50 protein-coding genes, 1 other RNA gene and 2 pseudogenes (1 of these 53 running past the window's edge) are annotated in these 57,671 nt (G+C 40.5%); 21 read left to right on the top strand and 32 right to left on the bottom strand.

Annotated elements, in window-relative coordinates:
- Positions 1-219: the 3' portion of a DJ-1/PfpI family protein gene (locus FTU79_RS12525; protein ID WP_180050406.1), read on the top strand. 360 nt of this gene lie to the left of the window's left edge; the window shows 219 of its 579 coding nt (coding positions 361-579); its start codon lies beyond the left edge, outside the window; the stop codon is at positions 217-219.
- A gap of 109 nt (positions 220-328) precedes the next feature.
- Here the strand turns inward: FTU79_RS12525 and FTU79_RS12520 are convergent, their stop codons facing one another.
- The 4 genes from FTU79_RS12520 to sbmA all read right to left on the bottom strand — a co-directional run bounded on the left by FTU79_RS12520 (position 329) and on the right by sbmA (position 4,497).
- The gene (locus tag FTU79_RS12520) at positions 329-775 is read right to left on the bottom strand and encodes a hypothetical protein (RefSeq protein WP_227591924.1); all 447 of its coding nucleotides are present in this window, start codon (positions 773-775) and stop codon (positions 329-331) included.
- Positions 776-922: 147 nt separating this feature from the next.
- A complete protein-coding gene (locus tag FTU79_RS12515) occupies positions 923-1,768 on the bottom strand; it encodes a hypothetical protein (protein ID WP_180050400.1) in 846 nt (281 codons plus the stop codon).
- Between the two features lie 95 nt (positions 1,769-1,863).
- Positions 1,864-2,835 (bottom strand): hypothetical protein, encoded by a 972-nt coding sequence (locus FTU79_RS12510; RefSeq protein ID WP_180050397.1) that lies wholly within the window; start codon positions 2,833-2,835, stop codon positions 1,864-1,866.
- A gap of 465 nt (positions 2,836-3,300) precedes the next feature.
- Positions 3,301-4,497, bottom strand: coding sequence for a peptide antibiotic transporter SbmA (sbmA, locus tag FTU79_RS12505; protein ID WP_180050392.1), 1,197 nt, complete (start codon positions 4,495-4,497; stop codon positions 3,301-3,303).
- A gap of 457 nt (positions 4,498-4,954) precedes the next feature.
- Here sbmA and FTU79_RS12500 point away from each other — a divergent pair, with 457 nt between their 5' ends.
- Positions 4,955-5,149 carry a hypothetical protein gene (locus FTU79_RS12500; RefSeq protein WP_180004283.1) on the top strand — a complete coding sequence of 65 codons (195 nt, stop codon included), beginning with the start codon at positions 4,955-4,957 and terminating at the stop codon, positions 5,147-5,149.
- A 151-nt stretch (positions 5,150-5,300) separates the two neighbouring features.
- On the opposite strand, the gene FTU79_RS12495 is transcribed toward FTU79_RS12500, so the two are convergent.
- From FTU79_RS12495 to ssrA, 5 genes and pseudogenes are all read right to left on the bottom strand, one after another.
- Positions 5,301-8,264, bottom strand: a complete 2,964-nt coding sequence (locus tag FTU79_RS12495; RefSeq protein WP_180050390.1) for a type I restriction endonuclease subunit R — start codon at positions 8,262-8,264, stop codon at positions 5,301-5,303.
- A 574-nt stretch (positions 8,265-8,838) separates the two neighbouring features.
- Positions 8,839-9,582: pseudogene (locus FTU79_RS16750) on the bottom strand (restriction endonuclease subunit S); the annotation flags it as partial.
- Positions 9,583-10,062 (bottom strand): annotated as a pseudogene (locus tag FTU79_RS16745) (restriction endonuclease subunit S); the annotation flags it as partial.
- Positions 10,062-11,630, bottom strand: a complete 1,569-nt coding sequence (locus FTU79_RS12485) for a type I restriction-modification system subunit M (RefSeq protein ID WP_180050384.1) — start codon at positions 11,628-11,630, stop codon at positions 10,062-10,064. The gene FTU79_RS12485 and the pseudogene FTU79_RS16745, both read right to left, overlap by 1 nt.
- A gap of 71 nt (positions 11,631-11,701) precedes the next feature.
- Positions 11,702-12,061: a transfer-messenger RNA gene (gene ssrA / locus FTU79_RS12480) on the bottom strand.
- Between the two features lie 128 nt (positions 12,062-12,189).
- Between ssrA and glpK the strand changes: the two genes are divergently transcribed.
- Positions 12,190-13,674, top strand: a complete 1,485-nt coding sequence (gene glpK / locus FTU79_RS12475; protein WP_180010036.1) for a glycerol kinase GlpK — start codon at positions 12,190-12,192, stop codon at positions 13,672-13,674.
- A gap of 70 nt (positions 13,675-13,744) precedes the next feature.
- On the opposite strand, the gene FTU79_RS12470 is transcribed toward glpK, so the two are convergent.
- From FTU79_RS12470 to FTU79_RS12460, 3 genes are all read right to left on the bottom strand, one after another.
- Positions 13,745-15,271 (bottom strand): DHA2 family efflux MFS transporter permease subunit, encoded by a 1,527-nt coding sequence (locus FTU79_RS12470; protein WP_180050381.1) that lies wholly within the window; start codon positions 15,269-15,271, stop codon positions 13,745-13,747.
- Between the two features lie 6 nt (positions 15,272-15,277).
- Positions 15,278-16,429, bottom strand: coding sequence for an efflux RND transporter periplasmic adaptor subunit (locus tag FTU79_RS12465; RefSeq protein WP_180026567.1), 1,152 nt, complete (start codon positions 16,427-16,429; stop codon positions 15,278-15,280).
- A gap of 262 nt (positions 16,430-16,691) precedes the next feature.
- Positions 16,692-17,189 carry a thioesterase family protein gene (locus FTU79_RS12460; RefSeq protein WP_180026566.1) on the bottom strand — a complete coding sequence of 166 codons (498 nt, stop codon included), beginning with the start codon at positions 17,187-17,189 and terminating at the stop codon, positions 16,692-16,694.
- A gap of 107 nt (positions 17,190-17,296) precedes the next feature.
- Here FTU79_RS12460 and hemB point away from each other — a divergent pair, with 107 nt between their 5' ends.
- Together hemB and thiO are read left to right on the top strand one after the other, a co-directional pair.
- On the top strand, positions 17,297-18,310 hold the full coding sequence (gene hemB, locus FTU79_RS12455; protein WP_111885258.1) for a porphobilinogen synthase: 1,014 nt from the start codon (positions 17,297-17,299) through the stop codon (positions 18,308-18,310).
- Between the two features lie 137 nt (positions 18,311-18,447).
- Positions 18,448-19,572: a glycine oxidase ThiO gene (gene thiO, locus FTU79_RS12450; protein ID WP_180050378.1), complete on the top strand. Its 1,125-nt coding sequence runs from the start codon at positions 18,448-18,450 to the stop codon at positions 19,570-19,572.
- Between the two features lie 21 nt (positions 19,573-19,593).
- Here the strand turns inward: thiO and FTU79_RS12445 are convergent, their stop codons facing one another.
- From FTU79_RS12445 to FTU79_RS12435, 3 genes are all read right to left on the bottom strand, one after another.
- Positions 19,594-20,529: a TIGR01777 family oxidoreductase gene (locus FTU79_RS12445; RefSeq protein ID WP_168379055.1), complete on the bottom strand. Its 936-nt coding sequence runs from the start codon at positions 20,527-20,529 to the stop codon at positions 19,594-19,596.
- Positions 20,530-20,595: 66 nt separating this feature from the next.
- Positions 20,596-21,045 (bottom strand): ABZJ_00895 family protein, encoded by a 450-nt coding sequence (locus FTU79_RS12440; RefSeq protein ID WP_168379056.1) that lies wholly within the window; start codon positions 21,043-21,045, stop codon positions 20,596-20,598.
- A gap of 394 nt (positions 21,046-21,439) precedes the next feature.
- The gene (locus FTU79_RS12435) at positions 21,440-22,384 is read right to left on the bottom strand and encodes a GGDEF domain-containing protein (RefSeq protein WP_180050375.1); all 945 of its coding nucleotides are present in this window, start codon (positions 22,382-22,384) and stop codon (positions 21,440-21,442) included.
- 185 nt (positions 22,385-22,569) lie between these two features.
- Between FTU79_RS12435 and FTU79_RS12430 the strand changes: the two genes are divergently transcribed.
- From FTU79_RS12430 to FTU79_RS12420, 3 genes are all read left to right on the top strand, one after another.
- Complete coding sequence (locus tag FTU79_RS12430) at positions 22,570-22,947, top strand: VOC family protein (RefSeq protein ID WP_180050372.1); 378 nt, start codon at positions 22,570-22,572, stop codon at positions 22,945-22,947.
- A 133-nt stretch (positions 22,948-23,080) separates the two neighbouring features.
- Positions 23,081-24,334, top strand: a complete 1,254-nt coding sequence (locus FTU79_RS12425) for an exonuclease SbcCD subunit D C-terminal domain-containing protein (RefSeq protein WP_373685663.1) — start codon at positions 23,081-23,083, stop codon at positions 24,332-24,334.
- Positions 24,335-24,343: 9 nt separating this feature from the next.
- Positions 24,344-27,937 carry an AAA family ATPase gene (locus FTU79_RS12420; protein ID WP_180050365.1) on the top strand — a complete coding sequence of 1,198 codons (3,594 nt, stop codon included), beginning with the start codon at positions 24,344-24,346 and terminating at the stop codon, positions 27,935-27,937.
- A gap of 48 nt (positions 27,938-27,985) precedes the next feature.
- Here FTU79_RS12420 and FTU79_RS12415 read toward each other — a convergent pair whose 3' ends face one another.
- A complete protein-coding gene (locus tag FTU79_RS12415) occupies positions 27,986-28,786 on the bottom strand; it encodes a thioesterase family protein (RefSeq protein WP_078193098.1) in 801 nt (266 codons plus the stop codon).
- Positions 28,787-28,979: 193 nt separating this feature from the next.
- Complete coding sequence (locus FTU79_RS12410; RefSeq protein ID WP_180026560.1) at positions 28,980-29,666, bottom strand: YggS family pyridoxal phosphate-dependent enzyme; 687 nt, start codon at positions 29,664-29,666, stop codon at positions 28,980-28,982.
- 125 nt (positions 29,667-29,791) lie between these two features.
- Here FTU79_RS12410 and FTU79_RS12405 point away from each other — a divergent pair, with 125 nt between their 5' ends.
- Positions 29,792-30,829 (top strand): type IV pilus twitching motility protein PilT, encoded by a 1,038-nt coding sequence (locus FTU79_RS12405; RefSeq protein ID WP_078190026.1) that lies wholly within the window; start codon positions 29,792-29,794, stop codon positions 30,827-30,829.
- Between the two features lie 27 nt (positions 30,830-30,856).
- Positions 30,857-31,978, top strand: a complete 1,122-nt coding sequence (locus tag FTU79_RS12400) for a PilT/PilU family type 4a pilus ATPase (protein ID WP_168379063.1) — start codon at positions 30,857-30,859, stop codon at positions 31,976-31,978.
- A 78-nt stretch (positions 31,979-32,056) separates the two neighbouring features.
- On the opposite strand, the gene fur is transcribed toward FTU79_RS12400, so the two are convergent.
- Complete coding sequence (gene fur / locus FTU79_RS12395) at positions 32,057-32,494, bottom strand: ferric iron uptake transcriptional regulator (protein WP_078193101.1); 438 nt, start codon at positions 32,492-32,494, stop codon at positions 32,057-32,059.
- A 112-nt stretch (positions 32,495-32,606) separates the two neighbouring features.
- On the opposite strand from fur, the gene FTU79_RS12390 reads away from it, so the two are divergent.
- Positions 32,607-33,005: an outer membrane protein assembly factor BamE gene (locus FTU79_RS12390; protein ID WP_078193102.1), complete on the top strand. Its 399-nt coding sequence runs from the start codon at positions 32,607-32,609 to the stop codon at positions 33,003-33,005.
- A 43-nt stretch (positions 33,006-33,048) separates the two neighbouring features.
- On the opposite strand, the gene FTU79_RS12385 is transcribed toward FTU79_RS12390, so the two are convergent.
- The 9 genes from FTU79_RS12385 to FTU79_RS12345 form a co-directional block, all read right to left on the bottom strand.
- Positions 33,049-33,375: an RnfH family protein gene (locus FTU79_RS12385; protein ID WP_180004252.1), complete on the bottom strand. Its 327-nt coding sequence runs from the start codon at positions 33,373-33,375 to the stop codon at positions 33,049-33,051.
- Complete coding sequence (locus FTU79_RS12380; protein WP_180004250.1) at positions 33,375-34,457, bottom strand: hypothetical protein; 1,083 nt, start codon at positions 34,455-34,457, stop codon at positions 33,375-33,377. The genes FTU79_RS12385 and FTU79_RS12380 overlap by 1 nt, the downstream gene beginning before the upstream one ends.
- Before the next feature lie 142 nt (positions 34,458-34,599).
- Entirely contained in the window at positions 34,600-35,055 is a 456-nt protein-coding gene (locus FTU79_RS12375; protein ID WP_078190032.1) for a bacteriohemerythrin, read from the bottom strand.
- A 263-nt stretch (positions 35,056-35,318) separates the two neighbouring features.
- Positions 35,319-36,167, bottom strand: coding sequence for a class II glutamine amidotransferase (locus tag FTU79_RS12370; RefSeq protein WP_111885279.1), 849 nt, complete (start codon positions 36,165-36,167; stop codon positions 35,319-35,321).
- Between the two features lie 209 nt (positions 36,168-36,376).
- The gene (gene argB / locus FTU79_RS12365) at positions 36,377-37,285 is read right to left on the bottom strand and encodes an acetylglutamate kinase (RefSeq protein ID WP_078190033.1); all 909 of its coding nucleotides are present in this window, start codon (positions 37,283-37,285) and stop codon (positions 36,377-36,379) included.
- Between the two features lie 10 nt (positions 37,286-37,295).
- Positions 37,296-38,720, bottom strand: a complete 1,425-nt coding sequence (locus FTU79_RS12360; RefSeq protein ID WP_180050362.1) for a phosphomannomutase/phosphoglucomutase — start codon at positions 38,718-38,720, stop codon at positions 37,296-37,298.
- Positions 38,721-39,297: 577 nt separating this feature from the next.
- On the bottom strand, positions 39,298-39,750 hold the full coding sequence (gene dut / locus FTU79_RS12355; RefSeq protein ID WP_111885270.1) for a dUTP diphosphatase: 453 nt from the start codon (positions 39,748-39,750) through the stop codon (positions 39,298-39,300).
- Positions 39,751-39,814: 64 nt separating this feature from the next.
- Entirely contained in the window at positions 39,815-41,854 is a 2,040-nt protein-coding gene (locus FTU79_RS12350; protein ID WP_067766191.1) for a UvrD-helicase domain-containing protein, read from the bottom strand.
- Positions 41,855-41,991: 137 nt separating this feature from the next.
- Positions 41,992-42,624 (bottom strand): OmpA family protein, encoded by a 633-nt coding sequence (locus FTU79_RS12345; RefSeq protein WP_180050359.1) that lies wholly within the window; start codon positions 42,622-42,624, stop codon positions 41,992-41,994.
- Positions 42,625-42,871: 247 nt separating this feature from the next.
- Here FTU79_RS12345 and FTU79_RS12340 point away from each other — a divergent pair, with 247 nt between their 5' ends.
- From FTU79_RS12340 to FTU79_RS12315, 6 genes are all read left to right on the top strand, one after another.
- Positions 42,872-43,795, top strand: coding sequence for an acyltransferase (locus tag FTU79_RS12340; RefSeq protein WP_180050356.1), 924 nt, complete (start codon positions 42,872-42,874; stop codon positions 43,793-43,795).
- A 15-nt stretch (positions 43,796-43,810) separates the two neighbouring features.
- On the top strand, positions 43,811-44,875 hold the full coding sequence (locus FTU79_RS12335; RefSeq protein WP_373683471.1) for a preprotein translocase subunit SecA: 1,065 nt from the start codon (positions 43,811-43,813) through the stop codon (positions 44,873-44,875).
- Positions 44,876-45,000: 125 nt separating this feature from the next.
- Positions 45,001-45,720: a septum site-determining protein MinC gene (gene minC, locus FTU79_RS12330; RefSeq protein WP_078193110.1), complete on the top strand. Its 720-nt coding sequence runs from the start codon at positions 45,001-45,003 to the stop codon at positions 45,718-45,720.
- 65 nt (positions 45,721-45,785) lie between these two features.
- Entirely contained in the window at positions 45,786-46,598 is an 813-nt protein-coding gene (gene minD / locus FTU79_RS12325) for a septum site-determining protein MinD (protein ID WP_067670152.1), read from the top strand.
- Positions 46,599-46,600: 2 nt separating this feature from the next.
- On the top strand, positions 46,601-46,873 hold the full coding sequence (gene minE / locus FTU79_RS12320; protein ID WP_078190039.1) for a cell division topological specificity factor MinE: 273 nt from the start codon (positions 46,601-46,603) through the stop codon (positions 46,871-46,873).
- A gap of 288 nt (positions 46,874-47,161) precedes the next feature.
- The gene (locus FTU79_RS12315; RefSeq protein WP_067766167.1) at positions 47,162-47,449 is read left to right on the top strand and encodes a PA4642 family protein; all 288 of its coding nucleotides are present in this window, start codon (positions 47,162-47,164) and stop codon (positions 47,447-47,449) included.
- An 82-nt stretch (positions 47,450-47,531) separates the two neighbouring features.
- Here FTU79_RS12315 and FTU79_RS12310 read toward each other — a convergent pair whose 3' ends face one another.
- On the bottom strand, positions 47,532-48,434 hold the full coding sequence (locus FTU79_RS12310) for an AEC family transporter (RefSeq protein ID WP_180050353.1): 903 nt from the start codon (positions 48,432-48,434) through the stop codon (positions 47,532-47,534).
- Positions 48,435-48,538: 104 nt separating this feature from the next.
- Here FTU79_RS12310 and FTU79_RS12305 point away from each other — a divergent pair, with 104 nt between their 5' ends.
- A complete protein-coding gene (locus tag FTU79_RS12305; RefSeq protein WP_168379094.1) occupies positions 48,539-49,435 on the top strand; it encodes a LysR family transcriptional regulator in 897 nt (298 codons plus the stop codon).
- 41 nt (positions 49,436-49,476) lie between these two features.
- Here FTU79_RS12305 and FTU79_RS12300 read toward each other — a convergent pair whose 3' ends face one another.
- Positions 49,477-52,590, bottom strand: a complete 3,114-nt coding sequence (locus FTU79_RS12300) for a DNA translocase FtsK (RefSeq protein ID WP_180050350.1) — start codon at positions 52,588-52,590, stop codon at positions 49,477-49,479.
- A gap of 253 nt (positions 52,591-52,843) precedes the next feature.
- Here FTU79_RS12300 and trxB point away from each other — a divergent pair, with 253 nt between their 5' ends.
- From trxB to FTU79_RS12285, 3 genes are all read left to right on the top strand, one after another.
- Positions 52,844-53,797: a thioredoxin-disulfide reductase gene (gene trxB, locus FTU79_RS12295; RefSeq protein ID WP_180026552.1), complete on the top strand. Its 954-nt coding sequence runs from the start codon at positions 52,844-52,846 to the stop codon at positions 53,795-53,797.
- Positions 53,798-53,907: 110 nt separating this feature from the next.
- Positions 53,908-54,639, top strand: coding sequence for a leucyl/phenylalanyl-tRNA--protein transferase (gene aat / locus FTU79_RS12290; protein ID WP_180050347.1), 732 nt, complete (start codon positions 53,908-53,910; stop codon positions 54,637-54,639).
- Between the two features lie 21 nt (positions 54,640-54,660).
- The gene (locus tag FTU79_RS12285) at positions 54,661-55,476 is read left to right on the top strand and encodes an arginyltransferase (RefSeq protein WP_168379088.1); all 816 of its coding nucleotides are present in this window, start codon (positions 54,661-54,663) and stop codon (positions 55,474-55,476) included.
- A gap of 85 nt (positions 55,477-55,561) precedes the next feature.
- Here FTU79_RS12285 and rimI read toward each other — a convergent pair whose 3' ends face one another.
- The 3 genes from rimI to FTU79_RS12270 all read right to left on the bottom strand — a co-directional run.
- Entirely contained in the window at positions 55,562-56,020 is a 459-nt protein-coding gene (gene rimI / locus FTU79_RS12280) for a ribosomal protein S18-alanine N-acetyltransferase (RefSeq protein ID WP_180004229.1), read from the bottom strand.
- A gap of 117 nt (positions 56,021-56,137) precedes the next feature.
- Entirely contained in the window at positions 56,138-57,019 is an 882-nt protein-coding gene (locus FTU79_RS12275) for a metal-dependent hydrolase (RefSeq protein WP_180050344.1), read from the bottom strand.
- Positions 57,020-57,235: 216 nt separating this feature from the next.
- A partial coding sequence (locus FTU79_RS12270) for an EF-Tu/IF-2/RF-3 family GTPase (protein ID WP_257224283.1) occupies positions 57,236-57,671 on the bottom strand: 436 nt, incomplete at its 5' end.

Genomic DNA, 57,671 nt, shown 5'->3' with positions numbered 1-57,671 from the left:
GCACAGATCCTTGCAGCAGCAGATGTACTTAAAGGCCGCACCTGTTCCGCTTACCCGGCTTGTGCCGCTGAAGTCAAATTGGCAGGCGGACAGTATGCCGATATTGCAGTCACGGATGCAGTGACCGACGGTCATTTAGTTACTGCTCCTGCTTGGCCTGCTCACCCTGCGTGGATGGCGCAATTTGTTAAAGCATTAGGCGCGACGATTACCATTTAATGCTTGAGTCACGAAACTAAAACGCATTGGATCATCATCCATTTAGGGTGAATCCATAAAAAATGCTCCTTGTATAAAAGGAGCATTTTTTTATTTACTCAAAATAAAATTAACGAACTACACCTAACTTATTCCAAATTTCTGGGGTTAAAAATTTGGTCACCAATTTATTCAAATCGACATAACGCAGTACGCCTTGTAATTGTTGTTTAATTTCAGGCGTCTTTAATATTTCATCCCCAGTGATACTACCAAGCTCTTGAAAACTTTCGCCTACAGCCTGTAGACCGTCGGCTTTAATTACAGCCTGCGTTTGCGTAGAACATTGCTCAACCAAGATTCGCTGCATCACTTGAGCCAGATTTTTATCGAGTTGCGTTTTTTGCGCATCACTGACATTACTGTATTGTTTTAAATCTGGATGCGCTGCCAATGCTGAAAAAGTCCATTGTAAAACTGCTGTTTTATCCGCCGCAGTGGTCGATTTCACTAAACATTGACTGAGCTGATCGACCGTCGGACTCGCCAAACTCACCTGAGTCGTCCCGAGCATCATGAGCGTCAATAAAGCCAAACCTGCTGGTCGGGAAAAACGTAGATGTATTTTTTTAGATAAACCGTAAGCCATAGACCAAACTCCCAAAACTTAAGTCACCTTTGTATCATGAAGTGCTGTATTTGCTGTTTGGTCTGTGTAACTCAACTATTCATTTTTGCTAGTCGGTGCATAGATGAGAGGATGAATCGTTGGCCTTCTATTCCAATACCAATAAAAATGTCCATGGGTATCGAGCAAACTATGGGTGGTCAATGTCGATTTATTGCTATCCCCTCGCCAACAGGCAAGTGCTGCATTACGGTTATTATGTAGGTCAATAAACTCAGGATTCGAATATTTGGGTTTCGCAGGAATGTATAAAGCATCTCCGGGATTGACCCATAAATCTGCCAAGTAAATCTTGCCTAGATTTGGAAAATAGCGCCCTACTGAGATGACCAGAGGCAGTTGATCTTGATCGGTCGAGCAAAAAATATGCGGAAAGTCATGATGTTCTAAATCAGTAATGACAAATGGCGTTAAAGTTTTACAGCCATTTAATTTTGATGTTGCATTTTCATAAGGCAAATAATGCCCTGCCATCATGCCGTATTCATAATGAATCTCTGACAGTCGTTTTTGATTTGAATGAATCTGAATCGCTTCACCTGCTTGAACTAAGGTGATACCAAAAGCTGCCGCGGTTTCTTTGCTTGCCACCAATGGCATAAACTCGAAGTGTTGCCCTTCAAATTCAAGCTCCGTTTGCTCCCCCCAATTGGTAATTTTAGTCGAAATTTCGGAAGGTACATCGTAGGGATTTCCCATCGTCATTTTCGCATTGGTGGCTGACTCGGTAATTAAATGAATTCCTGCCCCAAGTGATGCTAAATATGTTGGATGCCCACGATCATTCAAAAAGAAGGGTGTTTGCTCGATATTGACTGTAATCTCTGTTAATTCTCGGTCAAATAATGGTGCATTAAAATAAGTTTCATTTACTGAACTCATGGTTTTTCCTTATTATTTTTTAAAATTTTATCTGAGTACATCATTGGATCAGGATAAAAGCTTATTTCCCCAAATGGCTTTTATCCTGTTGAAGTTTATTTCATACGATTCAACATATTTTTTGCCCCTGCGTGGTTATAGTTGGTCGCTAAGTTTTGTAGGATGCCTTTTGCTCTTGCATTGGCGTTTGGATAACTTTTGCTATATGCAGGCACTGACGTTAAGCATTTTGCAACGAGCATACCTGATTCAGCATAGGCTCTATTGGCATTTGCACCATTTAATTTGCCATAGCTATAAGCGCGCTGTGCATTATTACAAGCGGTGACTTGGTTTTTTCCTGCATTTAAGTCACGTCGTGCATTGACATATAAGCGCATTTGTATCTGTTGCGATGTTTCTGCAACTGGTTTCACTATAGGTTTGTTTTCAGGCTCTTTGGCTTTGGTTTCTTTTTTAGTCTCTACTTCTTTTTTTGCTTCATCTTTTGTATTGCTTTTTGTTGTCGTTGCTTTGGCTTTGCTTGATGCTGCTTTTTTAGCTACAGCGTCTTCTTGTTTATTATAATTTTTGCGACGTTCTTCGGGTCCGATGATTGCTGTATACAAACTCACTAAGCGGGTTTCAGAACGGTCATTTGATTTACGCTCTGAAACGGGTTCAATTGCAACCATCCAGCGTTGTCCATCTGCCTGACTACACTGAAATACGCCTGTGCCCTGTTTTATACTGCTATAGGTCGCTAATAATTTACGACTCCATGCATTTTTGACTTGGTTCAAATTGCTTTTATTCAGTTGAATAAATTTGCCATTTTTGGCTTGGCAGTAACTGCTCATATTTTGCTTGGGTATAACTGATTCTGCTTCCATATTTTTCTTTTGTGGCCCCCAATCATAGACGTATTCTTTCGCCTTCCCATTTGAGCTATTTAGCCCTTTTTGATTAATCACTTCTTGTGGTGATGCATAATGATTAAATGAATTTGGGTTTAAACTCTGCATGGTTGTACAACCATGTAATGCAAATCCAATACTCCCCACCCATAAAATTGCCTTTAAATTCACAGCAAAAATCTCAAAAAATTCACCCTTAAAAAATAGCGTAATTTAGTGCCTTTCACAATTTTATAATCTTGATTTTATTTATTATTTTTATAAATTTAATCACTAAAATCGTACACGTTTGAGATGTGTGCATATGTTGTTAATTTTAATTTGATGAATTTCACATTTTATTTAAGTGTATTTGTTTATCCTTGGTGAACGGTCATCATCGTTCCCTTTTAGGTTATTTCGCAAGCATTTATGTATCGCTATGTGCTTATCAAATCTGCCATCAGAACAAGCCTCTATTATTAATAATAATATAAAGCTGGGCCTATCCATGATTCGAGCGACAATATGGAATCGAGTAAAAAAACAGCTCATCTAAAAATATTAATCTATTGATTTTATTGAAATATATTAACTTAAAATTAAAGTCATAAAAAAACCTGCATTTTATTACAGGTTTTTTTTAAATTTATAAACTCAATTGTTAATTTTTTCTTCAAATACTTTTAAACGTTTGTAAATAGAAATCAGTTCAATAATGGTTGTCCACGAGGAAATCAGGTATTGGAAAGAATCACGTACACGCCCAAAGACATTTAAAATTTGCATTAATATACCGAGCGTAATTGTTCCCGCAGCAATACTTGGAAACAAAATAAAATATCCATAAATATTATCCAGTTGCATGTACCAAATACGAACCAGATTGAAATAAGCGTAGTGGAAATACAGTCTAAAATAATTAAAACGAACTTTAGTAAATAATTCTTTTAATGTGAAAGGGTCTGCTCGATCTGCATGATCTTCACCATAAACTAACTCTTTACGATATGCCGCTTCGACTTTTTGATTATTAAACTCCAAACCCGGTAGTTTATAACCCACCAGCATTAAAATAACCGTCCCTAATACTGCCCAAAGGACTGCCGCCCAAACCAATGCATAGGCGATTTCCCCCACGACAGGTAATTTCTTTACATGTGTTGATAAAGTTAGCAGCACAGGTAGAAATGCAATTAAGGTCATCACCGATTCAACTAAGCTAACCCCAAGTCCTTCTGTGGTTTTTGCAAAGCGCATCGTGTCTTCTTGAATACGCTGTGAGGCACCTTCGATGGTTCTCAGTTTTTCCCAATGCGCAGTATAAAAGTCATTCATTGCAGTACGCCAACGAAAAACATAATGACTGACGAAAAACAGGTTCAATACAGCCAGTGTGACATACACCATGGCCACATAGAGAAAAGTCAGTATCTCAGAATATAGCATCGTCACTTCGCCCCCACCACCTGAAAGCATTTTCTGGATCAGGTCATAGAATGGGTTATACCAAGCATTGATCACGACATTACATTCCACACTAAACCAAACATTAAATAGAATAAGTGCGGTTCCCCACACTGACCATCGCTGCCAAGGATTATCTGATTTGATCTTCCAAAAGGCTGCAAAAAGCGCCGTTGCTACAAAAAACCAAACATAGAACCATAAAAATTTGGGACTCCAAAATCGGCTGACAGCAATTGGCAACTCTGCAAGATGATAATTTGCAGGTAAACCGAACATCGTCCCCCAACTATGACCACCGCTATACCATAAGGCGATATTAATTATGAACCATATAAGGAATGATCCAAAAAACCATTTTGGATTTGGAAAAAAAGATTTAAACATTAGTCCTACATTTCCCTGAATCTTTGTTTTTAGTTTGAGTTGCTGATGATAAGTTTTATTTCATTAATTTTCTTGTTCAGATTGAATATTTAACGCTGTTTAATCTGAAATTTAACAATCAAATACAAGACGACACATCATTCTGTTAGCTTAAGCATGAAAACTGAAAATTGCCTTAAATTCCTTTATTGATCAAGTCATATTGATGATTTGGTCATTGTTTGTGGAACAAAAAACGCATCTTAAGCATACAGATACACTTAAAAAATTTGTAATTTTATAAATTTTCTTTGATATCAATAGATTAAAAACCATAATTTATTTAACCATTATTTAAACTTAAGTTATGGAATTCTCTAAAATATTTTCTGCGATGTAGCTCACGTCATTTACAAAACATGTTTCTTCACCAATAATATGCTAAGTTCAATTAACAACCTATGCTTGGGGAAGTAAAATGGAAAGTGCAATTGTTGAATTACTCAAACCAATTACATTAAATAAAGAAAATTGCAGTCCTTTGGTTTTTGAAACTGGTACCGTTCTAAAAGTGATTATGCAAACGCCAGAAGGCCTTTTGGTAAGTAATGATGACAAATTTAACTTTGTGATTTCATTGAAAGATAAGAATGAAGTTTGGCGCGAAATTTAATTTTCGCCTCACTTTGTGATTTGTTTTTAAATCATATTTATTCTAAGAAATTTAATCATACAATTATTGAATAAACAGGATAAGGTTCTTAAATTCCATAAAAAAAGAATCCTCCTTTTAAGTAAATATTTTTCATAACTTAGCTTAACGTTTAAATCCGTAAATCATATTTTTCTAAAATCGCATTGGTTTTCTGATGCAATCCCTCAAAATAGACTTTACTCACCAGTGCTGAAGGCTTGTTTTTTGGCAATGGACGAATTTCATGTGCGTGCGGAAAACGTTCAGTAAAATCAAATCGTTTAACCACTTTTTTAAACTCATCCATCACAAGATTTTCATCTTTACAAAAAACATCGTAGGCTTGCTGTTTTTCTGCATCCCAAAACTGCTTAAATGCATCTTGAACACTTTGACCATTCAGCATTCGTGGCATTTGTTCATCAATAAACTTCTGAATCAAATCCATTTTTTTATACATTTTTCGGTCATTACTGAGTAAAGATTGGAGTTGTTGCTGCTGTTTAGCCCTTTGAATCGAGGATGGTGGCGCAGCAGCAATCATATTTAATAATGTATAAATATAATCCTGATTTACATAATCACTAATAATAAAATCTAAAGCAAAATTCACGTCACGTAGCACTGAATTTTTTTCAACTGCTGTACCTTTATTTATTCTGTCATACAAATCTTTATATTTAGATTTATAGTCTTCAAGTTCTTGCGGCACTATAACTGCTTTATCAACATCAAAGTCTGTATACATTTTCAGTTGTGAATGTAGACGAATCACATCACGAAAAGCTTGAATAAACTGCAACTGCTGACTTTCGAGTTTTAGATCATCTACTGACTGACACTCAGGTGTTATTTTTCTTAATTCACTAACACACTTATTAAATTCTGCTAATTGTTGATCCAACGGTGGCACAATCACTTGCTCAAAATTTTGGTCGTCTGCAAAAGTAGAAAGAGCTTTATCTGTTGCCTGCTTTAAATTTCTAAAACACACGACATTGCCAAAAGCTTTTGTTGGCTTATAAATACGGTTTGTACGCGAAAAAGCCTGAATTAAACCGTGATATTTTAAGTTCTTGTCGACATAAATCGTATTAAGTGGCAATGAGTCAAAACCTGTCAGGAACATATTCACCACCAACAGCAAATCAATTGGCGGACCTTTCAACTCCCCAACTTCTTTAGGTGGTTTAGGAACTTTGAAGTACTTAACGCGATCACCTAGATTTTTATAATATTCATAAAATCCTTCGTCACAGTTATAGCTAGTCAGATGGCGCGTATTGAATTCTGCAATGATCCGTTCAAGTTGCGCTTTACGCCCCATATCAACTTGACTCGGCTGTTCTAGTTCTTCTTCAGAAATCGTACCTGTTGTGGAGTCATTGGCATCGTTTGTCGTGTCCTGCGCTCCAAAAGAAAAAATCGTACCAATCACTAAAGGGGTATAAATTTCTTCCTTCTTGTCCGCTTCTGCAACCAACTCTGCTTGGACTCTGGTAAATATTTCATAATATTGAAGTAGGACATCTACTGAGCTGACACAAAACATTGAACAAAATTCGCGTTTTGCCGTTTTTTTGTCATGATTTTTTAAAATATAACGTACAATTTTTTCTAAGCGCTCAGGGTTGTCATACAGTTCTTTAGTATCGATACCTTGTATTTTTTCATCACCAGCATTCACCTGATGAGCGGTAAATTGCCCCACATAATCAATTTGAAAAGGTAAAACATTTTTATCTGCTATCGCATCGACAATCACATATTTATGCAGCCGTTTAGGAAATAGAAATTCTGTGGTGTATTTCACCCCACCAATGCTTTGACAGTTCACAGGAAAAATAGGCGTGCCTGTAAAACCGAACATTTGCGCCTGTTTAAAGAAGCGTTTGATATTTTGGTGAGTATCACCAAATTGACTGCGGTGGCATTCATCAAAAATAAATACGACTTTTTTATCTGCCAAATCAGCGATCAATTCTCTGAATTTAGGGAGTGTAATTGCGTTATTCAGCTTTTGAATGGTCGTCACGACCAATTTATCTGTGAGTATATTGCTTTCATTTTTTCGTGAGTTCAGCCGTTTACCGATGAGCTGTTCGACCAATGTTTTGGTGTTGGTCGTTTGGTCTACGCAGTCGGGAACAAAGGCATTGAACTCTTTAGTGGTTTGATTATCTAGGTCTTTTCGGTCCACGACAAAGATAACTTTTTCTATTTCTGGCAACTGACGCATGATTTCACTGGCTTTAAATGCCGTGAGTGTTTTACCTGAACCTGTTGTATGCCAAATATAGGCATGATCGGTTGAGGTTTTCACATGCTGAATCATGTTTTCAACTGCATAGACTTGATAAGGTCGCAGCACCATTAAGCATTCATTGGTTTGATGCTGAACGATGTATTTACTGATCATTTTCGTAATATGTGGTGCGTTTAAAAATGCTTCGGTAAATTTACTCAAGTCATTAATAGCTTTGTTGCTTTCATCTGCCCACGGAAATGTAAAATCAAACAGTGGCGTACCGTGTGAATAATATAAGCAATTTACGCTGTTGCTAATGACAAAGAGCTGGATGTATCCAAACAGACCTTGTCCAGATGTATAGGCGTCTTTACTGTAGTTATGCACTTGGTGAAACGCTTGTGCGATTTCTACGCCACTGCGTTTGAGTTCAACTTGTACTAAGGGAAAGCCGTTGATCAATAGCGTGACATCAAAACGGCTGGTTTCTGTACCGCTCTCCCCGTAATGAACCGTCACTTGGTTGGTCACTTGAAAAATATTTTTTGCTGCATCATCACTTAAAAAGCGCAGTGTTTGGGTCGTACCGTCATCATGTTTAAGCTGATATGAACCACGTAAAAGTTTGGCTTTGCCAAAAATCGTATGTTCACTGCTCAGGTAATTCCACACCTGTTCCCATTGCTCATGTGTAAGTGGCGCAGTCAGTGCGTTAAATTTCTCTATTTGATTTTTTAAGTTTAGGAGTAAAGCTGTTTCGTTTCTGTACTGAACACGTTCGTACCCTAAAGTTGTTAAATGCGCTATAAATTGGTTTTCGAGTTCGAGTTCTTTTTGGGTCGACATTTATAATACTGCTCAGTTTTTAACTATTGGTATGCATATCTATTGATTCTAATAGATTTATTATATTTTTCAATCTTTTAAATTCATCAAATAAACATCTAAACTGATGATACAGATCACTGTTTTTTCTTTTAGGAATCCTTCAGTACTTTCTTAAATTACTGATATTACGCACGTAAAAGTAATTACGCATTTTTAAAATGCTTTTTAAGTCTATTCGACGGAGTCTTACATCTAGGGTTTAAATAAAGGGATTAGCCTTCGGCTGGAGATACTCTTACGAAACGATGTTTCTCATTCGGCAAAACGAGAAGCGTGCTTCGCAAGGAAACCATCTTGCGGTGCAATGCACCTCACCGACAAAACTCGTTCACTAGCGTCTACTTATTCAAAGTATCGCAAAAACCTTTTTGAATAGATGTAGTCCTGTCTCAAACACTTGCGGATGACCTTACCGCGTATCGTACTTTTATTTGAATCAAATTGCGCTTCTGATGTTCCTGCGTAACACCAGTTAAATAAAAAATTCCCACATTTGAATAAATGCAGGAATTTTATGAAGCAATATAAACAATCAGACAAACATTTGCTGTAACAAGCCTTTTTTCCACTGTTTGGCTTGTTCAATTTGCTGTGCAACAGTTTCAATTTTTTGGTCAATGGCAGACAGGAAATTGGCGATTTTGGTTTGTTCTTCTAGGCAAGGGATTTTAATTGATAAACTAGATAAAGACTCTTGATTGATATTTGTATTAGCACTTGTTGTACTTTTAGCAAGCAATTGCAATCTAAAATCATTATTCATAAAACAGTACTTTTTAAAACCTAAATCTAAGCCATAACTCTCTCTAAATCTAATTAAAAATCCGCTGTAAACAGTATTGGGTAAATCATGCATAACCAATGCAGTTTGTCCTACACCTTCAGCTTTTACAGATGAGCGTATAAACAATACATCACCTTTTTTAAGATCATAATTCTCTAGGTCTTTTTGATTAGCATCAACTAGACCTAATTTATCCGTTTCAACAACTTTGTTTCCAAATACATCCATCAAATTAATGAAAGGGAAACCAAAACCAAATGATTCTTTATCTTTATTGAGACCATTTTTAAAGACTCCAATTTCTGCAAGAATCTTTTCCTCCCACCTCCCAAACTCACTCCCATCATCCGCTTTAAAACGAATCTGCTGGCTAAACAGCTTTTGCATCATGCCTTGTTTATATTGGCTCAGTAGTTCATGTTTTTGGCTCAGTTGACCAATCCTTTCATCCACGACGGAAAGAAAAGAAGCGATTTTAGTTTGTTCTTCTTTGGATGGAACAATTAACTCTAAAGGCTTTAAGACCTGAAGATTAATATTTTTTTGAGCATTTTGAGTTGCTTGAGAATCTAAATTGTCTTTTTGAAGGTCAATAATATTCTTTAAGAAAATTGTGTTTGCTTTTTCTCGTTTTGGTTGAATGGCAACAACACTATCAGGACAAGCAACTGGATATTTGGTAATTGTAGTATCACCAATATTTGCGGCAATCGTAATTAAAATCGTATCAGCAGGAAATACCTTACTTACTCGAATACCATCTGTATTCAAAGTTTGACTATATCCTTTCAAATAAACATCAGAGCCTGTTACATCCCCTGTTTGTACAAATGGCATCTCGCCACCAAAATACCTTGGATCATTCCTCGGGCGTACAGAAAATTTACCACGCTCCACTTCTGCTAAATTTTCTAACGTGGCTGCTAGCCAATTTCCATCAAATTCTTTAAACCGTAACTTAGGCGAAGCCATTACTTCACCTCCGAAAAAGGTGAATCAATGCCTAACTCTTTACAGAAACTCGCAATCACCGCATCAGTCTTTTGACTTTCCACTTCTAAGGCTTGAAGTTGTTTCGCTATTGCATCTAAATCAATTTCAGCTTCGGCTTCAAAAGTATCCACATAACGTGGAATATTCAAATTGTAATCATTGTCAGCAACTTCTTGCAGACTCGCTACATATGCATATTTTTCAATATTTTGACGGTTTTCAAATGCACCAATAATATTGTCTAAATGCTCTGGCAAAAGCTTGTTTTGATTCTTTTGCTTATCAAACTCGTTACTCGCATCAATAAATAAAATATTGTCGCTATGCTCACGGTTTTTCTTCAACACCAACACACAGGTTGGAATAGTCGTGCCATAGAAAATATTGGCAGGCAAGCCAATAATCGTATCAATCACATTTAACTTTTCGATTAAATGCTTACGAATATGCCCTTCACTCGAACCACGGAACAAAACCCCATGCGGCAGTACAATCGCCAAAGTCCCATTTTCATCTAACTGATAAAGCATGTGCTGTAAAAACGCCATATCTGCCTTAGAACTTGGAGCTAATTTGCCAAAATCACGGAAACGCGGATCGCTTAAGTATGACTCACTCGCAGACCACTTTGCCGAAAATGGTGGATTCGCTACAATCGCATCAAATTTCAATTCCATATGCTGTGGGCGTTTTAAAGTATCTTCCTGCTTAATTTCAAACTTTGAGTAATGCACATCATGCAAAATCATGTTCATACGTGCCAAGTTATAGGTCGTACGATTCATTTCTTGACCGTAAATCGCATCCACATCGCCGACTTCACGCTTTACACGTAGCAATAAAGATCCTGAACCACAAGTCGGGTCATATACACTGCGTAGACGTTCTTTACCTAAGGTGACAAGTTTTGCAAGCAAAGTCGAAACCATTTGCGGTGTATAAAACTCACCTGCTTTTTTACCAGCACCTGAAGCAAATTCACCAATGAGAAACTCATAAGCATCGCCTAAAATATCAGACTCAGTATTCGACAGATCAAAATTAATATCGTCTAAATGTACGATTACACGGCTAATCAGCTCATTGCGGTCATCAGGCGTATTTCCCAACTTAGTCGAACTTAAATCCATGTCTTCAAACAAATGCGAAAAATCATCTGCCGCATCTGTACGCAGCGTACTTTGCTCAATTGCCTTAAGGGTTTTAATTACATCATCCAAAATGTATTTTTTTGCTCGAGCCAATGTTGCCATACTATGGAACAATTCTTGTGGCGCTAAGAAATAGCCCATACTGGCAAGACATTCTTCACGAACAGCACTCAAATATGCTTGATTAATTTCAGTATCTTCAACCAATTCTGCAAACTTAATTTGATCAGGCGCCAAAATGTCGTTGGCATTATTTTGAATTTTTTCAGACAAATATTTGTAGAAGATCAAGCCCAAAATGTAATCACGGAATTCATCTGCCCCCATTTTACCGCGCAAAGTATTGGCAATATTCCAGAGTTGTTTTTGCAGTTCTTGAAGCTGGACTTGAGTCATTGTTGTACCAAAAAATGTTTTTAATTAATCATAAAAAAAGCCGAACCCGAAGGTTCGACTTTTTAGAATTTTGGTGGAGATGGCGGGAGTTGAACCCGCGTCCGCCAGCACTACGCTCGAGAATACTACATGCTTAGATATCGTCTATTGATTTAGCTCTTTGTGACCCGACGAACAGGGTACAAATCGCGATCCTTTAAGATTTAGTATAAGACCCCAAGGCTTGATCTTATACGGACTTGTGTGCGTTCGCTTCAGTCGGGACCCCTAACCACAAGTATTCAGGGATGCGGACAAGCTGCCCTTAGGCAGCTAGAGCGTAAGTTTCGTCGTTTGCGACTAAAATATGCAAATTTGATTTACGAGAGAAAATGCGCTCTCGACATGCATCTATGAGTTTCATCACCAGCGTCGAAGCCAGAAACATCCCCAAAGTAGCGTCATCATAGCATAACTGCAAAAAATTGCGATGCAATTTCGAAACAATTACACATTGATCTGCGCTTAATTACATAATTGCGTTAATATTTTATTTTTCAAGACCGCAAAAGAAAAATATATGAGCTATTTATTGGCACTCGATCAAGGAACGACTTCAAGTCGTGCGATCATTTTTAACGAACATGGACAAGTTCAAGCTACAGCTCAACGGGAAACCCATATTCAAACCCCACATTCGGGTTGGGTGGAGCAAGATGCTCAGGAAATTTGGAGTACCCAAATTGCCGTCGTACAGCAAGCGCTCGCTTCTGCCCGTATCCTCGCCAAAGACATTAAAGCCATAGGTTTAACCAACCAACGTGAAACCACCGTCGTGTGGGATAAACGCACAGGTCAACCGCTCGCTCCTGCAATTGTCTGGCAAGACCGCCGTGCAACCGAGTGGTGTGGGCAACTAACTCAACAAAACCTCAATGACCTCATTCACAAAAAGACCGGTTTACGTATCGACCCCTATTTTAGTGCTGGGAAATTGGTCTGGTTATTAGAACACACCCAAGGTCTACGTGAACTCGCAGAGCAAGGTCATGTGGCTTTCGGCACGATTGACAGTTGGTTGGTGTGGAACCTGACACAAGGTGCAGAGCATGTGATTGAAGCAAGCAATGCCTCACGAACCATGCTAATGAACTTGCAGCAACAAGCTTGGGATGAAGAACTCTTAGAATTATTTGATATTCCCCTTTCGGTCCTTCCTAAAATCATCAGTTCAGATGAATATATTGCAGATACCGCTACAGGTTTACTTGGCGCAAACATTCCCATTACCGGCATTTTAGGTGATCAGCAATCTGCGCTATTTGGACAGTCATGCTTTGAAGCAGGAACAGCAAAAAACACCTATGGTACAGGCTGTTTCATGCTCTTTAATACCGGCACCGAAGTTCAATATAGCCATAATAAATTACTCTCAACACTTGCATGGCAAGCTCAAGGTCAAACCCATTATGCACTTGAAGGTAGTGTGTTTATGGCTGGCGCAATCGTGCAATGGCTAAGAGACGGTTTAGGGATTATTCAAAAAAGCAGTGATGTTGAAAAACTCGCGTGCCAAGTGGAGCATACCGATGGCGTGGTTTTGGTTCCAGCCTTTACTGGACTAGGTGCTCCGCATTGGGACAGTGATGCCCGCGCCCTCCTATGTGGAATGTCACGTGGTACAAATAAATCCCACATTGCTCGAGCCGCCTTAGAGGCCATTGCCTTTCAAGTGTCGGATGTATTGACCGCCATGCAGTCAGACCTGTCTAGTCCACTTAAAGAACTCCGGGTCGATGGCGGTGCCAGTAGCAATGATATGCTGATGCAATTTCAGGCCGATATCTTAAATGTGCCTGTACTGCGTCCTAAACTTTTAGAATCAACTGCATGGGGTGCTGCCGCGATGGCTGGACTCAAAGCGGGTGTGTTTTCAAATCTTGATGAAATTGCCGCTTCATGGCAATTAGAACGTGCTTTTGAACCAAAAATGAATGCTGATCAACGTGAATTTCATTTGGCTCAGTGGCAATCTGCACTCAAACGGGCGCGCTCGGATCTTTGATTTTTTTCAATCAACGCCGTATGCAATAAAAAACCGCTCGAATGAGCGGTTTTTTTATGCTTGATGTTATTTAGTGTGCATGACCACCACCCACACCTGCTTTAGGTCGTGGACAGAGCCAAATGATCAATGCAGCGAATATAAATATACCCGCCAGTACTAAAAACACATGATTGGCTGAAAGCGTTAAGGCTTCTTTATCCACCAAACTGGAGATATATCCCAAAGCAGCTTCTGAACTCATTCCATGATTCACCAAGGTATTTTGTACCTCAGTAGCATGTAAATTACTGACCATTTCACTGCGTGCGACTTTGGTTTGATCATCCCAAATGGTAACAGCAATCGATGCGCCAATAGCCCCTGCCATGGTTCTTAAGAAGTTCATCAATCCTGCTGCAGATGCCATGTCTTGTGGCAGTACCGATGCCAAGGCCATATTGGACAAAGGAATAAAGAAAAATGGCACGGCAAAACCTTGTAATATTTGCGGTAAAGCCAAAGCCATAAAGTCTGCATCCGTGGTCCAAAAGGCGCGCATAAGAGTTACACCGCCCAAGATACTTAAACCAAAACTCGCTAAAGCACGTTGATCGTATTTGGTTGCAAGCTTCGCAACAATTGGCGACATGGTCAGACTACCGACGCCCATCGTTGCAGTGAGATAGCCTGCCCACGTTGCGGTATAGCCCAAGTTGATCTGTAACCACTGCGGAATCAGGACAATACTGCCGAAGAAGGCACCAAAACCAAAGGCCAAAGCCAAGACCGAAATGGTAAAGCTTCGGTACTTAAACAGCAGTATATTCACCACAGGATGCCGTTCAGTCAGCTCCCAAATCGTAAAAACGATCAACCCGACAAATGCCGTCAGTGCCAGTACCACGATAAATGGATGATTAAACCAATCTCGTTCATGACCCAAGTCCAACATCAATTGCAAGGCACCGATCCACAACACCAACAGCAGTAAACCACCGCGGTCAATTTTCAATTTCTGTGTTGGAGTTTCAGCCGTTTTCAGTAAGCGCATCGCTGCGATAGCACAACCGATCCCGACAGGAATATTGATAAAGAAAATCCAATGCCAAGATAAATTATCACTGATCGTACCACCCAAAATTGGACCTAAAATGGGGCCAACTACAGTGGTCATTGCCCACATGCCCATGGCTTGCGATTGCTTTTCAGGAGGGAAAATGCGCATTAACAACGTTTGGCTCAGTGGCATAATTGGGCCACCAAACAAACCTTGCCCAATTCGGCAAAACACCAACATTTCCAAACTGGTCGATAAACCACACAGTATCGAAAATACCGTAAAGCCAAACAGGCTGATCACAAAAACCCGTACAGAACCAAAGCGTCCAGCGAGCCAACCGGTTAATGGCACACAAATCGCTTCTGCCACGGCATAAGAGGTAATGACCCATGTCCCTTGGGATGCCGATACTGCAAGGCTACCGGTAATATGCGGCACAGATACATTGGCAATGGTCATGTCGAGCACAACCATAAAGTTCGCCAATGCCAAGACCAAGGCAGCGATAATCAGACGACCACCTTTCAGGTCAGTCATTTGCATTTGCTGATTCATAGGCAATTACTTCGATTTCAGGTCAATCGTCGCTTCCATAGACAGCCCCACACGTAGTGGGTGTTCTGCCAACTCTTTTGGATCCAAACGAATCCTCACAGGTAAACGCTGAACCACTTTAATCCAGTTTCCTGTGGCATTTTGTGCTGGAATCAAGGCAAATGCTGAACCTGTGCCACCAGAAAAACCAGTGACTATGCCATTAAATTTAACTTTGTCACCATACAGATCAGATGTCAGTTCAACTTTTTGACCCGCTTGCACCCCTGCCAATTGGCTTTCTTTAAAGTTGGCATCGACATATAACTGAGAGACAGGCACCACCATCATTAATGACGTTCCCGGTGCAATGCGTTGCCCAACTTGAATATTGCGACGTGTCACTACACCATCAAAGGGTGCTTTAATTTGTGTACGTTCTAAGTCCAACTGAGCTTGTTGTAGACGTGCTTGTGCAATTAAAACATCTGGGGTTGAATTTTCATTGCTGTCTTGAATTAATGCATCATTTGCCGCTTTATTACTTTGTGCCGCTTTTTGACTAGATTTGGCTTGAGCGAGTCCTGCTTGTGCCACATCAAAACTGGCTTTAGCGGTATTCACAGCACTCTGCGCTGTGCTTAATTCTTCTTTAGAAATCGCACCTGAAGCAGCCAATTGTTGACGACGTTGTAATTCATCTTGTGCTTTATTCAGATCGGCTTGTGCTTTGGCCACTTGTGCGCTTGCACTATGAATTGCATCATCACTGACAAAGATTTGCGAGTTTAAAGAACTACTATTCGCCGCAGTTTGTTTGTATTGGCGTTTTGCTTTAAGTAATTCAGCCTGTGCCTGAGCTAAGGCAATTTCAGCATCACGAGCATCAATGCGAACAAGCACATCGCCTTTTTTCACTTGCTGCGTATCACTCACCAAAACCTCTGCCACTTGCCCCGTGACCATCGAGGTAATCGACGCTGTTTCTGCACCGACATAGGCATTATCGGTACTGACGGAATGATTTAGAAATATTGACCAAATCAAATACATCACCAAAGCAATCACGATCAATACAGCCACTATACCAAGGCCTTTTTTTCTGCGTGCTTTTAATTCCTGATCGGTGGGCTGCTTTGTAGATGGGGTTTCTGGCAGGTTACTAACGGTATCTGTCATAGATTTGTCCTAAATCTAGCAGACTTGGTCATGGCATCATGAGCTTTGCAAAGCATGTCAACTTTGCTGTCAGATAATGGTGTCGTGAGAAAGTCTATCTTCTTCAATTTTCCGGCATTTTAAAGCTAAAAAATCATATCCTGAGAATAGAAAATGTAACTCGTCAGTCTTTTTTTCGTCGGCAACAGGATAAAATCATGCCCTGCTGCCAATACTGGACTTTATTTTTTCATTATTTTGAATGTGTTAACTTAAAAATGGCTTAATAAGCATACGATGCAATCGCTGTTGCAATCGCTTTACCTTCATCATTGACCATGGTCATACGCATGGTGCAGCCCTTACGACCTAAACGTAAGGTTTCAGCTCGTGCAACGAAATACTGTCCACGTCCTGGCGCTAAATAATCCACACGCATATCGACGGTCGCTAAGCGAGATACCTTTTTACTCGTTTCTACTAGATCTTCAGCTGTGGCCTTTTTATACAATTCTGCCATTGCAGAGATACCACCGATACTGTCGAGTAAGGTTGCCGCTACACCACCATGTAAAATTTGGAATGCGACATTTCCAATTAAATTACTGGCCATGTCGACACGTGCTTCGATCTGACCATCAATCACCGTCATTTTCATGGCATTGTGTACAAAAAATGGGGAGCTGTTAAATGCTTGAGCAATGTTATTTAATAAAGTATCGATTTCAATCTTCGAGTTTAGGTCAATATTACCGGTCCAACTCTTATTTACATCTGTCATAGCCTACTCGAATCGCTGTCATTGAATAAAAAAATAATACGGGGTGCGCCAAACCCTCATTATGCGTCTACAATAGTCAAAGTTTAATACTGATCAATGAGATTGTTATGACCTATACGTTCAATCGTCCAGCTTTTCCTGCTACCCGCATGCGTCGCATTCGTAAAAATGACCAGCTTCGTGCCATGGTGCGTGAAACTCAACTGACGACTGATCATCTCATTTATCCAGTATTTGTGTTGCCAGGCCAGCAACAAACTCAAGACATTCCAAGCATGCCAAACGTACAGCGTCTATCTGCTGACTTGTTACTAAGAAAGGCAGAACGTTTACTCGAATTGGGTGTTTCAAAATTAGCTTTGTTCCCAGTTACACCACAGGAAGATAAAAGCTTAACGGCTGAAGCAGCTTGGCATGAAGATGGCTTAGTCCAAAGCACCATCCGCTTATTAAAAAAAGAACTACCAGAAATGGTTCTCATCACTGATGGTGCGCTCGACCCATACACCACACATGGTCAAGACGGTATCATTGATGATACCGGCTATGTACTGAATGATGAAACCGTTGAATGCTTAATTAAACAAGCACTCAGCCATGCCGAAGCGGGTGCAGATGTGGTTGCACCAAGTGACATGATGGATGGTCGTATCGGTGCAATTCGCCAAGCCCTTGAAGCCAATGGCCATATCTATACCAACATCATGGCTTATTCTGCAAAATATGCGTCTAGCTTTTACGGGCCATTCCGTGATGCGGTAGGTTCTTCAAGCAACCTCAAAGGTGGCAATAAATATAACTATCAAATGGACATCGGTAACCGTGCAGAAGCTTTACATGAAATCGCACTGGATATCCAAGAAGGCGCCGACATGGTGATTGTAAAACCGGGTATGCCGTATTTAGATATTGTCCGTGAAGTCAAAGATAATTTCGGTGTTCCAACATTTGTCTATCAAGTGAGTGGCGAATACGCCATGTTGGCAGGTGCCATTCAAAATGGTTGGCTGTCTGAAAACGTGATTATCGAATCGCTTATGAGCTGCCGCCGTGCAGGTGCAGATGGGATCTGGACTTACTTTGCTGAAGATGCAGCACTCATGTTGAAAGACATGAAATAACCTGCAAAGCCTTTCTGAAATGGTAACGTTCAGGAAGGCTTTTTTATATCTGTAAAATTTAAAAAACAGTCTTGGAAGAAAAACTTCGGCGTTGCTGAAGTTAAGATCAAACTCATACATTCATCGGTTAAAAGAACATGAATATTGCCATTATTGGGGCGGGTGTAAGTGGTTTACTCACCGCATTGGAATTGGTTGAACGTGGTTGTACGGTGACGATTTTCGACCAACAACGCACAGGTTCCGCTGCATCATGGGCCGGTGGTGGCATCCTCTCCCCGATGTATCCTTGGCGATATCCCAATGAAGTCAATGCGCTCGCACGTTATGGCAAGCAGAGCTACCAAAAATGGAATGAAAAATTAAAACCTATGACTGGGATTGATTTTGAAATTCATGAAACTGGCATGTTGATTTTTGACGAAGATGATTTTGAAATCGGCTTAGATTATGCCCGTTTGCACCAAGACCCGATGCAACAGGCGGATTATTTGCAATCCGAGCAAATTGAGCAGATTAATCCTCACATTTCAGCACGCTTTGCACATGGCATTTATTTTTCACAATTAGCCAACATCCGTAATCCGCGACTTTTGCAGTCTTTAACGGCTTATTTACAGCAGCATCCTAAAGTTCAGATTTATGAGCATTGCCTGATCCACCAATTAAACCGTACGGACAATCGTATCCAGTCCATCACCACCGCAGATGGTACACAACATACAGCAGATCAATTCGTTATTGCCACGGGCGCTTGGTCAGCCGCGTGGAGTGAACAACTGGACATTGAGATACCCGTACAACCCGTACAGGGACAAATGCTTCTCTTTAAAACCCCGCAGAACTGGTTGCCGACCATGTGCATGAATAAAGTCATGTACTTGATTCCACGCCAAGACGGTCATGTGGTTTGCGGCTCAAGTATGCGCCAATGTGGCTTTGATACTCAGACAACAAATACAACCTTGCAGCATATTCAAGAATCATGCTTTGACATGGTGCCAGAGCTTGCCAACTTTCCGATTGTGAAATCTTGGGCTGGCCTGCGTCCATCTTCCCCTGAAGGGATTCCGTATATTGGGCAGATGCCAAATTTCGACAATCTATGGGCAAATTTTGGGCATTTTAGAAATGGTTTATGTATGGGACCTGCTTCAGCTCAGTTATTGGCTGAACTGATGACTGGGGAAACGCCTTCATTCAATGCAGACAACTATAGTCCAACTCGCCTGTTTCAAGATGCATTGTTAAGCGTCGAATAATGGTCAATAGGTCAAATTCAACTAAGCCAATAAATCCTGCAAGGCTTCTTTTAACGTCGGAAATTTAAACTCAAAGCCTTGCTGTAATAAAGCAGCTGGCTGAACCAGTTGACCATTTAAAATTAATTGCGATTGCTCACCCAATAAAATTTTAAAAACAATTGCAGGCACATTGAGCCACGGCTTTTTCGCTAATTGACGTGCTGCAATCTGCGCAAATTGAGCCTGTGTCGATTTTTCAGGCGCAACTAAATTAAAAATATGCGGATCGATTGGCGTGGGTTCAAGCAATGCATGTTTTTTCTCTGCTTGTTTCATTAAAAACAGCATACTTCGGATCACATCTTGTATATGTATCCACACAAAAGGCTGCCGACCGGAACCTATTTTGTTGACCAAATTGAGCTGAATCGGTCGCAGCATTTGCGGTAAGATTCCGCCACCTTCAGCCAAGACCACACCTAGTCGTGTGATAATGGTATTTTGTTCAGGAAATTGGCGTGTGACTTGCTCCCAACTTTGGCATAGCTCTGACATAAAAATGGCTTGTGGTGCAGCATTTTCATCGCACACTTTTGTCCATTGTTCTTCAATATCAATACCATAATAGCCAACAGCCGAACCTGAAATAATGCATTTCGGAAAAATTTTACGTTTACGTAAATATTGATACAGCGCTTCTGTGGTTTTGACCCGACTTTCTAATAATTGCTGTTTACGCGTCTCTGTCCAGCGACCTTTGCCGATACTTTCACCTGCAAGATTAATCACATAATCAATTCTGTCATGAGGAATTTGATCGAGCTGCTGTACCCAAGTTAAATGTGGTGATTTAGAAATACGCCCAGCCTTACGACTGAGCCCAATCACTTTATAATCCGCAGCTAAAAGTGCCTTGATGAGATGTGTGCCAATAAAACCGCTGCCACCCGTCAGCAGTACTGTGGGCTGATGCATAATTTGTTCTTATCTATATGAAATAATACTGTTATCTATAGAACAAGATCACCAGATGATCAAGCTTTATGCGCCAAACTTTTGAGAAGCCATCCGCTGTGCTTGCGGACCATAAAACCAATAGGTGATTAAATACAAAGGGATAGCCATCAGTAATAACATGATCACCATTAAACTCATAAACTGAGGATGTTGAACATAGAGCATTAAATTTTGCCAAATTTCAGGATCTTTTCTTGAAAAAATTGCGATACCCAAAAGTACAAAACCAAAATTATATAACCAAAAAATCAGGCTAAAACCTAGGGTAAATTTTTTACGTTCTGCCTGTGTCGGTGCTCTCTGATTTTTATTTAAAAACCGAAATAACACCACGATCATGGCAATCAGATAGGGTACGACCGTTAAAATACCACCCACACCCTGTGGCAATAATGCTGCGATCACACCGCAAATACAGGTCATGATTAAACAAATGAAAAAAAACAAGAAAAAATAACGTGTTAAAGACACCATGACCCTAACCCAAGAAGAAGTTGACACCTAGTATAAAAAAAAATGCATTTTTTTTCATTTTCATGTCAACCAATCTGTAAACGGCTACGTTATATAGGGTACAAGGTCTGTAGCAACCGATGATTTGGACGGCATCCACAATGTTTCGGTGACCTTTTTAAAAGCAATAAGTTTCATTTTGAATTTAAGTATGAACAGCAGCCATCACTTAAATTTGAAATCGATTTTTTGACCGACGATTTCATCATCACTCGAATCGTCGGTCTTTTATTTTGTGCCTTATGTATTCAGCATTTAATTTTTATATTCTACACCCAAAAAAATCAGCCGATAAAATATCGACTGACTAAAAACTTGCTGCAACTTTAAAATAAGTCACAACAGCAAAGCCATGTTATGCAGCACAATAGCGATTACGCCCCTGTCTTTTCGCTACATAGAGGTTTTTATCGACCTGATCCAAAAATTGCATTCGATTATCTAGATCTGATGGAATAATGGTTTTTACCCCCATGCTGAGTGTGACGAGTTCAGACACCGCTGAAGCTTTATGCGGTAATCGTGCAGCACGCACGGCCTCCATAATTCTATCGGCCATCACTGCTGCTGCTGCCTCATTGGTTTCTGGTAAAATCCAAGCAAATTCCTCACCACCAAAACGCGCGACTAAATCACGAGGTCGTGTACAACAAGATTCCAAACTTTTCGCAATTTGACGCAGACATGTATCCCCAATCACATGACCATTCAAGTCGTTGTATTGTTTAAAATAATCCAAATCGATCAGAATTAAACTCAGTGGCTTTTGTGTGCGTATCGCGTTCAACCATTCGCGTTGATAAAAGTCATCAAACAAACGTCGATTGGCAATACCGGTTAAGCCATCTTTATATGAATATTCTTCGAGCTGACGTTGCAATTTTTGTAACTGTTCTTCTTGTTTTTTACGTTCGGAAATATCAAACATAAATCCTACGAGGCAATCTACATCACCATTTGGTTTACGCACGACATGCACAACATCACGTATCCAAAGATATGAACCATCCTCTTTAAGTGCGCGATAATCTGCCTCATGATCTATACCAGCCATCGACTGCGAAACACAATAATTCAGCACAAAATCACGGTCTTCCTCATGCATACGTGATGCCCAGTCCTGAACGGTGCGCCAAGTATTTTGCTTCCAACCGAGCAACTTTTCAATTTGCGGTCCAATATAGCTGAATGTTTTACTGTCCCAATCAATACACCATGGAATGGCTAAAGTAGATTCAAGCAGCGTTTTATATACCATACTACTGGCAAGTTTTTCTTCATCAAACGGATTATTTGGCATACATATGCTCCACGTTTCCCCAAGCAGGTCGAATCAACCTAACTCTCCATACAAGCACTGATATACAGGATACCCACAAAAAATAATATTCCTAGTTCTTGGTATTTTTTAAGCTATTTAAAGATTCAACTATTCTAAAGTGAATACTGATTCGCTTATTTTTATAAAAACAAGTATTTATACCAATGAATCAACTCTGTTATTTTGAAATCCAATCCTCAAATCCTGCTCGGGAAATCAGTTTTTATCAATATGTTTTTGCTTGGACCTTTACTGAAGTCAAAGGGTTACCAATCCAATATTATCAAATTGAAACGCAAGGAATTCACGGTGGCTTATTAGAACCTCCTGCAGCGACACCACCAACGCATTGTGGCACCAATGCCTTTACCTGTAGTTTTGAAGTTGAAGATTTCGACCAAATCGCTGAGAGAATTTTGGCGCAAGGTGGTCAAATTGCCATGGAAAAATTTGCGATAGCTGGACAATGCTGGCAAGGCTATTTCTTAGACCCAGACCACAATACCTTTGGCCTCGTACAAGTCGATTCAAATGCACAGTAACAGCTTAGATTGATGACCTTGTAACTGTCGAGAACGACTTAGTTTGACGTATGAATGATTAATCACCCTCGAAAATGTGAACATCTGTGATACTTTAGACCCCAATCAATTTTTTTGATTTTTGGGGGCTTGCATGACTGTTCGTTTTTTTCATACTTCTGATTGGCATTTAGGACAATTCTTCTATAACCACTCACGTGACTACGAACACGAACAGTTTCTTCATTGGTTACTCGAACAAATAGAACAAAAGCAGCCGCATGCCCTGCTGATAGCTGGCGATATTTTTGATGTCATCAACCCAGCTTCCAAAGCGCAAAAACAGCTCTATCAATTTTTAGCCGATGCGCATGTGCGTGCCCCGCACATGCAAACCCTGATGATCGCAGGCAATCATGACTCAGGTTACCGTATTGAACAAGTTGAGCCATTATTAGAAAAATACCATGCCAAAGCTGTTGGCGTGGTCCATAAAAATACTGAAGGTCAGCTCGATTTAGACCGATTACTCGTGCCTATTTATGATGAACACAAAAATATTGTGGCATGGTGTCTAACCTTACCTTTTTTACGGGCTGCCGAGATCACCGGATTCAATGATCAAACCACCAATAGCCAAAACGCTATTACCTATGTGCATCAGCAATTAATTGCGGAAGCCAAAGCACGTAAAACTTCAGATCAAGCCTTAATTTTAATGTCACATGCCCACATGCAAGGCGGTGAAACGTCGGACTCAGAGCGCCCGATTATTATTGGCAATGAAGAAGCGCTTTCGACTGCCCTATTTGATGATGTAATTGACTATGTCGCACTTGGGCATTTGCATAAACCGCAAAAAGTCGCACAGACCCATATCCGTTATAGCGGCTCACCGATTCCCCTGTCATTTAGTGAAATTAATTATAAGCACCAAGTGCTTGAGATCAGTATTGATCCAACTCAAACAGATGAATCACGCTTTCAAATGGGGTCCTTAGCAATTCCGCGCAGTGTGCAATTGCATCGCATCAAAGGCACAATTCCAGAAGTTTTGGCACAATTATCTGCTTTGGCGAGCGGTGAAATTGAAGATATTGATCAGCGTGAATATGTCGAAATTGAATACCATACCGACACCCCGCCTGCACCTAATTTAAGACAGCAGTTTGAAGAGGCTTTAGCGCCAAACCGTTATCGTCTCGTACGGATTAGTCGTCGTTATTTAAATACAGATGTAAATGATTCGAAGCAAGCTGCAATTAACCTTGATCCGCCTACACCAGAACAACTATTTCAAAATCTTTGGGAAAAACAAGGGTACGGTGCTGATGATACCGTAATGAAAGATTTTTTAAGTTTGGTGGATGAAGCACAAAAATCACTTGAAGATGATGCGAACGCTTAAGGAATTGCCATGAAAATTTTATCTATACGTATTAAAAACTTGGCATCTTTAGCGGGTGAACATTTTATTGATTTTGAATCTGAGCCTTTAGCCAGTGCAGGCTTAGTAGCAATTATTGGCAAAACTGGTGCAGGTAAATCAACCATTTTAGATGCCATGTGTTTGGCGCTGTTTAATCGTGTGCCACGTTTAAAAGACAGCGATGGTAAACTGATCGATATCGATGGTTCAGAGTTGCCAACCAACTCACCGCAAACCGTATTACGCCGTGGCACAGGTCAAGGCTTTGCCGAGCTCAGCTTTGTTGCCCAAGACCAAAAAGTCTATTCAGCGCGTTGGGAAATTAAACGTGCCCGTGAAAACCCAAATGGCAAATTGCAAAGCGTACAGCGTTCACTGAAATGCTTAACGGATGGCAGTGTCGTTGCAGATAAAACTAAAGCGGTTGAGAGCCAAATTTTACGCATTACTCAACTCAGTTTTGAGCAATTTACTCGTGCTGTTTTACTGGCTCAGTCAGAAGTGACCGCTTTTTTAAAAGCGCGTGATAATGAACGTGGCGAGCTATTGGAATATCTGACCAATTCCAGTATTTTCGGAAAAATTGGTCAATTGGCCTTTGAAAAAACTAAACAAATTGCCAATCAGCGTAAAGAGCTGGAAAATGTTTTAGGACATATTGAAATATTGTCTGATGAAGATCTAATAACAACCACGAATCAATTCAATACGGTTTCTACAGAATATAAAAAGCTGGAAATAGAAAAATCAGCGTTCGAAAAAAATCAACAGTGGTATGAACAAAAGCAAAAATACGAAACTGATGTGCAAGCACGTCAGCAACAACTACAAAATCAGCAACAACAACTTGATGCACTTGCGCCTGAAAAGCTACAACTGCAACAACTTGAACGCTTTTCATCTATACGCCCAAGTGTAATTCAACAAAAAAATATCAAGCTTGAAATTGCACAATTACAGCCGCAATTGACACATGCACAACAGCATTTTTCAGAGATTGAACAACAATTCAATGCTGAAAAAACCATCTTTGAAAAAATAGATACAGAACAAAAACAACAGCATCAATTTGAGATTCAACATCAAGACAAAATTAAACTGGTGCGTGACCGGATTGCTGAACGTCTTGTATTGGTAGATCAATTACGCAAAGCGCAAGGTGATTTTAAAGAGATTGAAAACCAACTTGTTCCGCATATCAACAATGAAAAACAGATGAAGGAACAGCTTGAGCAACTGCAAACCAATATTGCTCAACACACGGCACAGCTAGAAAGTTCAAATCACTTTGCCTCACTCGATGATGCACTTTCAGCGCATATCACACAGACTCAACGATTTATTCAAAGTTATGCACAATTTGAAAAAAATTATGGCAATGTGCAACAAGCCAATACACAATTACAGACACAACAAAAACAACTTGAAAAATTAACGCAAACATTTGGGCAAGAAGATGCGCTCAATCAGAAAATTTCATCACTACGTTACGAACGTGACCAGCTTTTACAAAAATTAAATCAGCTCAATGTTGTTCAGCAACAATGGCAAAGCTTCCAAAATATTGATGCTGAAAACAACAATCTCATGACGGTGAAACGTACACTAGCTCAGCAAATTAAACAAAGTCATACGCAGCTAAAAACGGCCGAACTTACCTATCAAACGCAGAAAAATGAGCGTGAAAAACTGCAACACATGTTGCAACAACAGCGCTTACTGAATACGGAAAATATTGAAAAATTGCGTGCAGATTTGGTCGATGGCGAAGCGTGTTTAGTCTGTGGAAGTACCCATCATCCTTATTCAGAAAAAGAAGCTTTTTCTGATGAATTACTGAAACTACAAACGCAACAAGAACAACAAGCACTTGCATTGGAAAAAGTGGCTTTCGAAGCTTGGCAAAAATTACAAACCACCTCCACTCAGCAAACCGCGTTAATGGATGCCAATGCGCAACAGCTAGCGACCTTAAAAATACAACTTGATCAGGCAAAAAATGCGCTTCAACAACAATTAAATATTCTAAATATTTCTTTTGATTTTTCACATCAGCATGAAGCCTTGGCGCAACTGATTCAGACAAGAATCAATGAATCACAACAAGCGCAAAAACAAACTGAAGATGCCTTAATTTCACATGAAAATGCTCAAAAACAAAGTCATGCACTCATAACTTCAATTCAACAAACCACACAGCACTTATCCAGTGTGCAACAAGCTGAAATCAATATTCAGCATATTCTCATTGTGTTGAATGACGTAGAAAAAAAATTATGGGAACAGTCGACTTTAAGCGCGGCTAAACAGATTTATCACACACTACAACAACGTCAAAATTACTTAAAGCAACGCCACGAGTTAAATACTCAATATAATCAAACTTCACAACAGCTTGAGCACTATCAGCAACAAATTAAATTTAGTCAGGAAAAAATTCAAACGGCTCAAAATCTAATTGAAAATTTAACAATTGAGGGCAAAAAAAATAGTGATATTGCGATTCAAACTATTTTTGAGATGACCCAAACACAAGTTGAAAAACCACATGATTGGTTAAATGATTTTGACCAAAACAGACAACTGTTACAGACGAGATTCAATCAGGCTCGTCAAACATTCGATCAAGTACGTCAAGCCTTTGAAACCAGTCAAAGTCGCTTAAAAGAATACCTCACCCAGCAAACACAATTAGTCACTCAAATGAGGCATGTTGAAAATACGCTTCAACAATGGATGAGCCAAAATTCAGAATTTAGTGAAACGCTGTTAGCGCAACTTAGTGCAATTTCATATGAACAAGAACAGCAGCTTAAACAGCGTGTTTTAAATGCAGAACGTGCCTATTCAGATGCTCAAGCAGGTATTCAGGCTATTCAAGAAACGTTGAAACAGCATTTAAAAACACAGCCTGAAATACAAATTTTACAAATCGAGCGTGTCATTGCACTAAATCTTAAAGCCCTTGCAGAACAGCAAGAACTTAGAGATCAACTTAAAAGTAAGTTAGATGTTCATTTTTCTAACCTCAGCAAACAAAAACAATTTGCCGATCAGATTCAACAGATCCAATCTGAAGAACATCGTTGGAATAAAATTTCGAGCTTAATGGGCGATGCAACGGGCAAGAAGTTCCGTGATTTGGCGCAGCAATATAACCTTGATATTTTAATCGAGTATGCTAACCAGCAATTGGCGATACTTTCACAGCGCTATACCTTAAAGCGCCTTGAAAATTCCTTAAGTCTAGCCATTATCGATCATGACATGGATGGCGAAACTCGCTCTGTCTCTTCGCTTTCAGGTGGTGAGTCGTTCTTAACAGCACTCGCTTTATCCTTAGCCATTGCAAGCATGGCATCAGGAACAACGAAAATCGAAAGCCTATTTATTGACGAAGGATTTGGCACGCTAGATGCCTCAAGTCTACACATGGTCATGAATGCTCTAGATCAGTTGCAAAACCAAGGCCGTAAAGTAGTATTGATCTCGCATATTCAAGAAATGCACGAACGAATCCCTGTGCAAATTCAAGTCAATCCTGTCGGAGCAGGTGCAAGCACCATCCAAATCGTATCTTAAAAAAAGCCTGCTTAAAGCAGGCTTTATAATTTTTGATTCTCTAGATCATTACGTCCCGAGTGGACGTAGCGTTAAAATCTGTTCACTACGCCCAAATGGGCCATGGACATCATGCAATACAGAACTACTCAAACCAACACCATCCGCTCCATACTGCTGCACGGTTTCCAGACCTAACCACTGTCCCTGTGGTAAACGGTGCAAATGGATTTGTAGATCCAGATTTGGAAAGCCCCAGCCAAATGGCCAATCCTGACGCGGAACAATACCATTGGCGGTATCAACCATGCCCATTAAACGGACAAAATCAGCAGTCGGCTCACCTTCAACCATGTCATGCTGTGTTCTCAGCCACACAATGCCTTGACCTGCACGGCGCCCATGGCTTCTTGCTTCAATCGACTGAATATATCCCCCCGGCCACTGACGGATACCGTCCCAAATCGGCGCAGTTTCTGGCCCAGTCACATCAGCATCCTCCAAACCTTTCACGGACTGGCTATTTTGCGTCATCATGCGCCAAGTGCGTGCCACAATGCAGGTTTTGCCCTGAGCCCGCATTTCAGATTCAATCAGTTCAATGGTTTTTCCCGGACGAATCACTTGCGTGATTATTTCAAACTCGCCAGCAGGAATTAAGCCCAAAATATCGAGGCTAATGCGCCCGATACGCATATCATGACGTGGTGAAAAACGGTCTAATTCAGCACAAATAATGCCTGTAGCTGGTGCCATGTGTTGCTCATGTGCATTCCATGCACCTTGTGCTAAATTGGTCGAATGGTAATGTGCCGTGACACAGCCTTGCGCATCTACGTCGCGTTGAATCAACTGATAATATGCCGTCATGAACTTCCCTATTTGTCCAAGTGTGAATTACTTCAATATCAAAAACATCCTGATTATTTTGTACTCAACTTTAATGGAAAGTTCAAATTAAAAGGCTCACTTTGAACCCATAGGTTTCATCTATTGTGAAAATTTATCTGCTGTGCTTACACTTTATAAGCCTAGTTTTTGAAAGCAGGCTGAATCTTCTGTCCTATTTTGAATAATCACGTGCGCCAAACAATGCTGTCCCCACGCGAACCATCGTTGAACCCGCAGCAATCGCATCAGTCATATCGCCTGACATCCCCATACTTAATGTATCCCAATCTTCAGGTTTCGCATGCTGTGCTTTGACGTGTTCAAAGAGCATTTTGGCATCAGCAAACGCTTGCGGATTGTTTGGAGCAGGAATCACCATCAGTCCACGTAAGCGTAAATTCGGTAGCGTAGAAATCTGTGCGACCAAATCTGCTACTTCATTCGGCTGACAGCCATCCTTCGTATCTTGCGCATCAATATTGACTTGTAGGCAAATATTCAAAGGTGCTTGCGTCGCTTCTCGCTGGCTTGATAAACGCTCCGCAATAATCAAACGGTCTACCCCATGCACCCAAGCAAAATTTGAAGCCAAATGTTTGGTTTTATTGCGCTGTACATGACCAATGAAATGCCAATCAATCTCTAAATCTGCCAAAGCCTCAATTTTTTCAAGCGCTTCTTGCAGATAATTTTCACCAAATGAGCGTTGCCCCGTTGCATACATTTCTCTTAGCATTTCAGCAGGATGCGTCTTAGATACAGCCAACAATTCAACCGACTGCTGTGGTCGACCCGCAAGTTGGCAAGCCTGCTCAATTTGCTGCAAGACTTGATTTCGTGCTTCTTGAAGTTTATTCATTGACGGGGTTCTCATTTCATTCATCTTTTTTTGCATTGCCCTGCAACTAAGTGTTGGTTAAGCTGTGGGAAAGCCTTATTATTCTATCAAAATAATTAAGATTTAATTTTTATCTCGGGGATTTTATGGACATTACAGAACTATTGGCCTTTGCTGCCAAAAATAACGCTTCGGATTTACATTTATCTTCTGGTATGCCACCAATGATTCGTGTGGATGGTGAAGTTCGTCGTATTAACCTTCCTGCTCTTGAACACAAAGAAGTGCACAAATTGGTTTACGACATCATGAACGATAAACAGCGTCGTGATTACGAAGAAAAATTAGAAACTGACTTTTCATTTGAAGTACCTGGTGTGGCTCGTTTCCGTGTGAACGCATTTAACCAAAACCGTGGTGCTGGTGCCGTATTCCGTACCATTCCTTCAAAAGTACTAACCATTGAAGATCTTGGCATGGGCCAAATATTCAAGGATATTTGTGAATATCCACGTGGCATCGTATTGGTGACCGGTCCAACAGGTTCGGGTAAATCAACCACGCTTGCTGCGATGGTCGATTACATTAACGACAACCGTTATGACCATATTTTAACGGTCGAAGACCCGATCGAATTTGTACACGAATCAAAAAAATGCTTGGTCAACCAACGTGAAGTACACCGTGATACGCACGGCTTTAACGAAGCACTTCGTTCCGCACTGCGTGAAGACCCGGATATTATCTTAGTCGGTGAGATGCGTGACCTTGAAACCATTCGTTTGGCGCTGACAGCTGCTGAAACCGGTCACTTGGTCTTCGGTACACTCCATACAACCTCTGCCGCAAAAACCATTGACCGTGTGATTGACGTATTCCCTGCTGAAGAAAAAGACATGGTTCGTGCCATGTTATCTGAATCACTTCAAGCCGTAATTTCACAAACCCTACTCAAGAAAAATGGTGGCGGTCGTGTGGCTGCGCATGAAATCATGATCGGTATTCCTGCGATCCGTAACTTGATTCGTGAAAACAAAGTCGCGCAAATGTATTCTGCGATTCAAACGGGTGCCAACTACGGTATGACCACACTCGATCAAAGCTTAAAAAACCTTGTCGCAAAAGGCATTATTAGTACGCAAACTGCACGGACTGCAGCAAAACAACCCGAATCTTTCTTGTAATTTTTTTATTTTTCTGGGGCGATCGTTATGGATTTTAACGGCTTACTTGATTATATGGTGGAGAAAAAAGCATCGGATTTGTTTATTACAGCCGATGTTGAACCCTCGATTAAGATCAATGGGCAAATTTTGCCAATTGGCTCGACTAAGTTACCGGGCCCGACTGTCGGTCAAATCTTACATTCGATTATGTCTGACAAACAGCGTAAGGAATTTGCCGATACGCGCGAATGTAACTTTGCCATTAGTAATACCAGTAAATCTGCTCGTTTTCGTGTCAGTGCATTTCAACAACGTGACCAGCCAGGTATGGTGCTGCGTCGTATCGAAACTGTCATTCCAACGATGGATGAGTTGAAATTACCGCCGATTTTAAAAGAATTGGCGATGACCAAACGTGGCATTATTATTTTCGTAGGTGCAACAGGTACGGGTAAATCAACCTCTTTGGCGTCTTTGATTGGCTATCGTAATGAAAATAGCAAAGGTCATATCATTACCATTGAAGACCCGATTGAATTTGTACACCAACACCGAGGCTGTATCATTACCCAACGTGAAGTGGGTATTGATACCGACTCTTTCGAAGTTGCCTTAAAAAATACGCTACGTCAGGCACCTGACGTGATTCTGATTGGTGAGATTCGTTCACGAGAAACTATGGACTATGCGATTGCCTTTGCTGAAACCGGTCACTTGGTTTTTGCAACACTGCATGCCAACAACGCCAACCAGGCCATCGATCGTATCATTCACTTCTTTGAAGCAGATCGTCATAGTCAGCTATTCATGGACTTGTCTTTGAACTTAAAAGCAATGGTTGCGCAGCAGTTGATTCCAACCATTGATGGTAATTCACGTCGTGCTGCCATTGAGATTTTGATCAACTCACCTTTAATTTCAGACTTAATCCGTAAGGGTGAAGTGCATGAAATTAAAGACCTGATGAAGCGTTCTCGTGAACTAGGTATGCAAACCTTTGACCAAGCCTTATATGACCTTTATAAAGCCAAGCAAATTAGCTACAAAGATGCGCTAAAACATGCCGACTCACCGAACGACCTGCGTCTACAAATTAAATTGTCTGAAGAAGGCGGTGAGCATTTACTGCGTGCAAATTCAAATATTACCTTTGATGGTCAACATTAATTTTGCTTAAACGCTTTCGGAAATAAAAAACAGACTTCACATGAAGTCTGTTTTTTATTCATTCTCATCCGCATCGGATTATTTTTTACGATATGCTTCTTGGCATTCAGGCGCATCACAATAGCCATAAAGATTTAATGAGTGACCTGTAAGTTGGAAACCAAATTTTTCTGCCACTTGATGTTGCTCATGCTCAATCACATCATTAGTAAATTCCACCACTTTATTGCAGTTTTGACACACAATATGGTCATGGTGATCTTCTTGCATAATCTCAAAAACAGAATGATTGTTTTCAAAATGATGGCGTTGAATAATACCTGCAGCTTCAAACTGTGTTAACACGCGATACACAGTTGCTAAACCCACATCTTCACCCTGTTCAAGTAAAGTCTTATAAATATCTTCTGCGCTTAAGTGATGTTGTCTTGAATTTTCAAGCAATTCCAATATTTTAATTCGTGGAAGTGTAACTTTAAGTCCAGCTTTACGTAAATCTTGATTTGAAATAGGCATGAAAAAAGGTCTCTCAACAAAATTAAAGTTGGAATATGCAACAAAGTTTAGATGCAGTATGATCTATCCTTGGATCAAATGCATCATAATTAATTTGGGATAGTTTAGCAAAATGCAAAAAATCATGCTGACGTTATTTGTCACTTCATTGCTCGTAGGCTGTTCAACCTTGGGTGTTTATAAAGTTGATATTCCACAAGGTACACCTTTAACTCAAGCACAAGCGGCTAAAATTCAAGTGGGAATGAGCCACCAACAAGTTCGCTTTTTGCTAGGTAGTCCAACTGTTGCCGATCCAATGAATCCGTTACGTTGGGACTACATTTATAAGTATACCCCAGGAACATATGCTAAAAAAGCCAAGATTCCTGCTGCACATGGTCAACACTTAAAAATCTTCTTTGACCAAAACGGTATCGTTCAAAAAATTGAAGGCTTAGAAACCATTCCAGAGTCTCAACCTGGCTTACCAGGTTCTAAAGAAGCGATTTTAACTGCGCCACCACTATAGTCGCTTTCAGATAAAAATAAACCCCTAAATTTAGGGGTTTTTTTTATAAGTACAATTGTTTGAAACGATTGCCTCGACAATAACGACCAACGGGATTTTTCTTGGCGCGATTACGACGAATATCTTTCGGATTAATGGTTAATGCACGATAGATTTCGACACGATCACCTGCTTCAAGTAACTGAGATGAATCGCTTACACGCGCCCCGAAGATTCCTAGTGTTAATACTTCTGGTAAATCTACTTGTTTTCGAATGCCACTTTGCACAATAGCATCTTCAACCGTCATACCGGGATTAAAGATTAGAGGAATTAATATCTGCTGTTCCACGCTCGCATAAGCCACCCACACTTGTAACTGAGCTGTCATTAGAATAACTGCCCAATCACAGCCACCAATGCCAATATTATTGACAAGGGCACTACGATACGTACAGCAATACGCCAAATATTATAAAAGGTTTCATGACTGAAGTTCATTGACTTACGTAGATGACTAATCTTCATAATCCAACCTGCGAAAATCGCATAAATCAGACAAATAATTAAGCCCCAAATCAACAAGGCAATATTAAATACTGGAACAACAGTGCTCAGTGCCCATACAAAAACCGCAACCAATAAAATCGCCCATTGCACCACTATGGCCAATTGGCGTTGTTGTAATTGTTCACGTGCCATTTGAATCAGCAATGCTGAAGCTGCGACTAAACCCACAACCAGTGCTAAAGCAGATACTTGTGCTTTTGCTGCGAAAAAGGCAAAAGCAACCACTGCCAAAAGTTGAGCGATCCAAATCGGAAATACCGTTTTGCTTGCAATCTCTTGTTGCTTCACGGCTGGTAAACTTGACTGCCAATACAAGCCCATCCCCAAACCACTTGCTACGAGCGCCAAGACAGTTGCATTGCCCCACTCACTAAATTCGAGCGCAGTCATTTTCCACTCTGGTAAGGCAGTTCCCATAACATTCGCTAAAACTACTGCAGCAATCACACCAATAGCGGTCAAAATCACTAAAAATTGGCGTGGTACAAACGACAATGCAAATGCAATGACCGCAAGGACAGCCAAAATAATGCTATAGGCAAAGCCATTAGCTGTAAAAATTGCCACATATTGCGACGCGGCTGAAAGCATGGCACCTGCTAAAAATGGAATAAATACTACGGCAAGCCAACCGACTATACGCCATTTGGGTGAAGCATCCGCATCACGTGTTAGCGAAGACAGTGCTTGAACTGCTGTAATTTTTGAACGTTTTGCTAAAGCAATTTCCAAATAACATAGCGGTAAAGCTAAAATAAGCATTGTACCTAGCCACAACAGCCAGAAATCTAGCTGACGTTCAATTTGAATACCTGTTACCGGTGCTAAAGTTGCAATAATGATAAAAGATAAACAGAACGCCATCAGTGGCGATAACCATTTCGACATCGCATTGTCCTGCATGACAAATTCCTTTGAAAATTCTAGCGCTATTTTGCCTTGCTGTGCCTTGAAAATCAAAAACAAAAAGCAAATCACCTTAAAGGTGATTTGCTGCGCAAATGATATTATTAGAATTTAATTGTTTTTATTTCATTTTTTGAGGTTATGAAAAGAAACGTGCAAACCAATTTTTGCCTTTTTTCTTTTCTTTTTCTTTGATGATACCCATCATATTTTCTTTAACCGCACCGACATAATCAGCATCATCGTGCTGAATATGGTTAATCAGCCATTTTGAAAGCACTTCATGTAATTCATTTTCAATCGCATGCCCCATTTCAAAACGGTCACGGTAAGATTCAATTTTTTTAATAAATAAATCATGTACGCGTTTATGTGGCACACGATATTTATAACCCGCTTCTTCTTGTAAAGATTCTTCGAAGGTAAAATGTGATTGCGTGTAATCAATAATGTTTTCCAGAATTTGTTTTACACGATCACGATCTGTATTTGCGTCAATGCCATCAATTTCATTGATGTAGTCAAGAATCCGTTTGTGTTGATCGTCAATCACATCGATACCAGTATTGTATTCTGGAACCCATTTCATTTTCATTACGACCACCTATAAATATGAAGGACTTATCACGTAAATTTCATCATATAATTAAAGAACTTAAATAAAAATGAAGTAAAAAGGTTGGTTTTAATTGAAATACTGCCATTTATATTGCAATCAATTGTTTTTATTATGTTAATTTATTTAATCCCGAGTATAAAGCTAAGATATTTTTTAATCAATTCAATATCTTAGAAAACACCCTTAATTCAATAAAGTGTAAGATATTCATTTTTATAATGAATATCTTTCATTCAAAATTAATACTGATCTGCACGTGTGACACGTTTTAAAGATGGGTCCAGCCGCTCACGTTCTAAACGTTCAACAACCGTCTTTGCAGCACGAATTGGACGACCATGTTGAAATAAAATCATTTCACCCGGCTCAAATGCTGTCCAAACTTCGTTTTGCGTTAGGGGTTCAGTGGTAATCACGGCAACACGGTCTTCAGGCGTAGTGACTTCACTAAAATCGACTTCAACATCAATATCAATCAACTGTGCAGGCTGAAATGGAAACTCTCGAACCAGCCAATGCAGCTTGGTAATCGCATAACTAAATAGCGCCTGCCCATTCGACAAACAAAAATTAAAGGTGCCATGTTCTGCAATTTTAGGAGAAATTTCTAATAACAGATCAAACACCTGATCGAGTGTAGGTTCGGTATAACCAAAACGTTTCACCATTTGCTCGAGCAAATAGCAAAAGGCCAATTCACTGTCGGTATTGCCGACGGGGCTGAAGCGCCCTGTGAGCTCAGGCTGAAAGCCATGTAGGTCGCCATTATGTGCAAAAATCCACTGTCTGCCCCACAATTCACGACTAAATGGATGTGAGTTTTCAAGATTAATTTTGCCTTGTGTCGCTTTACGAATGTGTGCAATCACATTGCGAGATTTAATCGGGTAGTTTCGGATCAGCTCAGCAATCGGAGACTCTACAGCAGATTGATTGTCGACAAATAAACGACATGCTTTATCTTCAAAAAAAGCGATACCAAAGCCATCACAATGATCTGAGGTAATTCCTGCTCGCTGCGAAAATCCCCGAAACGAAAAAGTTATATCGGTAGGAGTCGCACAATTCATTCCGAGCAGCTGGCACATATCGATCATTTCAGCAGTAAATCTATGATTTCTCTATTGTGCATGACAGTTTTAGTTGTTGTAAATCTAAAATCGGCGCCATTGTAAGAGTTTTTATAATCCAACAGGGCAAATACATTATTTGATCTTTTCAAAAGTTACTTAGCCAACTGATAAATAATAAAAAAGCCTCAAAAGAGGCTTTTTTATATCAAAAAATGCTAAGTATCTTAAGCTTTTTTCACATTGGTTCGATTGGTGATTAATGTACCCACACCATGATCCGTAAAGATTTCAAGTAATGTTGCATGAGGTACACGACCATCAACAATATGTGCGCTGATTACGCCGCCTTTGACTGCATCTAATGCACAGCCAACTTTCGGAATCATGCCGCCATAGATCACGCCAGTTTCAATCAAACGATCGACTTCTTGGGTGGTTAACCCAGTCAGCAGATTTTTATTTTCGTCTAAAACACCCGTGATATTGGTCAATAAAATTAGCTTTTCCGCACCCAATGCTTCAGCCACTTTACCTGCAACCAAGTCAGCATTGATGTTATAGGTGTTGCCGTCTTCGTCTACACCTAATGGTGCAATCACAGGAATAAAATCGCTTTGGGTAAACATTTCAAGTACGTCAGTTTTCACACCAACCACTTCGCCAACTAGACCTAAATCAATCTGTTTTACTGAACCATCTTCGGCTGTTTTTTCCATCAATAATTTTTGCGCACGGATCAAATTACCATCTTTACCCGTTAAACCAATTGCACGGCCACCGTGTTTATTGATTAAGTTCACAATCGATTTGTTCACGCTGCCGCCCAAGACCATCTCGACAACTTCCATCGTTGCAGGATCAGTCACGCGCATACCGTCGATACGATCAGACTCACGGCCTAATTGTTTGAGGAATGAATCCACTTGTGGACCACCGCCATGAACCACAATCGGATTTAAACCAACCGTTTTCAGCAGCACGATATCACGTGCAAATGAGCTCTCAAGCTCAGGATCGGTCATGGCATTACCACCATACTTCACTACCAGCGTCTTACCCGCAAAACGTTGAATATACGGCAAAGCTTCCGTCAGGATTTGTGCTTTGTCGATGCCAGTATGTTGATGTGGCATTTGCCTCTCCTTATTGAGCATCTGGAATGTCATGAGCAATGTCTGGATAGTGCTCAACTAACATGGAAACAAACAGATCTCGTATTTCTTTTAAGCGTGCTGATGAGTTGGCATCAAAGCGTAAAGTGAAATACTCACCTGTATTCGATGCTCGAATGATGCCAAATCCATCATCAAAATCAAGGCGTATTCCATCAATTTTACTGATTTGTGCCAGAATTCGCGTAGAATTGGCTTCAACCTGCTTTAAAACTTCCGCTGGATCATGCTGATGCGTACTGACATATAAATCTTCGGTACTAAAGCGCTCTGGATATTTCGCCAAAGCTTCTGACAATGTCAGCCCCTGAGTTTGAATATATTCTAAGACCCTTAAGGCAGCATATAGACCGTCGTCATAGCCACCACCACGACCGTCATTAAAAACATAATGCCCTGCGTATTCACCACCAAAAACCGCTTTGCCTTTAGATTGGGAAATATATTTTCGCAAGAAACTACTGCCCGTTCGAATCATGACAGGCTGCGCATCTAAATCGCACACGGTATCCCGAATCATTGTTGAACATTTCACATCAAATACCACCTCTGCATGTGGTTTTTGAGTCAAACAAATTTCAGCAAATAAACACAATAATCGATCTGCAGAAACGACTTTGCCAGTTTCATCAATCAGCACTAAACGATCACCATCACCATCTAAAGCAATGCCAATATCGGCTTTTTGTAGCTGTATGGCTTGGCGGAGATGGGTTAAATGTTTGAGCTGTGATGGATCTGGAGCATGATCAGGGAAATGTCCATCAGCTTGGCAACGTAATGCCAAAACTTCACAGCCTAATTTATTTAATAATAAGGCTGCACAATGCCCAGCTGAACCATGCATGCCATCGATCACAACTTTAAGTGGTTGCTGTAAATGAATGTCATCTAAAATAAATTTCTGATAGGCCAAACAATATTCAGGCTTGATTTCGTGTGGCTCAATTTCAGTCATCAAATGCACGCGTTCCGATGAAAAACAATTTCGTGCTTCGACTGCAACGTGTTGAATCATCTCTGGACAAGGTGGCTCACCTTTGATAATCCACTTGATACCATTATCTGATTTTGGATTATGGCTCGCCGTCACCATAATGCCATTGCCTTGAAATTGTCCCGCAATAAAATACAACATCGGGCTTGAGCAGCAGCCAATAATTTCCGCTTCAAGGCCAGCCTCATGGCAGACTTTTTGAATTATTTTTGCATAGGTTGGACTGGTTAAACGCGCATCATAGCCAATGGCAAGTCTCTTTTGCCCTACATCTAAATATTGTTTGACTAAGCCACAAGCAATTGACTGAACTAAATCAGCATTTAAGAGCGATATTTTCCCGCGAATGTCATATGCACGAAAAATATGTTGCGGAAAGTGACTAAACAGTGAACCCATACTATGTTCTTCTAATTACATCTTTATTAATTAAAAAATCTTAAATTCTATTTAGAATTTAAGCTTTTAATTAAAGGATAAAATCCTGAAAAAAAGTGTAGCTTTTTTATAACAATTTTAGTTAATAATCAATTAATAATATTTAAACACTGATCAAAAACTTAAAATCAATCCAAAAACACCTATTATCTCTAAATTATTTTTTAAATAAATCAAGACTTTACAATTTATAAAATATCAAACCACGCGTTCATCTATATTTATTTTACTTTTCAAACATTTTTAAACCCCTCTTCCACTCTGTACAAATATAGTAAATTGATTAAATTTAAATCAACAAACAAGGCTCAATTTATTCTTCTCTATTAAAATATAAACCGAGTAATTTCATCAGAATTAAATTTTTCGAGATAAGCCTATAAACGATATTGATAAAAGCCTAAACACTCTAAATATAGGTTTGATTTTTAATAAATTAAAATGATATAAATAAAAACCATCACGAGGATGGTTTTTATTAGCTACTTGATTGTAGGCATTTACTTGTCAACACACTGGATCAAAAGTCTTGCGCTGATTAGTTTTTACCTGTATGACCAAAACCGCCTGCTCCTCGTTCAGTGGCTTCAAACTCATCCACAATATCAAACTGAGCTTGTACAACTGGCACTAAAACATATTGTGCTAAACGCTCACCCGGCTCTAGGCTAAATGCCGTTTGGCTACGGTTCCAAACAGATACCATCAATTCACCTTGGTAGTCTGAGTCAATCAAACCGACCAAGTTACCCAACACGATTCCGTGTTTATGACCTAAGCCTGAACGTGGCAGAATTAAACCTGCAAAGTTAGTATCTTCGATATAAATCGATAGGCCTGTTTTTACCAGAACAGTTTGACCCGGTTCAATTACGGTGGTTTCTTCTACACATGCACGGAGATCAAGACCTGCCGAACCTGCTGTGGCATAAGTTGGCATTGGCCATTCCGTACCTAAACGTGTGTCGAGAACTTTAACTTGAACTTTCATGGTTCATTCCTGTTTCAATAAAACGAATTTCAAAAAATAAATAAAATATTCTACGCTTTAAGCTTTAACGCTTAATCAGCGCGCGTAAATTTTCTAAATAATGCTGTGCTTGCTGTTTAGGATCGATATCCCCTGCCAGCTTTTTCTTGCGGCCTAACCACTCCAATTCATCTTGTGGCAGTTCGTCCAAGAAACGGCTTGGTGTCATTTGTCGCATTTGACCACCGGCTTTACGTTGCTCTGCTAGAGTCATAGTTAAGCCTTGACGTGCACGAGTAATCCCCACGTACATCAAACGTCGTTCTTCCTCGACCGTGTCAGCAGCAATGGAGTTTTTATGCGGTAGAATTTCTTCTTCCAGACCAATCAAATAAACGAATGGAAATTCCAGACCTTTCGACGCATGAAGTGTTAACAAATTGACTTTATCGGTGTCTTCTTCTTCTTGTTGCTGTTCTAACATATCGAGCAGCACCATTTTACGAATCACACTTTCAATGTTCTTTTCATCTACATCTTCAGCGCGGTTTATCAAACTTTGAATACTGCTATATAGCACTTCAATATTATCCAGTTTGGTTTTTTCCTGCGCAGGAGTAGCTGCAGATTCTTTAACATAGTCGATATAACCTGCTTCAATCATCATGCGACGAATGATCGGAACAGGTTCATCATCTTCTAATAATTCACGAGTAAAGGTCGAAATAAAGTCCGCAAATTCGGCCAATTGGGTTGTGGCTTTTTTCGGAATCGCCATGCTTAAGCGCTGGTCACCTGCTGCACTGAGTAAGGATAAATTACTTTCCTGCGCAAATAAGCCAAGCTTTTCCAAAGTCACAGGACCAATCGCACGTTTTGGCGTATTGATAATTCGTAAAAATGCACTGTCATCTTCAGGGTTGATGATCAAACGTAAGTAGCTCATCAAGTCCTTAATTTCAGCACGAGCGAAGAAAGACTGACCACCCGATAATTTATACGGGATCTGCATTTGGCGTAGCTGTGTCTCTAGAGCACGCGCTTGGAAATTACCACGGTATAAAATGGCGTAGTCTTTCCAATTTTTACCGTTCATCAGCTTGTGCGTAATCAAGTCTTTTACCACGCGTTCTGATTCATCATCGTCATTACGACAAGTAATCACGCGGATTACTTCACCATGGCCTTTATCTGACCAAAGCTTTTTATCGAAAATATGTGGGTTATTGCCAATAACTGTATTGGCAGCTTTTAAAATACGACTGGTCGAGCGATAGTTTTGCTCAAGCTTAATGACTTTCAGATTACGGAAATCTTCGTTCAATAAAGCCATGTTCTCAGGCTTAGCACCACGCCATGCATAAATCGATTGGTCATCATCACCTACCGCGGTGAACTGCCCCATGACACCCACAAGCAATTTCACCAAAATATATTGCGCGGTGTTGGTATCTTGATATTCGTCGACCAATAAATAGCGGATTCGATTCTGCCAACGATCACGCACTTCTGCATTTTCTTGTAATAAGCGCGTCGGCATGACAATCAAATCATCAAAATCCACAGCATTGTAGGCACGTAAATTACGCTCATACAGTTGATACAGATGTGCAAACTGAACATCTTCTGCTGTTTCACAGGTGGTGTGCGCTTGCTCAGGTGGAATCAGATCGTTTTTCCAATCTGAAATCATTTTCATGGCTTTGGCAATCAGCTCTTTACTTTCTGCACCGGATAAATTGTCACGATGCATTAAGTCCATCAAAATGCGTTTGCAGTCATCTGCATCTAAAATTGAAAAGTTATTTTTCAGTGGTGTATTTTTTAATTCCAAACGGAGCATGTTTAGCCCGAAGTTATGGAAGGTAGAAACCGACAGCCCTTTTGCCTCTTCACGGCTCATCAGCTTCGTCACACGCTCTTTCATTTCTCGCGCGGCCTTATTGGTAAAGGTCATCGCGGTGATGCGGTGCGCAGGAATACCACAATGCTTCACCAAATAGGCAATTTTACGGGTAATCACCGATGTTTTGCCTGAACCTGCCCCTGCAAGTACTAACAAGGGTCCTTGAGTGTATTTCATTGCTTCAAGTTGCTTGTCGTTCAACTGACTTGCCAGTGACATAGTCTTTCCTCTTATTAATTCGAGGATGATTATAGTCATCTGAAACGATCTTGCCTAATGCAAAATGTATTTTATCGGTCATTAAAAATGCCATAAAAAAAGCCACCCGAGGGTGGCCTTTCGTTTCGAACTAAAACTTATTTAGTTTCGTAAACTGAGATTTCTACGCGACGGTTTTGTTCACGACCTGCAGCAGTTGAGTTATCCGCTACTGGAGAAGTTGAACCGTAACCACGTGCAGTAATACGAGTTGAAGAAATACCTTGAGACGCTAGGTAGTTTTTCACTGAGTTTGCACGGTTTTGAGAAAGTGGGTTGTTGATCGCATCAGTACCAGTGTTATCTGTGTGACCATGTACAACGATTGCAAGTTTGTTTGCAGTACCGTCTTCACGCAATACTTTAGCAACATCATTCAATGCAGATTGGAACCGAGATTGAATAGTTGAAGAGTTAGTTGCGAAAGTTACTGATGGCATAACAAGGTTGATCGAACCATCTGGATTACGACCTACGTCAACACCAGTACCAGCCAATTCTTGTTTAAGACGTTTTTCTTTCTTATCAAGAAGAAGACCTGCACCACCACCAACTACAGCACCAATTGCAGCTGCTTGACCCATTTTGTCTTTATCAGCATTAGAATAAGCAATACCAGCGCCTAAAAGAGCACCTAGACCAGTACCGATTGCTGCTTTGTCATATTCCATGTTTTGACAACCAGTAAGTGCCATTGCCCCAACTACTGCCGAAATTACTAGTGCACGCATTGCATGCCTCCTTCTTTGTGTTTTGTTGTATGGTTGAAATGATGAAGTAAAACAAATGGCTGAACCATTGATTTTTTGTTAATAATAAAACGTTTAGTTACAATTTGTAATATAAATACGAGATTTATTTGTTAATTCCATCACAATTTCTTCACAGTTCTGCAGATGCCCTTTTTTATTTAATCAACTCGAACTATATTTATTAGAATCAATCATTATTTGGACAATTTCCGCTAGGACTTTTTATATGTCATCTCAAACAAATAAGCAACCGACACTAAAAAAAATTAGCAAAGGACTTACCGTCGGTTCAGTTATGACAGGCAGTACTTTTTTCCATGGTCCTCCTGTACTAGCCCTTGGTCTAACCAAACTCTTTAAAAAATCAAAAAAGGTTGATGAAACCAACATAAAAATTACCAACAGTTGGCTCATGGTCAATAACTGGTTAATTGATCACGTTTTACCCAACACAAAATGGGATATCACCATCGATGAAGGCCTCGACTTAAATTTGCATGGTCGCTATCTCATGACCTGTAATCATCAGAGTTGGGTCGATACGACAGTCAACCAATATTTTGGTTTAACCCGTATGCCACTGACGCGTTTCTTTACCAAATGGGAACTCATTTTCATTCCATTTGTTGGTCAAGCTTTTAAAATTTTAGGCTTTCCAATGATGAAACGACACAGCAAAGAACAAATCGCGAAAAATCCTGAACTTAAATATCGAGATATGGAAGAAGCGCGTAAATCTTGTGAACAGTTATTGAGCCAGCCTTTTACCCTGCTGAACTATTTGGAAGGCACTCGCTTCACCCCTGAAAAACATGCGCAACAGCAATCACCGTATCAAAACCTTCTTAAGCCGAAAGCGGGTGGTTTAGCACTGGCACTCAATATTTTAGGGGATCAAGTTGATGCTCTCGTAGATATGACCATCGTCTATCCAAATGGTGCACCAGGTTATGGCGAATTTTGGCTAGGTGAAGTTCCACGTATCGCCGTGGATTTACGTAAAATTGAAATTCCAACGTGGGTGCATGGCGGCAACTATGAAGATGATGCAGAATTCCGTGAAAAATTTCAGCATTGGGTAGATGAGCTGTGGACGGAGAAAGACCAACTCATTACTCGTATGAAAGCTAAATACTCAGTTACTGAATAATTAAGAAGAAGTTTTATGTCGCAGAACAGCATGCCGCAAAACAAGAAATCTAAATATCATCATGTCAATCCAAACAGTTGGTCATTCAAACTGTTTTTGATTTATGACATATTCATGGTGTTTATTATTGTTTTTAACTTGTTCTGCCTGTGCATGAACTTTTTCCTCATGAGCAATCTTGGCAGTTGGTTCTTTAACAGTATCCACCTGCCCGATGTGCTGAGTTTTTACCGTGAACATTTACATCCATGGGTGATTACTACCGAAGCGTGGTTCATTATCTTTTTGATTGTAGAATTGTTGGTGCGCTGGGCGATTGCCATCATCAACAAGCACCATCAGCGCTGGTTCTTCTTCCCGTTTATACATTGGTACGAAATTTTAGCTATTGTGCCGCATTTACGTTTCCTGCGTTTATTTCGTGCGGGCATTATTGCTTATCGACTGTATGAAATGGGCTATCAAATCGTGCCTTCTGCATGGCAGAAAAAGGCATTGTTCTACTATCGAGTCGTGATGGAAGAACTGTCAGATCGTGTGGTACTTACCGTGTTAGATGGTGTTAAGCATGAGCTCAATACCAGTACAACCCATAAAGACCTAATTAGTAATCTTGTGCAGCATCACCGTGAGATGTTCACCCAAGTTTTAGCTGAGATTTTGCAAGAAAATTTAAGCAAAGAGCTACGTACTGAACGTGAATTGATCGCCAAAAATGTCGGACAAATCGTCAGTCAGGCCATCGAAGACACTCCAGAACTCACGCAGCTATTGCGCTTAGTGCCAATCGTTGGCAGCCGCATTGAACAGCAGATTCAAAGTATCGGGCAACGTTTAGGTGAAAATATTACCCAAGGTTTAATTTCCCCATTGGCTTATCCCAATACATCGACGGCTCAAAAACCCAATCTATATTTAGACATTTCACAGCGTGTTAGCCGTATTGAAATCGAAAATAATGTCCAGCTGGATGAGTTGGTTCGCTCTGCGGTTTTTGAAAGTCTAGAGGCTATTCGTAAGCAAGTGAAAGTAAAACAGTGGCAGCAGATTATGCAGGAACAGGACCAAGCTACAGAATAAACACTTAGTCAAAAATAATTGCGAACTCCGCTAGAGTATTCATGCAAATTGTTCTAGGATTTGCTCTATTTACAACATAACTACTTCGGCACAAAAGTAATAGTTAGAAGTCTCAAGGATTCAATATGGCTGATATACGGATAAAAGGCAAAATGGTCAATGCGATTCGCATTCACCTCGATACCAATGATCATGATGCGATCCGCCAGCAACTTACTCCAATGTTCCAAAAGGCTTTTCCACCCGGAACATTAGCCGTGATTGAAAGTACGGTTGATCAAGAACTAATTGCACTGATTCAACTACTTATTAGTATTGAAATTCAACCGATTGGTGTCACTGAAGGTCCGCTATCGGACCAAGCACGTGCTATCCAATTTCCCGTAGTTCCTGCGGATCGCAAACTACAACAAGTTAAACCGACACGCGAACAAGTGGTTGAAGAACCCGCGCCTGCAGAAGAAAAAACCGAAGATAAAATTGCTGCAGTCGAAGTACCGACCATTCGTCATGCTACGTCGTATCACAATGAAATCTTGCGTACAGGTCAATGTTTAGTCCAAGACCATGGCGATATCATTATTAATGCTGGTATTAATAGCGGTTCAGAAGTAATTGCTTCAGGAAATATACATATTTATGGTAGTGCTCGTGGTAGAGTCATTGCCGGAGCTGGTGGGAACACGGCTGCACGTATTTTCTGCCATTCATTAGAAGCTGAATTGGTTTCAATTGCAGGGACTTACTGTGTCGCTGATGACATTCCACCTCATGTGGTCAAACAGCCAGTACATATTTATTTGAATGACCAGCAAGAGCTAGTATTTGAAGCTTTGCAATTTTAATGTATAAATAATCACCAAACCCCTAATTAAAAAAGGGGATTTAAACCATAACAGGAGTGGATTCGGTGGCGAAAATTGTTGTCGTAACATCAGGTAAAGGTGGCGTAGGTAAAACAACTACAAGCGCATCTTTTGCAACAGGTTTAGCCCTTCGCGGCCACAAAACTGTTGTGATCGACTTTGATGTGGGTTTACGTAACCTTGACTTGATCATGGGCTGTGAACGCCGCGTTGTATATGACTTTGTAAACGTATTGAATAACGAAGCTCGATTACAACAAGCGCTTATTCGCGATAAAGATATTGAAAATCTCTACATTTTGCCAGCATCTCAAACACGTGATAAAGACGCGTTAACAGATGAAGGTGTAGCACGTGTGATGGACGAACTTTCTCAAGAGTTCGATTACATTATTTGTGACTCACCTGCGGGTATCGAACGTGGTGCAATTTTAGCAATGTATCATGCTGATGAAGCGATCATTGTGACGAACCCAGAAATTTCTTCGGTACGTGACTCTGACCGTATTATTGGTATGCTCGACAGCAAAACCAAAAAAGTAGAACAAAACGAAGGTCGTATCCGTAAGCATCTCTGTATTACACGTTTCAATCCAGAACGTGCGGATAAACAAGAGATGTTGACGATTGATGACATTTCAAAAGATATTTTACGCGTACCGACTTTAGGTGTTATTCCTGAATGTAAAAGCGTTCTACAAGCATCAAACGAAGGTAAACCAGTGATTCTGTTTACAGAAGAAGCGGCTGGCCAAGCGTATGATGACCTTGTTGCACGTTTCCTTGGTGAAGAGCGCCCTTACCGTCATATTACGGTAAAACCTAAGGGTTGGTTAGCACGTCTATTTGGAGCGTAATCATGGCAGGATTCTGGAGCAAACTTTTTAGCAGCGACGAGAAACCGTCAAGCGCACAAACGGCAAAAGACCGTTTAAAAGTCATCGTGGCATCTGAAAATGGTTTAGGTAAACGCCTTAGCCAAGACAAGATTGACATGATGAAAAAAGAAATCATGCAAGTGGTAAATCGCTATGTTCGTGGTGTAGATGAGCAACATATTCAAATGTCTGTTCGTTCTGAAGCGAATATTGAAATGCTTGAAATGAATATCAATTTGCCTGAAGAACGTTAATCTGAATTCTGATTAGCCAAGTAAATTGAATCAAGGCAAAATGTGAGGCTGGATCAGTAAAGCGTTGCTTTACCCAGCCGCAAGATGAGAAGCTTTGCTTCGAGTGGGCTGGATTAGTTTTATTCCTTTGTTAGATCAAAAGCTTTGCTTCGAGTAAACGGGATAAAAAAAATAACTTTTGATCCAACCATAAAATGAGTCGCTTAACTTAGAGATGGCGAATAAAACCATTTTACTTGCGTACTCATTTTTGCCTTTTTGTATTTTTAAACCAGCAAGGAGATTGCGATGGCATTATCTCAGCCAGCAACGTTCAACGAAGAATGGTCAGATGAGCGTGTATTTGCCTACCTTACTCAGCTTCCTCCTGAAGGAGTGAATGGCGACTTTCACGTGCTTTACCATGCTTTCAAACATATGCGTCCAAATGACTATGAGCGTCTTTTGACTCAATTCGTTGCCGATGGCCGTGATGTGAACGCAACTAATCCTGAAGGTCAGCGTATTCATGACGTGATTGCTCAATATCCACGTCAAAGCGCAGGTTTCCTCGAAGTATTGGCAAAATTTGCTTAATTTCGAGTACCGAAAAAAAAGCCCGCATGATGTGGGCTTTTTTTATCTTATTTAAAATCAGCGTGATAGTATTTCAGCATGATTAATGCACGATCAACATGAGCAATGGAAACATCAAGCCAAAACCAATGGTTTGTACACTAATAATGGCCGCCATCAGTTGTGAATCACCTTGATAATAGCGCGTTAAAATATAGGACGATGATGCAGTCGGCAAAGCAAAAAATACCACTAAAATTATCCGTTCAAAATCAGTTAAACAAAGACAACTACTTATCACATAAGCCAAACTCGGCATTAAAACTAATCGCCCAATCGTATTTAAACTCAGACGACGTACATCTGCACGCATCTGCTGAAACTGTAATGCCGCTCCCACAGACAATAAACCCAAAGGTAAACTCATTGCCGCCAATATTTTTAGCAGCTCGGGTAAACCATTAAATAAGGTGAGACCTGATAAATTAAATAGAACACCGACTACACAACCTAGAATGAGCGGATTTTTCGCGATAGAAATACAGGTTTGTCCAAGCTGTTTAACGCTGATATTGGAAAAAGACAGGACAGAAATGATATTCACCAAAGGAACAGCCACAGCAATCAACATCGCAAACATTTGCATGCCTTCTGAGCCAAACAGCGCCCCCATTAATGACAAGCCAATATAGGTATTAAAACGGATATGACTTTGGATATACACGCCAAAACGCTGCACGGGAATATGCATAAACTGCTTGATCCCCCACAACACGATGCTGATCAAACAGGTGCCCGCAACCAGTACTGTCAACATTCGTGAAACAGTGTTCATATCCAATTGCACGGCTGATACATTCAAAAAAAGCAGCACAGGAAATAAAACGTAGTAATTGAGTTTTTCTGAATTTGCCCAGAATTCATCCTGAACAAACTGTGTGTATTTAAGCACATAGCCCATTGCGATTAATGCAACGAGGGGAAACAATGCGACGACGATATTCATGCTATACGCCTTGAAATAAACAAGCTATTTCATCTTTAACCATTTATGTAGCACAATATAATCCTCATCTAGACTCATAACAAAATGAGCAATTACTCATGGCAATGACATTTTCTCAGCTTGAAATTTTTATTAAAGTCGCAGAACAACAAAGCTTTACTCTCGCTGCTCGGCAACTGGGAATTACTCAGTCGGCTGTCTCTCATGCCTTAAAGTGTTTAGAGCAACATTGGAATGTCAGCTTATTTAGCCGTGAGCAAGGCGAAATAAGCCTGACCCACATCGGTCAGCAGTTATTGCTACATGCCAAAGAAGTCATCAATACCGCACAAATCATGCAGCAAGAAGTGCATGCCGCACATGGTATTCAACAAGGAACGCTGAGAATTGGTTCGTTTGGTTCTTCTAGTTCGATTCATCTGCTTCCAGAGCTGCTCAAAGCGTATCGGGAGCGCTATCCGCATATTGAAATCTATGTCGAAGAAGGTACCGATGCAGAAGTGTCACGTTGGATTTCTGAACGTCAGATTGATGTTGGTTTTGCTGTACTCCCTAAGCCGCAGCTGTTCACTTTCCCCCTAATTCAAGACATTTTCATTGCCTTGATTCCAGATAGTTATTCAGTTTCCAAACACAGTCATTTAAATATCCAAGACCTGCAAAACTACCCCTTTATTATGACCCGTGCAGGCAGCCAGTCCCATGTGGAAAAACTGCTTAAACAACACCACATACAACCTAAAATCACCTATCAAATGTCGCAACTGCTAACCATTTTAAACATGGTGAATTTACAGGAAGGGATTGCTATTGTTGCGGATATGGCGATGCCTACTGAGCTGTTGGCGCTACATCCACATGTGGTTAAACGTCCACTCTTTCCAAATACCCAACGGCAGATTGGACTCGCCGTAAAAAATCAAAAACTCATGAGCCCTGCCTGCAAAGCTTTTATCGAATTGGCCCAGTCCATGTTCTACCAAGATGAGTTCTCAATCTAAAAATAAAAAAACCTGCCGAAGCAGGTTTTTTATTTTAGGACTTAGACCAAAATATCTCGTTTACCATTTGGCCCCATCCCACTGACGATGCCATTTTCTTCCATCTGATCAATAATCCGTGCAGCACGGTTATAGCCGAGACTGAATTTACGCTGTAAAGATGACGTCGATGCTTTACGTGTTTCTAAAACGAAACTAACACATTGATCATACAACGCATCACGGTCTGATCCGCCATCACCATCTTCAAAACCGCGAGATGTCGGCTCTTCATCATAAGGCGTGAGGATTTCATCGACATAATTCGGTTCACCGCGCTCACGCCATGCATCACAAATACGGTTCACTTCATCGTCTGAAATAAACGCGCCATGTACTCGTTCAGGTTCAATTTTACCCGGTCCGAGGAACAACATATCACCATGACCCAGTAAGTCTTCCGCACCACCAGCATCTAAGATAGTACGTGAATCCAGTTTACTGTTCACACGTAGCGCAGCACGGGTTGGAATATTGGCTTTGATCAAACCCGTCACCACATCTACGGTTGGACGCTGTGTCGCCAACAGCAAATGAATCCCTGCTGCACGTGATTTTTGTGCAAGACGGGTAATCATTTCTTCGGCTTTTTTACCCACTTGCATGATCATGTCAGCAAATTCGTCGGCAACAATTACGATCAACGGCATTGGCTGTAAACGTGGCGCACGACTTTGGGTTGCAGAGTCATCTGGCTTCCAAGTTGGATCAATCAGATCTTCACCATTGGCCATTGCTTCTTCAATTTTACGGTTAAAGTCAGTCAGCTTACGCACTTTCATCAAGGACATCAGCTTATAACGACGCTCCATTTCATTGACACACCAGTTCAATGCACTCACCGCATCTTTCATGTCGGTTACAACAGGCGTTAATAAATGTGGAATATCGTTATAGTTGGCAAGTTCCAACTGTTTCGGGTCAATCATGATGAGTCGCAGTTGCTCAGGTGTGTATTTCAACAACATCGATAGCAACATGGCATTGACTGCGACTGACTTACCAGAACCTGTAGTACCTGCCACCAACATATGCGGCGCTTTCGCCAAATCGGCCAAGACAGGATTACCCGAAATATCTTTACCCATCGCCATACTAAGTAAGGCATTTGGATCACGGTATGCCGGCGTTTCTAACAGCTCAATAAGACGAACCATTTCACGTGAACTATTTGGGACTTCAATCCCGATATACGGTTTACCCGGAATAACTTCCACCACACGTACAGAAGCCATAGACATCGAACGCGCCAAGTCACGTGAAATATTGGTGACTTTAGACGCTTTCACACCAGGTGCCAAGTCAAGTTCAAAACGTGTTACGACTGGTCCCGGCTGTGCCTCTACAACTTTGGCTTTGACATTAAACTCTTGCAGTTTAATTTCTAAAAGTTCAGACAAGCGAGATAATTGCTCTGCAGTGAAATTGACTTTCTTGTTCGGATCTACAGGATCTAAGATTTCCAAGCCCGGCAAAGTCGGTAAATCCAAGCGTTTTTGTGCCACTTGCATCGCACGTGACATTGGACGACCAGAAGCATCAGTTAAAGGCGCATCAAAGTCAAAATCATCTTCGAGATCTAAATCGATGTCTTCAGGTTTACCCGCCGTTTCTTGCCACACTTCACGGAAAGCATCTTTATTCGAGCTGATTAAGGCTTTTTCATCATCAGATACAAAAGTCTGCGGCTGCGTATTGATTTCAGCACGAACCAAAGGCGTAGATTGCGCATAACTACTGGTTGTACGAACCGGCTGCGCCTGTTCTATCGCTCGCTCTGCTTTTTCAACCAGCAAATCATCAAGATCATTAAATTCGGTTTCAGCACTGATATTTTTCGATGTGGTCAGCGGTGTAATCTGTGCAGCAGCTACACCTAAACCTGCAACTGTGGCAGCAGCACCTGTAGCAAATTCATTTGAATGCGTTGTTGGACTTTCATTTTGCGCTGTATTAAATGGGCTATGCACATCCGTCGCTGTTTTACTATTCGGGACAGCCGCTAACAGCTCATCGAAGATTTCATCATCATCCCAATCCACTGATTTTTTAGCAGGTTGCACCGCTTCTGTCGGAGAATTCGAATGCACATCCGCTGCTTTGTTGAAATATTCAGTTTGATTGGCAGGCTGCTCTTCTTCTGCCGCTTTCAGTAAAGCATCAATATCTTGTTTATGACGTTGGTCATCATTTGAATGCAAGGCACGCCAAACCTCTCCCGTCGCAACAACACGTTTTTGATCTTGATCAAGCTGACGAACTTTCGCCAAAGTATGTTCAAAATCTTCATCGGATGGTGTAGCAGTCTCCGGCGAATTTACCGTAGATAAATGCTGTGCGTTCCATTCTTTGTCTGCACATTCTTTATCAGCAATATCATCAAATAAACGTTCAGCGACGCGATCACGTACCACAGGATCGACATCGACCGCATGATGTTCATCGGCTGGTGTTACTGGTGCAACCACTTTTGATGCATGCGCAGCAGCACTCTCTTTTTTAGTCGTTGGCACTGTACGGTCAAAAGCGGTATCGCCTTCAGGGACATTACGATAGAACAAATCTTGCAGATAAGCTGGTGTGGATTTCATGGTTGCCCATGTCTTATTCCACTTAATGCCAAAGGCCAAAGTGAACAACATGATCCAAAATGCAATAAGAAATATTGCTGCACCATAGACCGTTAATATTTGTTCAAGACTTTGACCCAGTTCATAGCCAATGATCCCGCCCGATGCATTTTCTAAAGTATCTTCAGGGACATTCCAAAACAGGAAAAGTAAACTTGAAGTTGCCAGTAAAATAAAGAACTGAGCGGCATAGCGAAATGGACGGTTTAGAAAACTACGTGGCCACCACACTTGAATTGCTTCGAGAAATAAATAGACAGGTATCAGCAGACTTGCCCAACCTAAAAATCCATAGAGTAAGTCAGCTATCCATGCACCTGCGACGCCGCTGGCATTTGAAACTTGCTGAGTATCACTGGATAAATGCATCCATCCCGGATCAAATGGCGTATATGTGACTGTTGCAAGGAACAGATATATCCCAAATGAAACAAGGAATAATGTCATTATTAAGCGCTGTGCATATGCACCCGACACCGCTGTCATATACGTTCCTGTAACCAATTCTTCATGAATGTTTTTGTCATTACCCACAACAAAAATGGGCTGAATCTAAACCTGTTATTATGCACCTGTTCAATAAAAAAGATGCAAGATAATTTAAGTATAGTTGTTAACTTTATTCTATATAGCTCAAAACGATTTCGATGATCAATAATATCGACTTTAATCTCACACAATCGTTTCAAACTTTGACGTATAATTCCACAAATTATCATATAAAAAAAGGATTCTACGGATGAGCGCTCGTCACTCACGTCTAATTATTTTAGGTTCTGGTCCTGCAGGTTATAGCGCTGCGGTATACGCTGCCCGTGCAAACCTGAAACCGACACTCATCGCAGGTATTCAATTAGGCGGTCAATTGACTACAACGACAGAAGTAGACAACTGGCCAGGTGGTGCAGAAGGTTTAACAGGCCCTGCCCTAATGGAACAAATGCAAGCGCATGCTGAACGTTTTGGCACAGAAATTGTGTATGACCATATCAACGAAGTAGATCTCAATGTTCGTCCGTTCGTGCTTAAAGGCGATATGGAAGAGTTTACTTGTGATGCATTGATTATTTGTACAGGTGCAACTGCACAATATTTAGGTCTTGAATCAGAAGCTGCTTTCATGGGTCAAGGCGTGAGTGCATGTGCAACATGTGACGGGTTCTTCTACAAAAACCAAAAAGTTATGGTTGTCGGCGGCGGTAATACTGCTGTGGAAGAAGCGCTGTATCTTTCAAACATTGCTTCTCATGTCACTCTTGTACACCGTCGTGACACTTTACGTTCAGAGAAAATTCTGCAAGATCATCTTTTTGCAAAAGAAAAAGAAGGTAAAATCAGTATTATTTGGAATCACCAAGTGGATGAAGTCATTGGCGATAACACCGGTGTGACTTCTGTACGTATTAAATCTACGCTAGATGATTCAACTCAAAATGTTGATGTCACTGGAATGTTTGTGGCGATTGGTCACAAACCAAACAGCGGTATTTTTGATGGTCAATTGAACCTACGTGATGGCTACATCCAAGTTCAAAGCGGAACTGCGGGTAATGCAACACAAACGTCTATTCCGGGTGTATTTGCTGCGGGTGATATTGCCGACAGCATTTACCGTCAAGCCATTACTTCTGCAGGTTCAGGCTGTATGGCTGCACTCGATGCTGAAAAATACCTTGATGCACTCGGTGAATAATCTTTTGCTTAAGTCATTTGCTTAGCTAAACAGTTTTAAAAATTAGCCGACCTGATGGTCGGCTTTTTTATGTATGATAAAAATCCGTGTAACTCAATAAGAAGCTTGGCATGCCGATACTCCCTCCTTCTGAATTTACTTTCCCCGATCCAGCTGAATGCGATCCTGATGGTGAAGGCTTAATTTGCATCGGTGCTGACCTCTCTCCTTCTACATTGTTTGAAGCCTATAGCCATGGTCTTTTCCCGTGGTTTAGTGAAGGTGATCCGATTTGCTGGTGGTGTCCTGAACCCCGCTGCATTATTCGACCGCAGGACTATCATCCAAGCAAATCGTTATTACGCAGCATGAAAAAAATGGACTATAAGATCACCATTAATCATGCGTTTGAAACTGTGATTCGCTCATGTTCTTTGCCGCGTAGTTATGCCAATGAAACATGGATTTCAGAAGATATTATTCAGGGATATTCTGCGCTGTTTGACGCAGGCTATGCTTATAGCATTGAAGTTTGGGAAAACGAGACTGTTGTAGGTGGCCTCTATGGGGTCAATATTGGTCATGGCTGCTTTGGCGAGTCTATGTTTAGTACACGAACAGATGTCTCTAAAATGGCGTTTTACACCTTAATGCTCATCGGGCAAGAGAATCAGTTGCCATGGATTGATTGCCAATTGGTCAACGATCACCTCTTAAGCTTAGGTGCGAGTACACTTTCTCGCCAACAATACCTTAATTCGTTACAAGATGTTGTTAAACAACCCTCTATCGATTGGAAAAAGTATCAGGACAGTGTATTTTCAAGTAAAACAATAGCGCAATGGGCAAGTCTCAGCGCATGACAATAAAAGAGGGATATTACGATGAATTCCTATCAACCGAAGTCCCTGTTGAACGAATTACAGTACTACATCACGCCTCCGCATGATTGTAGCTACTTAGAAAATAAATCTGCCCGGATGGTCTTTCTTGACCCTGTCCATCGTATTGATGTGGTCACGTTATCTGAACTTTCCCGCATGGGTTTTCGTCGTAGTGGTGATTTTGTCTATCGCCCTGAATGTCATCTTTGTCGCCAATGTCTGTCCTCGCGTGTGCCTGTTCTTGAATTTCAAATGAACAGCGTGCAAAAAAAAGCGTGGAAACGGAATCAAGATTTAACGGTGAAAATTAGCCGCCCTCAAGATGCCGATGCAAAGCATTATGCCCTGTACGAACGCTATATCAATGAACGGCATGCTGATGGTGATATGTACCCACCCAGCCAAGATCAATTTGAAAAATTTTTAATCAATAGCTGCACTGACAGTTTCTTTTTAGAGCTGTGGTTGGATGAGCAACTGATCAGTGTATCTACCTGTGATCCACTCGATGATGGTATTTCAGCGGTATATACCTTTTTTGATCCTGATGAAAGCCGTCGCTCATTAGGTACTTTTGCCATTCTGAAACAAATCGAGCATGCACAAAAGCTTGGACTGCAATATGTCTACTTGGGCTATTGGGTGCCCGATTCGCAAAAAATGAATTATAAATCTCAGTACATTCCACTGGAACTTCTGCTTGATGGACAATGGCGTCGACTCAATCGACCACTGACCCAAGAAGAAATTAGCCAACTGGGGGATTCCCTGATGACCACCTTACCTTCAGGTTGGAATAATCCTATTATTAAATAAAAGGGATCAAACAAAAGATCTTCAATAAAAAAGCATTCGTTTATTCACGAATGCTTTCTTTAAATCTGATGACGCTTCACCGCTTTTATTTAAATAAAGCTGCAAAATCATCAATACAAGCCTTCACCATAATAATGGCGTGCTCACGAGTTCCATCGGCATTTGGATAATAATTCTTTCGCAAATCGATTTGATGAAAATCCGCTTTTTCATATAAACGGATCGCTGGTTGATTACCTTCTCGCACTTCTAAGAAGATTTGAATGGGGTTATTTTTGAGTAAGGCAATAGATTCATCGAGTAATTGAAAACCTAATCCTTTGCCTTGCTGGCTCGGATCGATCGCCATTAACAATAAATTTGCTTCATCTAAAACGGGTTGTAAAATGCAAAAACCTACAACTTTTCCTTGTCGCTCAATCACCGTACTTTGATAGGCAGCAATCGATTCTTGAAATTGTTTTAAGGTCCAAGGATGGCTTTGTACGCGGCGCTCGATATCGTAAACCTGCTGTACATCAGCGTCTTGCATCAAACGAATCATCTTCGTTTATCTTTCTATGGCTAGGGTATGCGCATTATAAAAAGTTTGTCTCTAAAGTTGAATAAAAAAAAGAGCGATTTACATCGCCCTTCTCAAAAAGTCACCACAGCGCTGTGATTAGAGACCCAAATAAGCTTTCCACGTTTTTAACAAACCTGAAGTATCTAAATCATTCGGGTGAAAACCAGGTTTAAAATACATCAGCATTTCTTTACCCATACCAGTGATGATGCCTTTTGAAGGGCTATAACCATAGGTATAAATATCTTTTAATGCTTCAAAATTAAGCTTGTTATCTTCTTTTAATAAACGAGCAACAAAGTAGCTTTGTACGAAGAATAAAGTCACCATTGCGCCAATCAATGAACCTGTACGGAGTGCGTAGGCCTTAATTCCCTGACCAAAGACACCTTCAAAAACATCATAAGCCACGGCTTTATGTTCATTTTCTTCAATCGCATGCCACAACCACATATTTTTCATGGTTTCATCTGTCATTAAAACTTGAATATGTGGGTTAACCAATAACTGTGAAGCAATCGTTGCAGTGAAATGCTCAAGTGCCGTAGTTGCGGTTAGATCCACCATTTCTTGAGTAATGCCAACAGGTTTACCAATACGTGCAAAGACTTTGCGCACACCTTGGATAACACGACCCGTTGCCTTATCAAGTGTTTCGACATCATGACCGTATTTTTGTGCAGAAGCATTAAAACCCTCATGCTCTTGCGTATGCATCGCTTCTTGACCAATGAAAGCACTAATTTCTTTTTGTAGGGCTTCATTATTTGCGATTGCTGGGTGTTTACGTACGGCACGCACACTATCAATAAAGAACATTTCACCCGCTGGAAATAAAGCAGATAATGCGGTCATAAAATGTGTCAAACCTGCTGAGCCATTCATCCAGTACTCTGGTACCGCATCAAAATCAAAATTCATGCGACGTACAGGGAAACTTGCACCTGCTCGATTAGTAATCTTTACTTTAGCGTTCATGCCTAACTCCTTTTTGAGTTATGAAATACTCAAACTTTTATTGGTTTTCTTGAGTTCATATTACGGTTTTATTGACGCGTAATTATTTCAGTTAAGGACAGTGAATTATCACTAAAGGACAGCTTTAAAAAATATTGTCAGACAATTTCCCTATCACATTGAATAAGCATAAAAAAAAGCGCCTCAAAGAGGCGCTTTTTTACACACATTTAGTGATTATGCAGTTACTTTAGAAACTACACCCGCACCAACTGTACGACCACCTTCACGGATCGCGAAGCGTAAGCCAGCGTCCATTGCGATTGGGTGGATTAATTCTACTGACATTTCTACGTTGTCACCAGGCATAACCATTTCAACGCCTTCTTTAAGCGCGATCGCACCAGTTACGTCAGTTGTACGGAAGTAGAACTGTGGACGGTAACCGTTAAGGAATGGAGTATGACGGCCACCTTCGTCTTTAGAAAGTACGTATACTTCTGCGTCGAATTTAGTATGCGGTTTGATTGTACCTGGTTTAGCAAGTACTTGACCACGTTGAACGTCTTCACGTTTAGTACCACGTAGAAGAACACCACAGTTCTCGCCCGCACGACCTTCGTCAAGAAGTTTACGGAACATTTCTACGCCAGTTACAGTTGTTTTAACTGTA

Source organism: Acinetobacter sp. YH12144, assembly GCF_013418345.1.
In the GTDB taxonomy this organism is placed as follows: Bacteria; Pseudomonadota; Gammaproteobacteria; order Pseudomonadales; family Moraxellaceae; genus Acinetobacter; species Acinetobacter amyesii.
Note: the sequence above shows the minus strand (reverse complement) of the source record. Positions and strands in the feature narration are given on the sequence as shown.

Bases quoted from the DNA above. Each gene is read 5' to 3' on its own strand.
- FTU79_RS12520 (WP_227591924.1), bottom strand. From the start codon at position 775: ATGATGCTCGGGACGACTCAGGTGAGTTTGGCGAGTCCGACGGTCGAT.
- FTU79_RS12515 (WP_180050400.1), bottom strand. From the start codon at position 1,768: ATGAGTTCAGTAAATGAAACTTATTTTAATGCACCATTATTTGACCGA.
- sbmA (WP_180050392.1), bottom strand. From the start codon at position 4,497: ATGTTTAAATCTTTTTTTCCAAATCCAAAATGGTTTTTTGGATCATTC.
- FTU79_RS12500 (WP_180004283.1), top strand. From the start codon at position 4,955: ATGGAAAGTGCAATTGTTGAATTACTCAAACCAATTACATTAAATAAA.
- FTU79_RS12495 (WP_180050390.1), bottom strand. From the start codon at position 8,264: ATGTCGACCCAAAAAGAACTCGAACTCGAAAACCAATTTATAGCGCAT.
- FTU79_RS12485 (WP_180050384.1), bottom strand. From the start codon at position 11,630: ATGACTCAAGTCCAGCTTCAAGAACTGCAAAAACAACTCTGGAATATT.
- glpK (WP_180010036.1), top strand. From the start codon at position 12,190: ATGAGCTATTTATTGGCACTCGATCAAGGAACGACTTCAAGTCGTGCG.
- FTU79_RS12470 (WP_180050381.1), bottom strand. From the start codon at position 15,271: ATGAATCAGCAAATGCAAATGACTGACCTGAAAGGTGGTCGTCTGATT.
- FTU79_RS12465 (WP_180026567.1), bottom strand. From the start codon at position 16,429: ATGACAGATACCGTTAGTAACCTGCCAGAAACCCCATCTACAAAGCAG.
- FTU79_RS12460 (WP_180026566.1), bottom strand. From the start codon at position 17,189: ATGACAGATGTAAATAAGAGTTGGACCGGTAATATTGACCTAAACTCG.
- hemB (WP_111885258.1), top strand. From the start codon at position 17,297: ATGACCTATACGTTCAATCGTCCAGCTTTTCCTGCTACCCGCATGCGT.
- thiO (WP_180050378.1), top strand. From the start codon at position 18,448: ATGAATATTGCCATTATTGGGGCGGGTGTAAGTGGTTTACTCACCGCA.
- FTU79_RS12445 (WP_168379055.1), bottom strand. From the start codon at position 20,529: ATGCATCAGCCCACAGTACTGCTGACGGGTGGCAGCGGTTTTATTGGC.
- FTU79_RS12440 (WP_168379056.1), bottom strand. From the start codon at position 21,045: ATGGTGTCTTTAACACGTTATTTTTTCTTGTTTTTTTTCATTTGTTTA.
- FTU79_RS12435 (WP_180050375.1), bottom strand. From the start codon at position 22,384: ATGCCAAATAATCCGTTTGATGAAGAAAAACTTGCCAGTAGTATGGTA.
- FTU79_RS12430 (WP_180050372.1), top strand. From the start codon at position 22,570: ATGAATCAACTCTGTTATTTTGAAATCCAATCCTCAAATCCTGCTCGG.
- FTU79_RS12425 (WP_373685663.1), top strand. From the start codon at position 23,081: ATGACTGTTCGTTTTTTTCATACTTCTGATTGGCATTTAGGACAATTC.
- FTU79_RS12420 (WP_180050365.1), top strand. From the start codon at position 24,344: ATGAAAATTTTATCTATACGTATTAAAAACTTGGCATCTTTAGCGGGT.
- FTU79_RS12415 (WP_078193098.1), bottom strand. From the start codon at position 28,786: ATGACGGCATATTATCAGTTGATTCAACGCGACGTAGATGCGCAAGGC.
- FTU79_RS12410 (WP_180026560.1), bottom strand. From the start codon at position 29,666: ATGAATAAACTTCAAGAAGCACGAAATCAAGTCTTGCAGCAAATTGAG.
- FTU79_RS12405 (WP_078190026.1), top strand. From the start codon at position 29,792: ATGGACATTACAGAACTATTGGCCTTTGCTGCCAAAAATAACGCTTCG.
- FTU79_RS12400 (WP_168379063.1), top strand. From the start codon at position 30,857: ATGGATTTTAACGGCTTACTTGATTATATGGTGGAGAAAAAAGCATCG.
- fur (WP_078193101.1), bottom strand. From the start codon at position 32,494: ATGCCTATTTCAAATCAAGATTTACGTAAAGCTGGACTTAAAGTTACA.
- FTU79_RS12390 (WP_078193102.1), top strand. From the start codon at position 32,607: ATGCAAAAAATCATGCTGACGTTATTTGTCACTTCATTGCTCGTAGGC.
- FTU79_RS12385 (WP_180004252.1), bottom strand. From the start codon at position 33,375: ATGACAGCTCAGTTACAAGTGTGGGTGGCTTATGCGAGCGTGGAACAG.
- FTU79_RS12380 (WP_180004250.1), bottom strand. From the start codon at position 34,457: ATGCAGGACAATGCGATGTCGAAATGGTTATCGCCACTGATGGCGTTC.
- FTU79_RS12375 (WP_078190032.1), bottom strand. From the start codon at position 35,055: ATGAAAATGAAATGGGTTCCAGAATACAATACTGGTATCGATGTGATT.
- FTU79_RS12370 (WP_111885279.1), bottom strand. From the start codon at position 36,167: ATGTGCCAGCTGCTCGGAATGAATTGTGCGACTCCTACCGATATAACT.
- argB (WP_078190033.1), bottom strand. From the start codon at position 37,285: ATGCCACATCAACATACTGGCATCGACAAAGCACAAATCCTGACGGAA.
- FTU79_RS12360 (WP_180050362.1), bottom strand. From the start codon at position 38,720: ATGGGTTCACTGTTTAGTCACTTTCCGCAACATATTTTTCGTGCATAT.
- dut (WP_111885270.1), bottom strand. From the start codon at position 39,750: ATGAAAGTTCAAGTTAAAGTTCTCGACACACGTTTAGGTACGGAATGG.
- FTU79_RS12350 (WP_067766191.1), bottom strand. From the start codon at position 41,854: ATGTCACTGGCAAGTCAGTTGAACGACAAGCAACTTGAAGCAATGAAA.
- FTU79_RS12345 (WP_180050359.1), bottom strand. From the start codon at position 42,624: ATGCGTGCACTAGTAATTTCGGCAGTAGTTGGGGCAATGGCACTTACT.
- FTU79_RS12340 (WP_180050356.1), top strand. From the start codon at position 42,872: ATGTCATCTCAAACAAATAAGCAACCGACACTAAAAAAAATTAGCAAA.
- FTU79_RS12335 (WP_373683471.1), top strand. From the start codon at position 43,811: ATGTCGCAGAACAGCATGCCGCAAAACAAGAAATCTAAATATCATCAT.
- minC (WP_078193110.1), top strand. From the start codon at position 45,001: ATGGCTGATATACGGATAAAAGGCAAAATGGTCAATGCGATTCGCATT.
- minE (WP_078190039.1), top strand. From the start codon at position 46,601: ATGGCAGGATTCTGGAGCAAACTTTTTAGCAGCGACGAGAAACCGTCA.
- FTU79_RS12315 (WP_067766167.1), top strand. From the start codon at position 47,162: ATGGCATTATCTCAGCCAGCAACGTTCAACGAAGAATGGTCAGATGAG.
- FTU79_RS12310 (WP_180050353.1), bottom strand. From the start codon at position 48,434: ATGAATATCGTCGTCGCATTGTTTCCCCTCGTTGCATTAATCGCAATG.
- FTU79_RS12305 (WP_168379094.1), top strand. From the start codon at position 48,539: ATGACATTTTCTCAGCTTGAAATTTTTATTAAAGTCGCAGAACAACAA.
- FTU79_RS12300 (WP_180050350.1), bottom strand. From the start codon at position 52,590: ATGACAGCGGTGTCGGGTGCATATGCACAGCGCTTAATAATGACATTA.
- trxB (WP_180026552.1), top strand. From the start codon at position 52,844: ATGAGCGCTCGTCACTCACGTCTAATTATTTTAGGTTCTGGTCCTGCA.
- aat (WP_180050347.1), top strand. From the start codon at position 53,908: ATGCCGATACTCCCTCCTTCTGAATTTACTTTCCCCGATCCAGCTGAA.
- FTU79_RS12285 (WP_168379088.1), top strand. From the start codon at position 54,661: ATGAATTCCTATCAACCGAAGTCCCTGTTGAACGAATTACAGTACTAC.
- rimI (WP_180004229.1), bottom strand. From the start codon at position 56,020: ATGATTCGTTTGATGCAAGACGCTGATGTACAGCAGGTTTACGATATC.
- FTU79_RS12275 (WP_180050344.1), bottom strand. From the start codon at position 57,019: ATGAACGCTAAAGTAAAGATTACTAATCGAGCAGGTGCAAGTTTCCCT.